At 69.2% G+C, this 56,759-nt stretch carries 49 protein-coding genes and 1 pseudogene (2 of these 50 cut by a window edge); 27 read left to right on the top strand and 23 right to left on the bottom strand.

Going from position 1 to position 56,759, the window contains the following annotated elements; all coding sequences use genetic code 11:
- The 5 genes from gltB to VJT49_RS27200 form a co-directional block, all read left to right on the top strand.
- A protein-coding gene (gltB, locus tag VJT49_RS27220) for a glutamate synthase large subunit (protein WP_324167766.1) crosses the window boundary here: on the top strand, positions 1-772 show its end. It extends 3,836 nt beyond the left edge of the window; the window shows 772 of its 4,608 coding nt (coding positions 3,837-4,608); the start codon falls outside the window, past its left edge; the stop codon is at positions 770-772.
- Positions 773-884: 112 nt separating this feature from the next.
- Positions 885-2,390, top strand: a complete 1,506-nt coding sequence (locus tag VJT49_RS27215) for a glutamate synthase subunit beta (RefSeq protein ID WP_324167765.1) — start codon at positions 885-887, stop codon at positions 2,388-2,390.
- 821 nt (positions 2,391-3,211) lie between these two features.
- A complete protein-coding gene (locus VJT49_RS27210; protein ID WP_324167764.1) occupies positions 3,212-4,138 on the top strand; it encodes a DUF222 domain-containing protein in 927 nt (308 codons plus the stop codon).
- Positions 4,139-4,859: 721 nt separating this feature from the next.
- The gene (locus tag VJT49_RS27205) at positions 4,860-5,795 is read left to right on the top strand and encodes a peptidase (protein ID WP_324167763.1); all 936 of its coding nucleotides are present in this window, start codon (positions 4,860-4,862) and stop codon (positions 5,793-5,795) included.
- Positions 5,796-5,853: 58 nt separating this feature from the next.
- Positions 5,854-7,245: a class II 3-deoxy-7-phosphoheptulonate synthase gene (locus VJT49_RS27200; RefSeq protein ID WP_324167762.1), complete on the top strand. Its 1,392-nt coding sequence runs from the start codon at positions 5,854-5,856 to the stop codon at positions 7,243-7,245.
- A 141-nt stretch (positions 7,246-7,386) separates the two neighbouring features.
- Here VJT49_RS27200 and VJT49_RS27195 read toward each other — a convergent pair whose 3' ends face one another.
- The 3 genes from VJT49_RS27195 to pknB all read right to left on the bottom strand — a co-directional run bounded on the left by VJT49_RS27195 (position 7,387) and on the right by pknB (position 11,492).
- Positions 7,387-7,944 carry a 2'-5' RNA ligase family protein gene (locus VJT49_RS27195; protein WP_324167761.1) on the bottom strand — a complete coding sequence of 186 codons (558 nt, stop codon included), beginning with the start codon at positions 7,942-7,944 and terminating at the stop codon, positions 7,387-7,389.
- A 26-nt stretch (positions 7,945-7,970) separates the two neighbouring features.
- On the bottom strand, positions 7,971-9,296 hold the full coding sequence (locus VJT49_RS27190) for a wax ester/triacylglycerol synthase family O-acyltransferase (protein ID WP_324167760.1): 1,326 nt from the start codon (positions 9,294-9,296) through the stop codon (positions 7,971-7,973).
- A gap of 168 nt (positions 9,297-9,464) precedes the next feature.
- Positions 9,465-11,492 (bottom strand): Stk1 family PASTA domain-containing Ser/Thr kinase, encoded by a 2,028-nt coding sequence (gene pknB, locus VJT49_RS27185; RefSeq protein ID WP_324167759.1) that lies wholly within the window; start codon positions 11,490-11,492, stop codon positions 9,465-9,467.
- A 135-nt stretch (positions 11,493-11,627) separates the two neighbouring features.
- On the opposite strand from pknB, the gene VJT49_RS27180 reads away from it, so the two are divergent.
- Entirely contained in the window at positions 11,628-11,996 is a 369-nt protein-coding gene (locus VJT49_RS27180; protein ID WP_324167758.1) for an Rv2175c family DNA-binding protein, read from the top strand.
- Positions 11,997-12,084: 88 nt separating this feature from the next.
- On the opposite strand, the gene VJT49_RS27175 is transcribed toward VJT49_RS27180, so the two are convergent.
- The 4 genes from VJT49_RS27175 to VJT49_RS27160 form a co-directional block, all read right to left on the bottom strand.
- Entirely contained in the window at positions 12,085-12,882 is a 798-nt protein-coding gene (locus VJT49_RS27175) for an LLM class F420-dependent oxidoreductase (RefSeq protein WP_324167757.1), read from the bottom strand.
- Entirely contained in the window at positions 12,879-13,766 is an 888-nt protein-coding gene (locus VJT49_RS27170) for a phytoene/squalene synthase family protein (protein WP_324167756.1), read from the bottom strand. The genes VJT49_RS27175 and VJT49_RS27170 overlap by 4 nt, the downstream gene beginning before the upstream one ends.
- Positions 13,763-15,166 carry a phytoene desaturase family protein gene (crtI, locus tag VJT49_RS27165; RefSeq protein ID WP_324167755.1) on the bottom strand — a complete coding sequence of 468 codons (1,404 nt, stop codon included), beginning with the start codon at positions 15,164-15,166 and terminating at the stop codon, positions 13,763-13,765. The genes VJT49_RS27170 and crtI overlap by 4 nt, the downstream gene beginning before the upstream one ends.
- Positions 15,167-15,343: 177 nt before the next feature.
- Positions 15,344-16,423 (bottom strand): polyprenyl synthetase family protein, encoded by a 1,080-nt coding sequence (locus VJT49_RS27160; protein WP_324167754.1) that lies wholly within the window; start codon positions 16,421-16,423, stop codon positions 15,344-15,346.
- Between the two features lie 142 nt (positions 16,424-16,565).
- Here VJT49_RS27160 and VJT49_RS27155 point away from each other — a divergent pair.
- Positions 16,566-17,296: pseudogene (locus VJT49_RS27155) on the top strand (PIG-L family deacetylase).
- A gap of 84 nt (positions 17,297-17,380) precedes the next feature.
- Here the strand turns inward: VJT49_RS27155 and VJT49_RS27150 are convergent.
- The gene (locus tag VJT49_RS27150; RefSeq protein WP_324167753.1) at positions 17,381-18,256 is read right to left on the bottom strand and encodes a LysR family transcriptional regulator; all 876 of its coding nucleotides are present in this window, start codon (positions 18,254-18,256) and stop codon (positions 17,381-17,383) included.
- Positions 18,257-18,397: 141 nt separating this feature from the next.
- Between VJT49_RS27150 and VJT49_RS27145 the strand changes: the two genes are divergently transcribed.
- The 4 genes from VJT49_RS27145 to VJT49_RS27130 all read left to right on the top strand — a co-directional run bounded on the left by VJT49_RS27145 (position 18,398) and on the right by VJT49_RS27130 (position 23,064).
- Positions 18,398-19,393, top strand: coding sequence for a bile acid:sodium symporter family protein (locus VJT49_RS27145; protein WP_324167752.1), 996 nt, complete (start codon positions 18,398-18,400; stop codon positions 19,391-19,393).
- 36 nt (positions 19,394-19,429) lie between these two features.
- The gene (locus VJT49_RS27140) at positions 19,430-20,314 is read left to right on the top strand and encodes a methylenetetrahydrofolate reductase (protein ID WP_324167751.1); all 885 of its coding nucleotides are present in this window, start codon (positions 19,430-19,432) and stop codon (positions 20,312-20,314) included.
- Positions 20,315-20,345: 31 nt separating this feature from the next.
- A complete protein-coding gene (locus VJT49_RS27135) occupies positions 20,346-22,019 on the top strand; it encodes a DUF885 domain-containing protein (RefSeq protein ID WP_324167750.1) in 1,674 nt (557 codons plus the stop codon).
- A 145-nt stretch (positions 22,020-22,164) separates the two neighbouring features.
- Complete coding sequence (locus tag VJT49_RS27130; protein ID WP_324167749.1) at positions 22,165-23,064, top strand: DMT family transporter; 900 nt, start codon at positions 22,165-22,167, stop codon at positions 23,062-23,064.
- Positions 23,065-23,085: 21 nt separating this feature from the next.
- Here the strand turns inward: VJT49_RS27130 and VJT49_RS27125 are convergent, their stop codons facing one another.
- From VJT49_RS27125 to VJT49_RS27115, 3 genes are read right to left on the bottom strand one after another with little or no spacing between them, the layout of a single operon-like run.
- Positions 23,086-23,667: an N-acetyltransferase gene (locus VJT49_RS27125; protein WP_324167748.1), complete on the bottom strand. Its 582-nt coding sequence runs from the start codon at positions 23,665-23,667 to the stop codon at positions 23,086-23,088.
- Entirely contained in the window at positions 23,664-24,155 is a 492-nt protein-coding gene (locus VJT49_RS27120) for a YbaK/EbsC family protein (protein WP_324167747.1), read from the bottom strand. The genes VJT49_RS27125 and VJT49_RS27120 overlap by 4 nt, the downstream gene beginning before the upstream one ends.
- 49 nt (positions 24,156-24,204) lie before the next feature.
- Positions 24,205-24,777 carry a copper resistance CopC family protein gene (locus VJT49_RS27115; RefSeq protein WP_324167746.1) on the bottom strand — a complete coding sequence of 191 codons (573 nt, stop codon included), beginning with the start codon at positions 24,775-24,777 and terminating at the stop codon, positions 24,205-24,207.
- A gap of 920 nt (positions 24,778-25,697) precedes the next feature.
- Here VJT49_RS27115 and VJT49_RS27110 point away from each other — a divergent pair.
- The 3 genes from VJT49_RS27110 to VJT49_RS27100 all read left to right on the top strand — a co-directional run bounded on the left by VJT49_RS27110 (position 25,698) and on the right by VJT49_RS27100 (position 28,608).
- Positions 25,698-26,201, top strand: a complete 504-nt coding sequence (locus tag VJT49_RS27110) for an SAV_6107 family HEPN domain-containing protein (protein ID WP_324167745.1) — start codon at positions 25,698-25,700, stop codon at positions 26,199-26,201.
- Positions 26,202-26,253: 52 nt separating this feature from the next.
- Positions 26,254-27,018, top strand: coding sequence for a maleylpyruvate isomerase N-terminal domain-containing protein (locus tag VJT49_RS27105; protein WP_324167789.1), 765 nt, complete (start codon positions 26,254-26,256; stop codon positions 27,016-27,018).
- A 489-nt stretch (positions 27,019-27,507) separates the two neighbouring features.
- A complete protein-coding gene (locus tag VJT49_RS27100) occupies positions 27,508-28,608 on the top strand; it encodes a GNAT family N-acetyltransferase (RefSeq protein ID WP_414636099.1) in 1,101 nt (366 codons plus the stop codon).
- Positions 28,609-28,726: 118 nt separating this feature from the next.
- On the opposite strand, the gene def is transcribed toward VJT49_RS27100, so the two are convergent.
- Positions 28,727-29,230: a peptide deformylase gene (gene def / locus VJT49_RS27095; protein ID WP_324167743.1), complete on the bottom strand. Its 504-nt coding sequence runs from the start codon at positions 29,228-29,230 to the stop codon at positions 28,727-28,729.
- On the opposite strand from def, the gene VJT49_RS35475 reads away from it, so the two are divergent.
- The gene (locus VJT49_RS35475) at positions 29,148-29,423 is read left to right on the top strand and encodes a type II toxin-antitoxin system VapB family antitoxin (RefSeq protein ID WP_414636098.1); all 276 of its coding nucleotides are present in this window, start codon (positions 29,148-29,150) and stop codon (positions 29,421-29,423) included. The genes def and VJT49_RS35475 overlap by 83 nt on opposite strands.
- 315 nt (positions 29,424-29,738) lie before the next feature.
- Here VJT49_RS35475 and VJT49_RS27090 read toward each other — a convergent pair whose 3' ends face one another.
- Positions 29,739-34,355 (bottom strand): ATP-dependent helicase, encoded by a 4,617-nt coding sequence (locus tag VJT49_RS27090; protein WP_324167742.1) that lies wholly within the window; start codon positions 34,353-34,355, stop codon positions 29,739-29,741.
- Positions 34,356-34,800: 445 nt separating this feature from the next.
- On the opposite strand from VJT49_RS27090, the gene VJT49_RS27085 reads away from it, so the two are divergent.
- Positions 34,801-36,624, top strand: coding sequence for an Hsp70 family protein (locus VJT49_RS27085; protein WP_324167741.1), 1,824 nt, complete (start codon positions 34,801-34,803; stop codon positions 36,622-36,624).
- Here VJT49_RS27085 and VJT49_RS27080 read toward each other — a convergent pair whose 3' ends face one another.
- A complete protein-coding gene (locus tag VJT49_RS27080; RefSeq protein ID WP_324167740.1) occupies positions 36,625-36,747 on the bottom strand; it encodes a hypothetical protein in 123 nt (40 codons plus the stop codon). It lies immediately after the preceding gene.
- Positions 36,748-36,878: 131 nt separating this feature from the next.
- Here VJT49_RS27080 and VJT49_RS27075 point away from each other — a divergent pair, with 131 nt between their 5' ends.
- From VJT49_RS27075 to VJT49_RS27065, 3 genes are all read left to right on the top strand, one after another.
- Positions 36,879-37,073 carry a DUF3046 domain-containing protein gene (locus VJT49_RS27075; protein WP_324167739.1) on the top strand — a complete coding sequence of 65 codons (195 nt, stop codon included), beginning with the start codon at positions 36,879-36,881 and terminating at the stop codon, positions 37,071-37,073.
- 202 nt (positions 37,074-37,275) lie between these two features.
- Positions 37,276-38,313, top strand: coding sequence for a recombinase RecA (recA, locus tag VJT49_RS27070; RefSeq protein WP_324167738.1), 1,038 nt, complete (start codon positions 37,276-37,278; stop codon positions 38,311-38,313).
- On the top strand, positions 38,313-38,849 hold the full coding sequence (locus VJT49_RS27065) for a regulatory protein RecX (RefSeq protein ID WP_324167737.1): 537 nt from the start codon (positions 38,313-38,315) through the stop codon (positions 38,847-38,849). The genes recA and VJT49_RS27065 overlap by 1 nt, the downstream gene beginning before the upstream one ends.
- Positions 38,850-39,034: 185 nt before the next feature.
- Here the strand turns inward: VJT49_RS27065 and VJT49_RS27060 are convergent, their stop codons facing one another.
- The 3 genes from VJT49_RS27060 to edd form a co-directional block, all read right to left on the bottom strand.
- Positions 39,035-40,480 carry a lipase maturation factor family protein gene (locus tag VJT49_RS27060; protein ID WP_324167736.1) on the bottom strand — a complete coding sequence of 482 codons (1,446 nt, stop codon included), beginning with the start codon at positions 40,478-40,480 and terminating at the stop codon, positions 39,035-39,037.
- Positions 40,481-40,610: 130 nt separating this feature from the next.
- Positions 40,611-41,234 carry a bifunctional 4-hydroxy-2-oxoglutarate aldolase/2-dehydro-3-deoxy-phosphogluconate aldolase gene (gene eda, locus VJT49_RS27055; protein WP_324167788.1) on the bottom strand — a complete coding sequence of 208 codons (624 nt, stop codon included), beginning with the start codon at positions 41,232-41,234 and terminating at the stop codon, positions 40,611-40,613.
- A 39-nt stretch (positions 41,235-41,273) separates the two neighbouring features.
- Positions 41,274-43,148 carry a phosphogluconate dehydratase gene (gene edd / locus VJT49_RS27050; RefSeq protein WP_324167735.1) on the bottom strand — a complete coding sequence of 625 codons (1,875 nt, stop codon included), beginning with the start codon at positions 43,146-43,148 and terminating at the stop codon, positions 41,274-41,276.
- Between the two features lie 237 nt (positions 43,149-43,385).
- Here edd and VJT49_RS27045 point away from each other — a divergent pair, with 237 nt between their 5' ends.
- The 4 genes from VJT49_RS27045 to VJT49_RS27030 are packed head-to-tail and all read left to right on the top strand — an operon-like array spanning position 43,386 to position 47,188.
- Entirely contained in the window at positions 43,386-43,676 is a 291-nt protein-coding gene (locus VJT49_RS27045; RefSeq protein WP_324167734.1) for a hypothetical protein, read from the top strand.
- The gene (locus VJT49_RS27040; protein ID WP_324167733.1) at positions 43,673-44,488 is read left to right on the top strand and encodes a hypothetical protein; all 816 of its coding nucleotides are present in this window, start codon (positions 43,673-43,675) and stop codon (positions 44,486-44,488) included. The genes VJT49_RS27045 and VJT49_RS27040 overlap by 4 nt, the downstream gene beginning before the upstream one ends.
- A gap of 28 nt (positions 44,489-44,516) precedes the next feature.
- Positions 44,517-46,442, top strand: a complete 1,926-nt coding sequence (locus VJT49_RS27035; RefSeq protein WP_324167732.1) for a fumarate reductase/succinate dehydrogenase flavoprotein subunit — start codon at positions 44,517-44,519, stop codon at positions 46,440-46,442.
- The gene (locus tag VJT49_RS27030) at positions 46,439-47,188 is read left to right on the top strand and encodes a succinate dehydrogenase/fumarate reductase iron-sulfur subunit (RefSeq protein WP_324167731.1); all 750 of its coding nucleotides are present in this window, start codon (positions 46,439-46,441) and stop codon (positions 47,186-47,188) included. The genes VJT49_RS27035 and VJT49_RS27030 overlap by 4 nt, the downstream gene beginning before the upstream one ends.
- A gap of 51 nt (positions 47,189-47,239) precedes the next feature.
- Here the strand turns inward: VJT49_RS27030 and VJT49_RS27025 are convergent, their stop codons facing one another.
- Positions 47,240-47,917 carry a glycoside hydrolase family 75 protein gene (locus VJT49_RS27025; protein ID WP_324167730.1) on the bottom strand — a complete coding sequence of 226 codons (678 nt, stop codon included), beginning with the start codon at positions 47,915-47,917 and terminating at the stop codon, positions 47,240-47,242.
- A gap of 110 nt (positions 47,918-48,027) precedes the next feature.
- The gene (locus tag VJT49_RS27020) at positions 48,028-49,191 is read right to left on the bottom strand and encodes an ROK family protein (RefSeq protein ID WP_324167729.1); all 1,164 of its coding nucleotides are present in this window, start codon (positions 49,189-49,191) and stop codon (positions 48,028-48,030) included.
- A 454-nt stretch (positions 49,192-49,645) separates the two neighbouring features.
- On the opposite strand from VJT49_RS27020, the gene ggh reads away from it, so the two are divergent.
- Positions 49,646-51,028 (top strand): glucosylglycerate hydrolase, encoded by a 1,383-nt coding sequence (gene ggh, locus VJT49_RS27015; RefSeq protein WP_324167728.1) that lies wholly within the window; start codon positions 49,646-49,648, stop codon positions 51,026-51,028.
- 59 nt (positions 51,029-51,087) lie between these two features.
- Here ggh and VJT49_RS27010 read toward each other — a convergent pair whose 3' ends face one another.
- The 4 genes from VJT49_RS27010 to VJT49_RS26995 form a co-directional block, all read right to left on the bottom strand.
- Positions 51,088-51,954 (bottom strand): amino acid ABC transporter permease, encoded by an 867-nt coding sequence (locus VJT49_RS27010; protein WP_324167727.1) that lies wholly within the window; start codon positions 51,952-51,954, stop codon positions 51,088-51,090.
- Positions 51,951-52,598, bottom strand: a complete 648-nt coding sequence (locus VJT49_RS27005; protein WP_324167726.1) for an amino acid ABC transporter permease — start codon at positions 52,596-52,598, stop codon at positions 51,951-51,953. Before VJT49_RS27005 ends, VJT49_RS27010 begins: the two co-directional genes overlap by 4 nt.
- 71 nt (positions 52,599-52,669) lie before the next feature.
- Positions 52,670-53,581 carry a glutamate ABC transporter substrate-binding protein gene (locus tag VJT49_RS27000; RefSeq protein ID WP_324167725.1) on the bottom strand — a complete coding sequence of 304 codons (912 nt, stop codon included), beginning with the start codon at positions 53,579-53,581 and terminating at the stop codon, positions 52,670-52,672.
- Positions 53,582-53,607: 26 nt separating this feature from the next.
- The gene (locus VJT49_RS26995) at positions 53,608-54,336 is read right to left on the bottom strand and encodes an amino acid ABC transporter ATP-binding protein (protein ID WP_324167787.1); all 729 of its coding nucleotides are present in this window, start codon (positions 54,334-54,336) and stop codon (positions 53,608-53,610) included.
- Positions 54,337-54,547: 211 nt separating this feature from the next.
- Here VJT49_RS26995 and VJT49_RS26990 point away from each other — a divergent pair, with 211 nt between their 5' ends.
- The 3 genes from VJT49_RS26990 to miaB all read left to right on the top strand — a co-directional run.
- Complete coding sequence (locus tag VJT49_RS26990; protein WP_324167724.1) at positions 54,548-54,775, top strand: antitoxin; 228 nt, start codon at positions 54,548-54,550, stop codon at positions 54,773-54,775.
- Complete coding sequence (locus tag VJT49_RS26985; RefSeq protein ID WP_324167723.1) at positions 54,775-55,122, top strand: type II toxin-antitoxin system PemK/MazF family toxin; 348 nt, start codon at positions 54,775-54,777, stop codon at positions 55,120-55,122. Before VJT49_RS26990 ends, VJT49_RS26985 begins: the two co-directional genes overlap by 1 nt.
- Positions 55,123-55,286: 164 nt before the next feature.
- Positions 55,287-56,759: the 5' portion of a tRNA (N6-isopentenyl adenosine(37)-C2)-methylthiotransferase MiaB gene (gene miaB, locus VJT49_RS26980; RefSeq protein ID WP_324167722.1), read on the top strand. The gene runs 9 nt beyond the window's last position; only the first 1,473 of its 1,482 coding nucleotides appear in the window; the start codon lies at positions 55,287-55,289; the stop codon falls past the right edge of the window.

Below are 56,759 nucleotides of genomic sequence, written 5' to 3'. Positions count from 1 at the left end.
GCTGGAACTGCCGGTCCGCAACGTGAACCGGACCGTCGGCACCCTGCTCGGGTCGGAGATCACCCGCCGCTACGGCGGGCAAGGGCTGCCCGACGAGACCATCCACATCAGACTCCTCGGTTCGGCGGGCCAGTCGCTGGGCGCGTTTCTGCCGCGCGGGGTCACCCTGGAGATGGTCGGCGACGCCAACGACTACGTCGGCAAGGGCCTCTCCGGCGGGCGGATCATCGTCCGCCCGCACCCGCACGCGACCTTCGCGGCCGAGCGGCAGGTGATCGCGGGCAACACCCTCGCCTACGGCGCGACCGGCGGCGAGATGTTCCTGCGCGGCCAGGTCGGCGAGCGGTTCTGTGTGCGGAACTCGGGCGCCGTGGTGGTCGCCGAAGGGGTGGGGGACCACGCCTTCGAGTACATGACCGGAGGCCGGGCCGTCGTGCTCGGGCCGACCGGCCGCAACCTCGCCGCGGGCATGTCCGGCGGTGTCGGATACGTCCTCGACCTCGACTTCGCCGACGTGAACCGGGAAATGGTCGAACTGCTCCCGCTGGAGCCCGAGGACCTCAACTGGCTCAAGCAGATCGTCACCCGGCACTACGACCTGACCCGCTCCAGTGTGGCCGCCTCCCTGCTGGGCGACTGGCCGCGGCGTTCGGCGTCCTTCACCAAGGTGATGCCGCGCGACTACGCGCGCGTGCTCGAGGCGATGAAGGCTGCCAAGGCCAGCGGCCGGGACGTGGACGAGGCGGTCATGGAGGTAGCGTCGCGTGGCTGAGGTGCGTCGCGGCAACCAAGGCGACAGAGCGCGCCCCCGCGGTGGGCGCGCAGACTGGTGATGAGGAAGTTGCGTCGCGTAGCTGACCTACGCCGCGACGAGGAGGACATACGTGGCTGACCCCAAAGGGTTCATGAAGTTCGAGCGCGCGGAGCCGAAGAAGCGGACCCACGAAGAGCGCGTGCACGACTGGCGCGAGGTCTACGCCGACGTCGACCCGGCCGAGCGCGACAAGCAGGTCCGCACGCAGGCCACCCGGTGCATGGACTGCGGCATCCCGTTCTGCCACTCGGGCAGTTCGGGCTGCCCGCTGGGCAACCTGATTCCGGAGTGGAACGACCTGGTCCGCCAGGGTCACTGGGCGGCGGCCAGCGACCGTCTCCATGCGACGAACAATTTCCCGGAGTTCACCGGGAAGCTCTGCCCGGCGCCGTGTGAGGCGGGCTGCGTCCTGTCGATCTCGCCGCTGTCCGGCGGGCCGGTGGCGATCAAGCGCGTCGAGGCCACCATCGCGGAGAAGTCGTGGGAACTGGGCCTGGTCGAGCCACAGGCCGCCGAAGTCGTCTCCGGGCAGCGGGTGGCGGTCGTCGGGTCCGGGCCCGCGGGTTTGGCGGCGGCGCAGCAGCTGACCCGGGCGGGGCACGAGGTCACCGTGTTCGAGCGGGACGACCGGCTCGGCGGCCTGCTGCGCTACGGCATCCCCGCGTTCAAAATGGAAAAGAAGCACCTCGACAAGCGGCTCGCGCAGCTGAAGAAGGAGGGCACGAAGTTCGTCACCTCCTGCGAGGTCGGCGTCGACGTCACGGTCGAGGAACTGCGTGCGTCCTACGATGCCGTGGTGCTGGCGGTGGGCGCGTTGCGCGCTCGTGACGATACCGCCACCTCCGGCCGGGAGCTCGCCGGAATCCACCTGGCGATGGAACACCTGGTGGAGGCCAACCGCCAGTGCGAGGGCGACGGTCCACCGGAGATCGACGCGGCGGGCAAGCACGTGGTCGTCATCGGCGGCGGCGACACCGGCGCCGACTGCTACGGCACCGCGACCCGGCAGGGCGCGCTGTCGGTGACCCAGCTCGACCAGTACCCGATGCCGCCGACCACCCGCGACGACGACCGTTCACCGTGGCCGACCTGGCCCTACGTGCTGCGCACCTACCCGGCACACGAGGAGTTCGGCGAGCGGACGTTCGGCGTCGCGGTCAAGCGGTTCGTCGGCGACGAGGGCCACGTGCGCGCCATCGAACTGCAGAAAGTACGGGTGTCGCGGGACAAGGAGACGGGGCGCCGCGAGGTCGTCCAGCTCGGCGACGAGACCGAGGAGATCCCCGCCGACCTGGTGCTGCTGGCGATCGGCTTCGACGGCGTGGAACACATGCGCCTGCTCGACGACCTGGGCCTGAAGCTCAGCCCCCGGGGCAACCTGTCGTGCGGCCCGGACTGGCAGACCGACGCCCCCGGCGTGTTCGTCTGCGGCGACGCCCACCGCGGCGCCTCCCTGGTCGTCTGGGCCATCGCGGAAGGCCGCTCGGTCGCCCACGCCGTCGACAGTTACCTCACGGGGGCGTCGGACCTTCCCGCCCCCGTTCACCCGACCGCTTTGCCGCTGGCTGTGGTGTGATTTCGCCGCTGGAGGTGAGCTTCGCGCCCTGCCGGGCAACGGCAGGACGGCGAAGCTCACCTCCGGTGAACGGTCCAGCCGTCGTCGGCTGCTGACGACCCGGGAGTTACGGCCGAGAGCGTGCGCGGAAGCCCGCGCGTGTAGCGCGCGCCGAGCAGCCGAACGCGCCGACGAGGCGATTGAGGTGCGGGCAAAGGAGGATTGGCGGCCGACAGAAAGCCGTACGGCGATGCGCTCGTTCACGGCGATCGTCGGCTGGGTCGCCGATGTGCAGGCCGAGGAACTGGCGTGCCGGTATTTCGGTGCGAAAGCTTGGGGCCGGCGCGTGTCATGACCGGAGATCGACGCCGGCCCCGATGTGGCTATCGGAGCGTGGCTGTTGTCCCGCGATGCCGCCGCCTGGTCCAGGTTCCAGTAGCCGATCTTGAAACGACCGATGGACCGCTGATGAGGGGACACGGCCGCCCGGCGGGTAGGTCTCATGGCTAACACCGCGTGCTTTCGATGCATGGTCAGCGCGGATCGGTGCGCAGCAGGCTGTAGAGCACACCGACACGCCACGCGCAGCCGCGAAGCCAGTTCGACGTCCCTGGGACCAGACCACTTGACACCGCCGTGCTGCGGTACCGGATCTCCTGGACGATTTAACACTATTGAGTGAAAGAGGAAGCCGACTTCTCCGGTGGAAGTCTTTTCGTCCGCCTGTTCGGTATCGTGGTGTTATGAGTGAATCTTCGGCCGCTGGCCGGCCCGACGACGTCCCCTCCGCCTTGCTCCGCGTGGACACCCTCATTTCGTCCATTGTAGACACTCAGCGTGCAATGAGCCGCCTGCTGGTACGGCAGTTGGCGGAGATCTCGGAGTTCGCCGACCGCACGCCCAGTGCGCGAGGCGCGCCGTTGGAGTGGGCTTTCGAACTTCACCTGGGCCGCCGAAGAGTGGAAGCGCAGATCGCGTTCGCTCGAAAGTTGACCATGCGGCTGCCGAAAACCTTCGAGGTTATGCGGCATGGGGAACCGGACCCTTTTCGAGCTTCGAAGATTGTCGAACCGACCGCGGCGCTGACCGGTGACCAGGCGCGCGAGGTTGACGAGATCATGTCGGGGCGGTCCGCCGGGAAGGACCCGGTGGCGTTACGGCGCTCCATCAATGCGGCCGTGCGCAAGGTCGACTTGGACGGCTACGAACAACGGTGCAAGGCCCGCCGGCAAGACCGCCGGATCGAGTTGTCCCACGGCGATGAAGGCAGTTCTCGATCTGGGCTTATCTACCCAGCGAGGTCGCGGTGTCGATCTACACCCGGGTCGATCGCATCGCGCGGCGCTTACGCAGTAAAGGCGACCCCCGTACCCTCGAGGAAATCCCTGCCGATGTTTTCGCCGATCTGTGTTTGCGCGGAATGCGGGGCGCGGGCGCCACCGAAGGCCGAGGTTTTCGTGTACCTGGACCTGTTCACGCACCTGGGGTTGAACAACCATGCGGCGGAGATGGCCGGCGTCGGCCTGATCCCCGGCTGGCTCGCCCGCAAAATCGCCAACGACAAGAACACGATGCTGTGCAGGACAGCGACCGATCCCTTGGCAGGGCAACCCATCGACGTCGGCCGAAAACGCTACCGGTCACCTGCCGCGCGACCGACGAATTCACCCATGTCCGAGATCGGGAATGTCGTATGCGGGGTGCCATCGACCTGCCCAGGCTTGCGATTTGGACCACGTGCGGGATTGGGGAAAGGACGGTTTCATTAACGACGAGAACTTTACGGCCTACAAGAACGCGGTGCTGCGCAGGATAGCGACCGATCCCTTGGCGGTTGTCGCCGCGATCATCTCCTGAAAAACGAGCCGCAGTGGGACCACAGCATGAACCCGGACACCGGCACGCTCACGATCACGACACCGATTGCCGAACATACACGAGCAACCCAGAGCCTTTGCACGAACCGCGTCCCAAACCCGACTTCGTCAGCGCTCCGCCGTTCTGACCCAGGTAAGGCTCGACGGGTTGTGGGTGTTTGGTAGAGCCCTTGTCCCGTCACGGTGACCGTGTTCGTGTTGACCAGTGTCCGCACAGTTGGCCTTAACCGGGAGGACCGAGGCCGGGGGTTGGCGACGGTTGCACCAAGCGGTGCGTGGCGAAGTGGGCAGCCAGGGGTTGATCGGCCGGTGCCGCGCGGTCCTGGACGGAGGCTTGTCGCGGGGGTCTCGACGACCAACATCCATGACGGCAAGCAGTCAAGCCGTTGGTCAACGCTGTCTGTCGGCGATCGAGTGACTCCCCAGGGACGTGCTCACGGGTTCACGGTTGTGAGTCCAATGTGGATATTTGCGCTACGGCCTTTCGGTCACTGTGCGCGCGTCGCTGTTGTTCCGGTTGGGACCTTAGCCTTCCCTGAATGGACGATTGTCTTCGGCGCGCCCGGCCACCTACCGTCGCGTAGTGTCAGGGGTGGCCAGTCGGACGGGAGTCGTGATGAGGGCGAAGACACGGGCCGGGGTTCTGCTGGCGGCGATCGGTCTGGCGCTGGTGTTCCTGGCTCCGGCCGCCGCCGCGGTGGCGGCGCCGGCAGCGCGTCCGGGCGTGGATGCCAGCGCCGTAACGGACTTCTGGACGCCCGAGAACATGCGGGCCGCGAAACCTTTGGACAGTCCACTTAAGACGGTCGAGCGGGTGGCCGGGACGGTCGCGAAGGGGTTACCCTCGCTGGTGGCGCCGTCGGCTTCGGCGACCACCTCGGGTTCGGCCTGGCCCGGCGGCGGCAAGGTCACCAAGACCGCGGGCCGGGTGTTCTTCCTCTTCAACGGCGTCAAGGCGTCGTGCTCGGGTGACGCGGTCACCAGCGGGAACAAGAGCGTCGTCATCACCGCCGGGCACTGCGTGAAATACCAGGGCAGCTGGCACACCGACTGGGTGTTCGTGCCCGGCTACGACGACGGCAACGCGCCCCACGGCGAGTGGGTCGCGGCCACGACACTGACCACCCCGCAGTGGGAAGCCAGTGAGGACATCAACTACGACGTCGGCGCGGCCGTGGTGAGCCCGCTCAACGGCCGGTACCTCACCGACGTGGTCGGCGGTCAGGGCATCGCCTTCAACCAGCCGCGCAACCAGGCCATGTACAGCTTCGGCTACCCAGCCGCGAGCCCGTACGACGGCACCAAGCTGATCTACTGTGCGGGCACCACCTTCACCGACTTCCTCCTCAGCCGCGACAACGGCCTGCGCTGCGACATGACCGGCGGGTCCAGCGGCGGCCCGTGGTTCCTCAGCTTTGACGAGACCACCGGCATGGGCGTGCAGAACTCGGTGAACAGCTTCGGCTACAACTTCCTCCCGGGCTACATGTTCGGCCCGTACTTCGGCTCGGACGCCCAAACCCTGTACAACACGGCCGCGGCCCGGTGACCGGGATCCCGGTGTCCCGGGAGGGCCTGAATCCGGCAGACCCCATATCCTGGTCACCGTGAACTGGACCGTGGACGTCCCCGTCGATACCCTGCCCGCGCTGCCGCCGCTCCCGCCGGACCTGCGCGGCCGCCTCGACGACGCACTGACCAGGGCCGCCGCGCAGCAGCCGGAATGGCCGGACGCGGAGGCGACCCGGCGGGTCCGCGCCGTGCTGGAGAGCGTGCCGCCGATCACCGTACCGGTCGAGATCGACCGGCTGCAGGAGCGGCTGGCGATGGTCGCACGGGGTGAGGCGTTCCTGCTCCAGGGCGGTGACTGTGCGGAGACGTTCGAGTCCAACACCGAGCCGCACATCCGTGCCAACCTGCGCACACTGCTGCAGATGGCCGTGGTGCTCACCTATGGCGCAAGCCTGCCGGTGGTCAAGGTAGGCCGGATCGCGGGGCAGTACGCCAAACCGCGTTCGGCCGCGACCGACGCGCTGGGCCTGCCGGTCTACCGGGGCGACATCGTCAACTCCCTGGTCGCCAAGCCCGAGCTGCGCGTGCCGGACCCGAGCAGGATGATCCGCGCCTACGCCAACGCGGGCGCGGCGATGAACCTGCTCCGCGCGCTCACCTCGTCGGGCATGGCCGACCTGGCGCAGGTGCACGACTGGAACAAGGACTTCGTGCTCACGTCCCCGGCCGGCGAGCGGTACGAGACGCTCGCCGCCGAGATCGACCGCGGACTCCGGTTCATGAGCGCCTGCGGGGTCAACGACACCTCGCTTCACTCGACGGAGATCTTCGCCAGCCACGAAGCGTTGCTGCTGGACTACGAGCGTGCGCTGCTGCGGATGGACAACGCGGACGCGGCCAACCCGAAGCTGTACAACCTGTCCTCGCACTTCCTCTGGATCGGGGAGCGCACCCGTCAGCTCGACGGCGCGCACATCGCCTTCGCCGAGCTGCTGGCCAACCCGATCGGGGTGAAGATCGGCCCGACCACCACGCCGGACCAGGCGGCCGAGTACGTGCACCGGCTCGACCCGCACAACCAGCCCGGCAGGCTGACGCTGATCTCGCGGATGGGCAATGGCAAGGTCCGCGAGGTGTTGCCCGCGATCGTGGAAAAGGTCGAAGCCACCGGGCACAAGGTGATCTGGCAGTGCGATCCGATGCACGGCAACACCCACGAGTCCTCGACCGGCTACAAGACCCGGCACTTCGACCGGATCATCGACGAGGTGCAGGGCTTCTTCGAGGTGCACCACAAGCTGGGCACCTACCCGGGCGGCATCCACGTCGAACTGACCGGCGAGGACGTGACCGAGTGCCTCGGCGGCGCCCAGGAGATCTCGGATCTCGACCTCGCCGGCCGCTACGAGACCGCGTGCGACCCGCGCCTGAACACCCAGCAGTCCCTCGAACTGGCCTTCCTCGTCGCGGAGATGCTCCGCGGCTAGTCCCGTTCTCCGCACATGGACACGTTTCGGCTGGTCAGCGGGCTGAACCAAGATGATCTCCTGGGTATCACCGCAGGTCAGCGGCTCATGTGCGGAATACCCGGCTGGAGTCGTGTTCCAGCAGCCGCAGAGCCGAAGCAGCTAGCTCGGCAGGGTGAACTCGGTGACGGTGTGCCAAGGGCCGTGATCATCGTCTCCCGCGACCAGCCGGACCCGGTCGATGTGCGCGTGCACGGGCAGCACAGCGGCCAGATCGGCGGCCGCCTCCCGTTTGCGCTCCGGGTCGCCGGTGCGGCTGTCTACCACCGTCAGGTGCGGCACCGTGTCGGGGTGCTCGCCCGCGTATGGCAGATGCGCGGGAAAACGTTTACACATGGCCTGGGTGAGCGTGCGGAAATGCTCGTCCGGCTTCGGTTCCAGCCACACCACCTCGTCGCCGAACCACTTGACCTGCGAGAACACGCAGTCGAACGAGGTTGTTCCGGCCAACGCGGCCTCGATGCCGACGATGGTGTCCGCGTCGATCAGGTTCGGTGGCACGAACGGGTACAGCACGGTGACATGTGCGGGCACCACGGCGGTGGCCCGGCTGCTCAGCGCACGCCGATGCCAGGCCACCAGGTGGTCGGTCTCCGGTACGGGCACGATGAGGGCGCTCTTCGTGGCACGCAGAAACCACGCTGTCCGGGGGACTGGCATGCACCAATCATGACGTACGGTCTCCGCTATGTTGAGATAGATCGCTCGTATAGAGCAGCGGTGGCCTTCAGTACGGCATCTCGAAGTGACCCTGCGTCAGCGACTGCCTCACCGTTCATCTGGAGTCCGATGTGGACGTGGTCCTGATAGACGGTCGCGGCGACGCCTACCGCGTGCCGGGGGGCCAGCGGTACCAGCGGGTAGACCTCGCGGAGCCTGGCTTCGTCCAGGCGGAGTTCGAGCTTCGGCAGTGGCACGTTGGTGATCACCGTGTCGAACAGCAGGCCCGCCGCCTGTCCGGCGAACCTGGTGGCCAGCCTGTGCACCGGTGGCGGGATCTGCTTGGCCAGGATCGGCACCGCCCCGGCCCCGGTCCGCGGTCCCGCCGCCTTGTTGCGGTTCATCGAGCGGTGGATCTCGTGCAGCCGGACCACCGGATCCTCCAGGTGCACCGGGAGGTCGCACAGGTAGCCGGAAAGCTGGTTGGCCGCGCGGACGGCGTCCCGGGCGCGCGTGCTCACCGGGATGAGCGCGCGCAGTCGTCGGCCCTCGACACGCTGGCCCCGGTTGATCATCCATTCGCGGAGCGCGCCGGTCAGCACGGCGAGGACGACGTCGTTGGCGGTGCCACCGTGCGCGGCGCGGATGCGGCGGATGTCGGCCATGTCGAGCCGGACGAACCCCAGCTTGCGGCTGGCCGAGTTCGGCGCGGACAGCGGTGAGGTCGGGTACGGCCTTGCCGCCCGAAGCACGGCGGATGCGATACCGGCTCCCGTGCCGGCTCCGCTGACCGCCGAGGTGATCCCGTCCTTGAGCATCGCCAGCGGGGAGCGTTCGTCCTGAGCCGGTTCGGCGGCCGAAAGGATGGCCTGGGTGATGGGCAGTTTGTCGAGCAGGCCGGCCGCGACCGCGAACGCGCCGGCTCCGTCGGTGAACGAATGGTGCAGTTTCAGCAGGAGTGCGAACCTCCCGTCGCCCAGTCCCGTGACCACGTGCACCGACCAGGGCGGGCGGCGCAGGTCCAGCGGCTCCTCGATCCATTCGGCGGCACAGGAGGTAAGCGGATCTTCCGAATCGAATTCACCTAAGCGGTGTACGTGAATATGCTCTCGTGCGTCGAAACGGGTGTCCTCCACCCAGGTGGCGCCGCCCGGGGGGAACAGCGTTCCGCCGACGCGGCGCCGCAGGCGGGGCACCTGGTCCGCCCGCTCGGCCAGCAGAGCCGCGAGCTTGTCCGGGTCCACCGGGGCGGATGGCTGAAAGACCGCCACGGCGCCCATGTGCATGGGAGAGGTGTTGCCTTCAAGGCAGAGGAATGCGACATCGAGCCCGCTGAGTTGGCGGCCAGCCATAGTGACCCTTCTGTGGTCCGGGGTGCAGGGAAATATTGGCCTCTACTCGACCAAACACACGTGACAAGAGCGTAGTCGCGATGTTTCGTCAGCGCTAACAAGGACCACTGTTCACTCGAACGGAGGCCGCACCGTCCACAAAGGACTAATCGACCGGGTTACCGTCGATTAGGGAAATGTCTTCAACTTTACTTTCGTGCCTTTCTGTACCAGGGTGCCCGCCGAGGGGTCGGTGTCGATCACGAAGCCGAAGTCCCGTTTCCGCCCGCCGCCACCGCCGTCGGCCTGCAGCCCGGCCGCGGTCAGCGTGTCCACCGCCTGCTCGACGTTCATGCCGAACACCGAGGGCACCTCGACCGCGTTGGAGGTGTAAACCCCCACCCGCGTGCCCTCGCTGCCGTCGAGTTGGCTGTTCGCGGGCGGGTCGGTCCTGGTCACGCTGCCCGCGGGCACCGAACGGTTGAACTCGGTCCCGGCGTCGAAGGGTTCGAACCCCTGCTGGCGCAGGATCTGGAACGCCTGGTCGCGGGTCCTGCCGACCACGTTGGGCACCGGGTTCGGCGGGACGCCCTTGGACAGGGCGTAGGTGACCGTCGCGCCGACCGCCACCGGCGTACCTGCCTGCGGGCTCACGCTGATCACGTGGTCCTTGGGCACGGATGTGCTGTAGTCGTCCGCGTTCGCGTTGTGCACCGCCTTGAGCTGCTGCGCCATGATCGCGGACTCGGCCTCCGCGGTCGTGCCGCCCACGACGTCGGGGACCTTCGGCTTGCCCGAGGACAGCAGGAGGGTGATCGTGCTGTTCGGCGCGGCCGAGCCGCCACCGGCGGGATCGGTGCCGATGGCCGTCCCGGCGGCGACGGTGTTGCTGGGCTGCTGGGTGACTTTGACCGTGAAGCCCTTTTCGCGCAGGGCCTTCTCCGCCGAGGGGGCGTCCATACCGGCCACCGTCGGGACATCCACCGCCTCGGCGATCTGCTTGCCACCGCCGGCGAACCACCACACCATGGTGCCGATCAGCCCGCCGACGACCAGCACGATCAGGGCCCGGAGCAGGATCGCCCGGGCGTTCCGGCCCTGCGGGGCCGATGCGGAGCCGGACGGCGCCCGGGTCACCGTGGTCGGTTGCGCGGCCGGGGCGGCTCTGTGCAGGGCGCGGGTGCCGCGCGGGCCGGACAGCGGCTCGGTGGGCCCGACCGGGGAGAACGCGGGCACCGTCCGCTCATCACCCGGTACCTGTGTCTCCTGGGGGTGCGACCCCCAGACCCCGCCCGGGGGCAAGGCCCCGGACCCCCGTTGCGCCTTGGCCGGCAGCACCGGGATGGCCACCTCCGGGATCCCCAGGGAGGCCCGGACCTGGCGCAACTGCCGTAGGAAGGCGCCCGCGTCGGCGGGCCGCGCCTCGGGGTCGCGCCGGGTCACGCGCAGCACCAGGTCGTCCAGCGCGGGCGGAAGGTCCGGGACGAGCGCGCTGGGCGCGGGCACGTCGTCGTTCACGTGCCGGTAGGCCACCGAGATCGCGGTGTCCCCGGTGTAGGGGGCCTGGCCGGTCAGCATCTCGTACAGCACGATCCCGGCGGAGTACACGTCGCCGCGCTCGCCTGCCATGCCCGAGGTCACCTGCTCGGGGGAGAGGTAGGCGACGGTGCCCAGGATGACGCTCGAACTCGTCGCGCCGGAGGAAGCCACCGCCCGCACCAGGCCGAAGTCGGCCACCTTCACCACACCTGCCGGCGGCGTGCCGGCGCTGCCGAGGAGAACGTTTTCCGGCTTGACGTCGCGGTGCACGAGACCGGCGTCGTGCGCGGCGGACAGCGCCTCGAGCATCTGCCCGGTGATCGTCAGCGCGAGCGGCACGTCCAGCCTGCCCCGCTGGTCCAGCAGGTCGCGCAGGGTGCCGCCCTGTACCAGCTCCATGATCAGGAACACGTGGTCGCCGTCCACGCCCTGGTCGTGCACGGTCACGATGTTGGGGTGGTGCAGCTTGGCGGCCGAGCGGGCCTCCCGCTCGAAGCGCTGCACGAAGGACCGGTCGTCGGCGAACCGGGGATCCATGATCTTGATGGCGACCGGACGGTCCAGCCGGGTGTCGGCGCCCCGGTAAACCGAGGACATGCCGCCACGCGCGAGCAGGGAGTCGACCCGGTACCGCCGTTCCAGTAGCGTGCCGGCGAGACCGGTCTCGGTGGTTGTCACGATAGCCGATGGTACGGATAACCGGCCTCCCCGTGCGCGCGACTCCGCCCTGAAAGCCCCGTCTGGATACAAGTTCTGTTAAGCCGACGGCACGATATTGCCGTCGGTGACGCCGGATATGGCACAGTGTCAGGCGTGAGTGCGATTCCAGTCGCTGATGACGTGCTCGGTCCCGACGTCGCCGTGCTGGGCCTGGACAAGGTGAGCATGGAACTCGGGTTGTCGCTGAACAAAGTGCGGCAGTTGCTGCGGGACGGGCACCTGCTCGCCGTCCGCCGCGACGGCGAATTGCTCGTGCCGGCCGACTTCCTCCTCGGCGGTGCCTTGGTCAAGGGCCTCGCGGGCCTCCTGACGGTGCTGGCCGACGCCGGTTTCAGCCGCACGGAGATGTTGCGGTGGTTGTACTCGGAGGACGAGTCGCTGCCCGGCACGACCCCGATCAACGCCCTGCGCACCAACCACGGCACCGAAGTCAAGCGCCGCGCACAGGCAATGGCCTTCTAGCTGGCCTTTAGCTGGCCTTCTAGCCGGCTTTCTGACCGGCCGTGCACGGAGCCGCCTTGCGGGAAGCCCGCAAGGCGGCCGGTGTGCGTCAGGAGTTCTGGGCGTCGCGCCAGTCGATCCACTCGCGGAGCACGCCGAGGTCGTAGTTCGGTCCACCTATACCGACGGTGAACAGCGTGACACCGTGCGCCAGCAGCTTCGGGCCGAGTTCCGCCGGTGGGGCCGAGGGACTCGGACTGCCGCCCACACCACAGGAAATCTCGATCTCCGCGGGGTCGCGGCCGACGTCGGCGCAGTGCTGCTTCAGGATGCCCACCTTGCGCTCGATGGTCTCCGCGTCACCGAAACCGTGCCAGATGTCGGCGTGCTTGGCCACCAGCCGCAGCGTCTTCTTCTCACCGCCACCGCCGATGAGCACCGGGATCTTGCGCGTTGGCGCGGGATTCAGCTTGCCCAGCCGCGACTCGATCCGCGGCAGCGCCTCGGCGAGGTCGTTGAGCCTGCCGCCCGCGGTGCCGAATTCGTACCCGTACTCGTTGTAGTCCTTCTCGAACCAGCCCGATCCGATGCCGAGGATCAACCTGCCGTCGCTGATGTGGTCCACGGTCCGCGCCATGTCCGCGAGCAGTTCCGGGTTGCGGTAGCTGTTGCAGGTCACCAGCGCGCCGATTTCGACGCGCGAGGTCGACTCCGCCCACGCGCCGAGCATGGTCCAGCACTCGAAGTGCATGCCGTCGGGGTCGCCGTAGAGCGGGTAGAAGTGGTCCCAGTTGAAGACGATGTCCACGCCGGCTTCTTCGGCCGCGGCGGCCGTGGCGCGGATCGACTTGTAGTCCGCGTGCTGGGGCTGGAGTTGGACTCCGATACGGATAGGCCTCTTGGTCATGATCGCCAGCCTAGCCCCGTCCGCAGAAGGTGCGCAGCCACCACCGTTATTCCGCGGCGCTTCGACACCACGGTCCGTGCGGTCAGCACATCGTAGTCGCGCGCGACAATTTCGTCGACGATTCCCCGGTACAGCACCAGTGCGGTGCGCACGCAGGGCCGGGACTCCTTGCGCAGCAACGGAATCCCAAGCTCAGCACGCCGGTAGACCGCGCGTGCCCGCGCGACGATCGCGGCGATGGCATGGCGAACCCGCTGATCGGTCCGCCCTCGCCGACGGCACCACAGCAGCAGCTCGCGGTCGACGCCGAACGCGGTGAGTTCCGCCACCGGTAGATACAGCCGCCCACGGTCGAGATCCTCGCCGACGTCGCGGAGGAAGTTGGTGAGCTGGAAGGCTTCCCCGAGCGCGGCGGCGGCCGGCGCGGCTTCCTCGCGCGGAACCACGGTACCGAGCACCGGCAGCATCTGCAGGCCGATCACGGCGGCGGAACCATAGGTGTACTCGGCGAGATCGTCGAACGTCGCGTACTCGGTGACCGTCAGGTCCATCCGCATCGAGCGCAGGAACGCGTCGAACAGCGAACGTTCGGGCCGGTACCGGTGCACGGTGTCGGCCAGCGCGGCGAACACCGGCTCGTGCTGGGGATCACCGGCGAACAGCTTGTCCAGACGGCGTTCCACGTCGTCGAGCGCGGTCGACGGGTCGCTGCCTTCGGCCGGGTCGTCGACGAGATCGTCGGCGGTGCGGGCGAATCCGTAAAGCGCGTGCGTGGCGGGCCGGGCGTGCGCGGGGAGGAGCCGGGTGGCGAGGAAGAATGTCTTGCCGTGCCGGGCGTTGATCCGGCGGCATTCGCGATACGCGGCGGCCAGCGGCGCGGTCATCGGCAGATCCTGGCGGCCGCGAGCCGTCCGGAGATGAGCACGGGCGGGATGCCGACGCCGGGGGTCGTACCGCATCCGGCGAGCGCGACGTTCTCGATGCCCCGCACCACGTTGCGCGGCCGGAACGGGCCGGTCTGGCCGAAGGTGTGCGCCAGGGAAAACGGCGTTCCCGCGGCCAATCCGCGCTCGGCCCAGTCCACCGGCGTGATCAGCTCGGCAGGCTCGAAGTCCTGGTCGAACCCGGCGAGTCCGCGCTCGGCGAGCGCGCCGACGAGTTCCGCGCGGTAGGCGGGACCGACGCGCGGCCAGTCGATCCGCCCGGTTCGCAGGTTCGGCACGGGCGCCAGCACCGAGATCGCCCGCCCGCCTGGCGGCTTCGTGACCAGCAGCGAGGGATCGGACATCAGCGATCCCCGACGGATGATCTCGGTGAAGGTGCGCTGCCAAGCCTGCCCGAAGAAGATCGTGTGGTGGGCGAGGCCGGGCCAGTCGCGTTTCGTTTCCCCATGCAGGACAACGGCGGACGGTGAGAAGCGCAGCGGGAGGAGCCGCCGCGGCCGGATGCCCAGCAGCCGGTACGCCGTGGTCAGCTCGGTCGCCAGGACGACGGCGTCGCAGGAAATCCGTTCCCCCGTACGCGTCCGCACAGCTCGTATCCGTGAAGACACACGTTCCAGCCAGGCGGCTTCGGTCTTGAACCGCAGTTCGGCTCCCACGCGCTCGGCGGCATCGGCCAGCGCCTGGGCGATCCGGCCCATGCCACCCTCGGGGTAGTACACGCCCGCGACCGTGTCCATGTAGGGGATCACCCCGTACGCGCCCAGGGCGAACCGCGGATCGAGACCGGCATACAACGCCTGGAAGGAGAACAGCCTGCGCACCCGTTCGTCCTTGATGAACCGCGCGATCCGCGGACCCAGCCTGCCGAAGCCGCCGAGCACGGCGAGCCGGGCGAGTTCGGGACGGAGCAGGTCCAGCGGCGAATCGAAGTTCGCGCCGATGAACCGGTCCTTTTCCACGGCGTACAACTCGGTCAGCCAGGCTCGCAGCCTCCGGTAGCCGGCGGCGTCCTCAGGCCCGGCGAACGCCCGGATCGCGGACTCCATCGCCTCGTCGTCGGCGTGCACGTCGATCGTGCTGCCATCGGCGAAATGCGCGCGGTAGGCGGGATCGAGCTTGGTCAACCGCAGTGGATTCGGTGCGCCGACCGCGGCCAGCGCCTCGTCCAGCAGTTCGGGCATGGTGAGCACGGTTGCTCCGGTGTCGAACCCGTCCCGGTGACCGACCCGGCCGCCCGGTCCTTCCGCGAGTTCGAGCAGGACCACCTGGTGGCCGGCGCCCAGCAGGTGCAGCGTCGCGGACAGACCCGCCAGGCCGGCTCCGATCACGGTGACACGCATGGTCAGCGCCTTTCGCGAGTTTGCGCGCGACCGCGATCGTGTCGCCAGGGCGTTGCCCGGGAGTGTCGGTTGCGTCGTGTATCGAGGCGCCCTGCCGCCTCGATCGAGGGCCTGACGGCCCGGGGCGCGCTCTGTGGTTGGCTTGGGAGCCGCGACTCGACGAGGCTTCGCGTCATGTCAGTAGGTCCTCTGGGTGGCCCTGGCGACGAGATCAGTGAGTCTGCCCGCCGCGGGTTCGGTCAGCTGGGCCCGCTTCAGCGCCGCGAGCGAAGTCGCGGTCAGCTCCTCGATGCGTCGTTCCACGGCGGCCACCGCGCCGACCTCGATCAGCACTTCGCGCACGCGGTCGACGTCGGCTTGGGACAGCGCCGTGTTGCCGATCGCGTTGGCGATGACCTCGGCCTCCCGCGGGCCGGCCTGCCGCAGGCCCAGGGCGACGAGCAGGGTCCGCTTGCCCTCGCGGAGATCGTCCCCGGCCGGCTTGCCGGTCACCGACGGGTCGCCGAACACGCCGAGCAGGTCGTCGCGGAGCTGGAACGCGACGCCTACGTCGGCGCCGAACTCCAGCAGCGGATCGATCCGGTCCTGCCCGGCCCCGGCCAGCGCCGCGCCCAGGTGCATGGGGCGCTGGACGGTGTAGGCGGCCGTCTTGAGGCTGCTCACGCGCAGCGCGGCCTCCGGCGAGGCATCCCCGGTCGCCTGCGTGCACACGTCCAGGTACTGCCCGGCAAGGACTTCGGTGCGCATCGCCCGCCAAGCCGGACGGGCCGCGGTCAGCGTCGCGGGCGGGAGCGCGGCGGTGTCGAACATGTCGTCGGCCCAGGCCAGCGCCAGGTCACCGATCAGCACGGCCGCGGCCCGTCCGAACGTTTCCGCGGAGCCAAGCCAGTTCTCGCCCGCGTGCCGCTTCGCGAAGGCGATGTGCACCGTCGGCCTGCCGCGCCGCGAGTCGGAGGAGTCGATCAGGTCGTCGTGGATCAGCGCGCAGGCCTGGACGAGTTCGAGGCTGGCCACCGCACGCAGGACTCCCTCGGCATGTTCGGGATCCCCGTCGGCGCCACGCCATGCCCACCACGCGAAGGTCGGCCGCAGCCGTTTCCCTCCGCCCAGCACGAACTCCGTGAGTGCGTCGACACCGGTGACGAAACCAGGTTCGCGCCGGCGGATCTCGTCGGCGGCTTCGGCCAGGAACCAAGCCAGTTCCCGCTCCAGGTACGTGGGCAGGTCGGCGTCGGCGTGTGTTGCCGGCTCGTTCATAGGGATATGGTCCGGCTTCCCGCCAGGACGGCGGAGTGCGGGGGTGTCCTCGCTGTGCTGGTCCCCGTGCTGTCACAGCCGTGGCGACCTTGGTGACTTCCATGCCCATCCCGACGACGAGTGCATCGGTTGCGGCGGAGTGATGCGCAAGGCCTTCGAGGAAGGTCGAGGAAGGTCGAGAAAGGTCGAGAAAGGTCGAGAAAGGTCACCGTGTGGTGCTCGTCGTCGCGACCCGCGGTGAGCACGGCGAGGTACCGCTTCCTGGCCGAGGACGAACCGCTGTGGCGGCGCCGGGTGGCGGAAACCCATGCGGCGACGGACATCCTGGGTGCCAAGCGAGTGGAGTTCCTCGGCTGCCAGGACTCGGGGATGATGGGCACCGAGACCAGCGACGCGCCCGGTTCCTTCTGGACCGCGTCGGTCGAGGAAGCCGCCGAACGCCTCGCCGCCGTTCTCCGGGAGGAGAACGCGGACGTGCTGACCGTCTACGACGACAACGGCGGCTACGGGCATCCCGACCACATCCAGGTGCACCGTGTAGGCATGCGCGCGGCCGAACTGGCCGGCACAGCCCGTGTCTACCGGAGCACGATGAATTGCGACCACATGCGCCGGGGCATGGCCCGGTTCGCCGGGCTCACGGCGGGGAGGTTCCCGACGTGAGCGGCTGGGTAAGGCCGCGTCGGAGATCACCACGGCCGTGGACGTCACCGCGTACCTGGACGTCAAGCGGCGGGCGATGCGGGCCCACGCGAATCAGATCAGCGAACAGTCCTTCTTCCTCGCCATCCCGGACGATTCGGCACCGAGTGGTTCATCCGCGCCGGGCAAGGCCCCGGCATCACCGAAACCGACCTGCCCTCGGGGCTGTGACGTGGCTGTGACGGCCTTTTGACGAAGCGCCGGTGACCGTGAGGCCACCGTTCGAGGCCGGAACAACGCTCGTCGGCACAGCACTCATGCCCGCCGCGCTCCCGCGGGAACGCTCAGCCGGCCGGCTTCGGCGCGGATCGCGTCGGACAGCGCCGCCGCCGGCCCCCGCATCGCCGAACGTCGTCCGGTGAGGATGAACTCGACCTCGCCCGGGTCCGGCAAACCGTGGCCGGGCGGCAGTTCGACCAGCCCGTCGGGGATGAGGCCGCGGGCGAACACGGCGACCCCCAGCCCGGCCAGCGCGGCGGCGCGCAACCCGTTCAGGCTGCCGCTGGTGCAGCCCATCCGCCAGTGCTTTCCGCTGCGCCGCAAGGCTTCCAGCGCGCGAGCCCGGGTGATGCTGGGTGGCGGGTAGACGATCAGCGGCACCGGCGCATCCGGGTCCAGTTCGATCCCTTCGCGCCCCACCCAGACCAGCCCGTCCGTCCACAGCGGACTCCCCGTGCCCTCTCCGGCGCCCCGCTTGGCCAGCACCAGGTCGAGCCCACCGGCCCGCAGCTTCTCGTGCAGCAAACCGGACAGGGCCACGGTCAGTTCCAGGTCCACCCGAGGATGCGTGCGCCGGAACCCGCGCAGGATTTCCGGCAGCGGGCCGGCCACGAAGTCCTCGGAAGCTCCGAACCGGACGTGGCCCCGCAGTTCGGTGCCCGTGAAATAGCTCATGGCGCGGTCCATCGTTTCGATCACGTTTCCGGCGAAACCGACCATCGCCTCACCGTCCGAAGTCAGGTCGACCGAATGCGTGTCCCGCACGAACAGCTGCTGCGTGATCGCCTGCTCGAGCTTACGAATGTGCTGGCTGACGGTGGACTGACGCAGGCCGAGCCGGTCCGCGGCCCGGGTGAAGCTGCGGGTCTCGGCGACCATCAGGAAGGTCTTGAGCCATACCGGATCGAGCACCGGCCGAAGTTATCACGAGACGCGATAACAGTTATGGCAGCGATCATACTTCACAATCCACCGGGTACCCCGGAGGATTGACGGTGACGTTCGTGCGGTGCTTTACGGGGGTTCCCCGTGGCCCCGGGGAAGGGAGACTCCATGCGCGGTGCCGCCGTGCTCGCCAAACTTCGGATCGACCCGTTCATCCTCGCCCTGCTGGCGACCGTGGGGATCGCCTGCCTGCTGCCCGCGCGCGGCCAGGGTGCCGAGATCGCGTCGACGGTGAGCTCGATCGGCGTGGGCGTGCTGTTCTTCCTCTACGGGGCGCGGCTGTCCACTTCGGAGGCGCTGGCCGGGCTGCGGCACTGGCGGCTGCATCTGACCATCCTCGCCGCCACCTTCGTGCTGTTCCCGTTGCTGGGACTGGCCACCCGGCTGCTGGTGCCCGCGGTGCTGACGCCGACGCTCGCGGCAGGGGTGATCTTCGTGTGTACCCTGCCCTCGACCGTGCAGTCCTCGATCGCGTTCACCTCGATCGCGCGAGGCAACGTGGCAGCGGCCATCTGCGCCGCCTCCTTCTCCAGCCTGGTCGGCATCGTGGTCACCCCGTTGCTGGTCGGGCTGCTGCTGAACACCACCGGCGCCGGGTTCTCCCTGCACTCGCTGACCTCGATCGCGCTGCAACTGCTGGCCCCGTTCGTGGCGGGCCAGTTCGCGCGGCGCTGGATCGGTGGCTGGATCGCGGCGCACAAGAAGATCGTCGGCCGCGCCGACCGGACCACCATCCTCATCGTCGTCTACACGGCGTTCAGCGAGGGCGTGGTGGCCGGGATCTGGCACGAGATCAGCCTGCTCGCGCTGGGCGGGCTGCTCGTGGTCAACGTGGCGCTGTTCTTCGCGGTGCTGGGCGTGCTGAAACTCGCGACATCGCGGCTCGGCTTCTCCCGCGCCGACCAGATCGCCATCGTCTTCTGTGGGTCGAAGAAGAGCCTGGCCAGCGGCCTGCCGATGGCGACGGTGCTGTTCCCGGCCGGCGCCGTCGGGCTGATCGTGCTGCCGCTGATGCTGTTCCACCAGGCGCAGCTGATGATCTGCGCGGTGCTCGCGCGGCGCTGGGCTGTCCGGGGCGAGGACAGAGAGTTCGCTCCCACATAGCCAACCCGCTCCCTGGTCTGGAATACCATGACCCCCATGACGTCGGTCGTGGAGCGGTTGCAAGGCAAAAGAACGGCTTTCTCCGTCGAGTTCTTCCCGCCGCGTGACGCGGCCGACGAGTCGGTGCTGTGGCGGTCGATCCGCGAGCTGGAGCCGCTCGACCCGGCGTACATGTCGATCACTTACGGGGCGGGCGGGTCGAGCCGTGACGGAACGATCCGCAGCATCGCCCGGGTGGCCACGGAGACCACGCTCGTGCCGATGGCTCACCTCACCGCCGTCGACCACTCCCTGGCCGAGCTGCGCAACGTCATCGGCTGGTACGCGGCCGTCGGCGTGCGCAACATCCTCGCCCTCCGCGGTGACCCGCCCGGCGACCCCTACGGCGAGTGGGTGCGGCATCCGCAGGGCCTGAGCTACGCCGAGGAACTCGTCGCCCTGGTGCGCTCGCTCGGCGACTTCTGCGTCGGCGTGTCCGCATTTCCCTACGGGCACCCGCGCTCGCCCGATCTGGAGACCGACACCCAGTACCTCGTCCGCAAGTTCACGGCCGGCGCCGACTTCGCCATCGCACAGCTGTTCTTCGAGGCCGAGGACTTCCTCCGGCTCCGGGACCGGGTCGCCGCCGCCGGCTGCACGGCCCTGCTGATCCCCGGCGTGATGCCGTTGACCACGCCGCGCACCCTGCACACCACCATCCGGCTCTCCGGTGCCCCGGCCCCGAGCAAGCTGCTCAACCGGCTCGAGCCGCTGGCCGACGACCCGAAGGCGTTCCGTGCCGAGGGGCTGGACGTGGTCACCGAGCTGTGCGAACGGCTGATCGCCGAAGGCGTGCCGGACCTGCACTTCTACACGTTCAACCGGTCCAAGGCCACCCGTGAGGTGGTGAACCGGCTCGGCCTGGTCCCGCTTCGGATTTAACCCCGTTGCAACACCCGCTAGGTTGGGGGGCATGGCCTCCGTCCACCAGATCTGCGACGCCTTTGTCGAGGAACTCGCCGCCGCCGACCCCGTCGCCGCCACGGCCTGGGGCATTCCCGGCTACGACGACAAGCTGACGGACTACTCCCCGGACGGGCACGCCGCACGGGCCGAGCTGGCCAAACGCACGCTGGAGGCCGTCCGGGCCGTGGAACCGGGCGATGACGGCGAGCGGTCGGCCAAGGCGGTGTTCACCGAGCGGGTCGGGTTGGACCTGGAGATCCACGAAGCGGGCCTGGACCTGGCTTCGTTCAACACGATCGCCAGCCCCGTCCAGGACGTGCGGATCGTGTTCGACATGATGCCCACGGACACCCCGGAACAATGGGCCACGATCGCGACCCGGTTGGCCAGTGTCCCCGACTCCCTCGCCGGGGTCCGCGTGTCCCTGCTCGCCGCGGCCGACGCGGGCAACGCGCCCGCGCTGCGGCAGGTCACCAAGGTGGCCGAGCAGGCCGAAACCTGGGCAGGGCTCAGCGGCGAGGACGGCTACTTCCAGACGATGATCGCCGCCGCCGGGGACGTGCGTGAGGCGTTGCGGGCGGATCTCGAGCGGGGAGCCCGCGCTGCGCGGGAGGCCTACGCCGAGCTCGCCGGGTTCCTGCGCGCGGAGCTGGCGCCCAAGGCCAAGGTCAAGGACGCGGTCGGCGAGGACGCGTATCGGCTGTGGTCGCGGTATTTCATCGGCGCCGCGCTCGACCCGCGTGAGGCCTACGAATGGGGCTGGGGCGAGTTCTCCCGGCTCGAGGCCGAGATGCGCGAGGTGGCCGGCAAGATCAAGCCGGGCGCCACCGCCGGCGAGGCCGCGTCGGTGCTGGACGAGGATCCGCGCTACCGCGTGCGGGGCAGGCAGGCCTTCGAGCAGTGGATGCAGCGGCTGTCCGACACGGCGCTGGCCGAGTTACGCGGCAAGCACTTCGACATCCCCGACGAACTGATGGCCCTGGAATGCCGGATCGCTCCGCCGGGTGGGAGCGTCGGCGCCTACTACACGGGCCCGGACGAGGACTTCTCGCGACCGGGCCGGATGTGGTGGTCGCTTCCGCCGGGCAAGGAGGAGTTCGTCACCTGGCGTGAGGTCAGCACTGTCTACCACGAGGGCGTGCCGGGCCACCATCTCCAGATCGCGACCGCGGTGTACCAGCGCGCCTCGCTGAACCGGTTCCAGCGGTTGCTGGCGTTCACCTCCGGGCATGCCGAAGGCTGGGCGCTGTATGCCGAGCGCCTGATGCGGGACCTCGGCTATCTCTCCGACCCCGGTGAGCTGCTGGGCATGCTGTCCGAGCAGCTCTTTCGCGCCGCTCGGGTGGTCGTGGACTTCGGCATGCACCTGGAGCTGGAGATCCCGTCGGGCACGGCGTTCCACGAGGGCGAGCGCTGGACCCCCGAGCTCGGGCTCGAGTTCCTGCTGACCCGCACGGTCATCGACGAGGCGTACGTTCGGGACGAGATCGATCGCTACCTCGGCTGGCCGGGCCAGGCCCCCGCATACAAGCTCGGGGAACGGCTGTGGCTCCAGGCGCGCGAAGAGGCGCGGCAGCGGCAAGGGGATTCCTTCGACATCAAGGAGTTCCACACCCGCGCGCTGCGGCTGGGCGGTATGGGTTTGGATACACTCCGCGAACAACTCGCCGCCCTGGACTAGGGTTTCTTTCCATGCACCGGATCTTCCGCGTCACCCCACCGCCCCGCTCCTGAGCGGGGCGAGCACCTTCTCCCGAGCCCGGGCGCGTCCGCGCCCTCTCGCCCCGCGTCGTCCATCGACCCATCGACGCTGGAGCGATTTCTTCATGCCCACTTTTCTTGCCGCGCCCGCGCGCGGCCGGTCGGCGAGCGCGCTGATCCTCGCCGGAATCCTGTGGGGCACCGGCGGTCTGTCCGGTTCCCTCCTCGCCGCCAAGGCGGGCTTGCGGCCGTTGCCCGTCGCGACCTACCGGCTGCTGCTCGGCGGCGGCGCCATGATGGTCTTCCTCGCCCTCTCCGGCGGCCTGCGACAAATGATCTGGACCATTCCGCTGGTGCGGCGGTTGCTCGCCGCCGGAGTCCTGCTCGGACTGTTCCAGGCTTGTTATTTCGCCGCGGTTTCCCTGACCTCGGTGAGCATCGCGACGATGATCACCATCGGCAGCGTGCCCGTCTTCGTGGCACTGGCCACTTCGGTCCGGGAGCGGCGCAGACCAGGCAACACCACCATCGTCTCGATCACCGGCGCGGTGTTCGGCCTGGTGCTGCTGACGTGGTCGCCGGAAGGCATCGCGGGCGGGTGGCGGCTCGTGGGCGGGGTGGCGCTGGCGTTGTTGTGCGCCACCGGATTCGGCACGCTCACCCTGCTGTCCCGCAGTCCGGTCGACGGCCTGGATCCCTTGCGTACCACGGCATTCGGGCTGCTCGTCGGCGGACTGCTCCTGGCCCCGGCCGCGCTCTGGTCGGGCATGGCACTGCCACTGCGGCTCGACGTGTTCGGTGCGGCGTGCTACCTCGGGATCGTGCCGACGGCCGTCGCCTACGCCGCGTACTTCCGCGGGCTCAGGCACGCGCCACCCGTCGTGACAGCGCTTTCCGCTCTGCTCGAACCGTTGACGGCCGCCGTGCTGTCGGCGTTCCTGCTGCACGACCAGCTCGGCGTGACCGGCTGGTGCGGCACCGGTCTGCTGGTGGCCGCGCTCGGCATCGGTTACTCGCGGGGATAGGCGCCTTTTTGCCCGCCGGAGCTATCCGGCGGGCAACGGCAACGTACGGCCGAGGATCGCGAACGGGCGTGGATCGCCGGCGAAGTGGTAGTCGCGCAGCACGTCACCGAAGCCGACCCGCCGGTACAGCTTCCACGCCCGGCTCGGTCCCTCCGGAGTGGACAGCAGCACGTGCCGGTTCGGTACCCCGTCGAGCAGCATGCGTAGCAGGTCCTCGCCGATGCCGTGGCCCTGGTTCCGCGGGCGGACGTGGATCTCGGTCAGCTCGAAGTAGTCGGTCAGCCAGGCGGTGGCGACCTCCTCGCCCGCCTCTCGCACCAGCCCGCGCCGCACCTGCTCGTGCCACCACTGCCCGGGGCTGCCGCGGTACCCGTAGGCGACGCCGAGCATCGTGCCGTCGGCGTCGAGGGCCGCGACACCGCGCCAGCCCTCGCGTAGCGCGTGGGTGAGCCACATCGGGGCGCGTTGCTCCGCCGTGCCCGACGGGTAGCGCATCGCCTGCACGTAGATCGCGAGCGCTTCGCGCAGCCTGGTGCGGAATTCGTCCGGGGAGAGCCGGACGAACTGGATGGCTCGCGAGGGCCGGGGGGACACGGCGGTCATGATCCCAGCTCCACCGCGCGTCCGCCGGTCAGCGCCAGGAGATCGGCGTAGGTGGTCGGGAACACCGACCTGGCGTGCCCGGCGGCGGCCCAGCTGACCGCATAGCCTTCGAGCGCGGTGTCGACGAAAGTGGTCAACACCCGGGGGTGGCCCACCGGCGCGACGCCGCCGATGACCTGCCCGGTGTGTTCCTTGACGAACTTCGGGTCCGCTTTCTCCACCGTCGAGGCGCCGGCCAGGGCGGCCAGGGTGGCGGTGTCCGCCCGGTGAGCCCCGGAGGTCATGGCCAGCAGCGGCTCGCCGGAGTTCGTGCGGAACACGAGGCTGTTGGCGATCGCGCCGACCGCCACCCCGAGCGCCTCGGCGGCCTGCGCCGCGGTGCGTACCTCGGCGGGTAAAACGCGGATTCCTTCGGCGGCACGATGTAGGCCCGCTTCGGCCAGGGCGGCGGCCACCTTCGCGACCGCGGGATGCTCGAGGCTGCTCATGGGTTTATGAGATCACGTACCGCCGCGGTGGGCGACGGCGTATCCCGGGTTACCCCGATGAGCGGCGGCTGCGTGCGACAAGCAGCCCACCGACCACCACCGCGACCACCACGACGACGAGAATCCACGCCCAGGCGGGGAAGCCACTGCTGGGCTGACTCGCCTGGGCGGTCGGGCTCGGCGAAGCGGGCGCGGTGGAGGGTGCGTTCGACGGGGCCGCCGACGATGTCGCCGCGCTGCTCGAGGCGCCCGCCGCGGCGGTCAGCGTGAAGTGGACGGTGCCCTTGACCTGATCCCCGTCGTCGGAGATCACGGTGTAGTCGAGCACGTACGGGCCCGCGGGACCGGTCGCTTCGACGGGGGCGCTGACCACCGGTCCCGCGGTGCTGGCCTTGCCGACCGTCCACTTCGCGCCGCCCGGTCCGGTGACCAGGATCGGGTCGGCGGGAAGCGTGACGGCCTCGGCGAACTTCAGCCGGACCTGGGTGGGCGCGGCGGCCAGCGAGGCGCCTTCGGCCGGGTCACTGCTGTCGAGTTCGGTGTGGGCCAGCGCCGGGAACGGGGCGGCCACCATCGCGAGGCCGGTCAGCGCGAGGGCGGCGGATATGCGCCTGAGCATCATGCCGTGCAGGTCGTCCGGCCCGGCCGGAAAGTTCCCGCGTGGTTGCAATGGGCTTTTAACGGTCTTTGACGCTATCGGCCGATCTTGGCCGACGAGCCCGATCTCCGGCATTTGACGTACCACCGGCCGCGCGGCGACCGCTGGGGCTTGACGTCGTGCGGCCGGGAGGTGCCACGCGACCAATCTGTGTCCCCCCGGCGAGCGCCACTCGGATTCCGGTTTCGTTGCCCGCAACCGCGGGGTATGCGATCAGGCGTATCGCGCTGAGCGGGCCGTCGCGCAGAAGGCGCGAAGCAGCGGAGTGAAGGTGACCAGGATCTAGGCAGATCCGGGTGTCCCCAGGTCGACGAGTCCGGCAGCGGTCGAGCCGCCTGTCGTGCTCGCCGCCCTGGGGGTGTCCCTGTCGAGCTTGAAGGAGCGTCGCGATCAGTTCTTCGTTCCGCCGCAGTTGCAGTCCGTGCAGCGCATCAGGTCACCTCCTGCCTTGACTGAGTGGTGGGGTGCCAATTCCTACTTGCAGTTCTCGCAGCACCCACAGCTCTTGCCGGTTCCGCGGCATCCGTGCTTGATCCGAATCTCCTCTCGAGGCCGGTACAGGTGCCTTCACCCGATTGCTCGGTGAACCGGAATGTGACGCCGGGCAGGTGGGCGCTGGGGCGGACCGGCCCGGCGTGACTCCATGGAGGTCGTTTTCCGCGCGCGTGTGGTTCCCGGCTGTCGCGTTCTCATCCGATCGTGTGACGTCCTGTCCGAACCCGATGCGGGACTTGAACGAACACGTGTTCGAAGTTACGCTGAACTTGCTCGAACAAAGGTTCGAGATCCGGTGAGCGCTCGCCGGTCAGGTACCCCGGTGTGGGGACGGGGGAAGCGTTTCGGCGCCGGGGTACCGCCATCGATCCGTCAAGCAGGGAGGGGCAATGTCCGTTGCCATCGCATCCCGCGCCGGAGCCGGGCAGCCGGAACTGCCGTTTCCGGCGTCGCCACCCGCGCCGTCCGCCGCACTGAGCCTGCTCGCCGAGGCCCGGCGCGGGCTCGCCGAAGCCGAGGACGTGCTGGAGCCCGTACCTCGGTTCATCGCCTCGTACCTGGCGGCGCTGCGCGCGGGCGCGGCCGTGCTCTCCGCTCGTGGCCGGCCGCACCGGGGCCGCGCCCGGCCGGCCAGCGTCTGGGTGCTGCTCGAATCCGCCGCACCCGAGCTGGGCGAGTGGGCCGCGTTCTTCGCCGCGAACTCGGCCGCGCAAGCCGCGGCGCAGGCCGGCATCACGCGCCGGATCACCACGAGGGCGGCCGACGACCTGCTCCGGCAGGCCGGGCAGTTCCTCGAGATCGTCGACCGGGTGGTGCGCGGCGGCCGGGCCAGCGGCTTCATCCCCGCGCAACGGGAAGCGAAATCGCGTCGCGCCGGCCGAGGCGAGCCGTGACCGCGTGTCCGGATCGGATCTCGCCGCGAGGCCGCACGAAGACGGGCACGTGATGCCGGGACAGGCGTTGATCGACCACGGCAGGCTGCTCGAGGCCCTGAGCACGGAGGCGGAACTGCTCACCGGTGCCGCCCGCGCCGCACCGGCCGGCACGCCGGTGCCGGCCTGCCCGGGATTCACCATCGGAGAGGTGATCCGGCACGTTGGCGGCGTCTACCGGGTCGCGCGGCTGTGGATCACCGAAGGGCGACGGCCCTGGGAATGGCAGCAGGACCCGGAGCCGGGCCAGTCGCTCGAGGACTTCCTGCGAGCAGGGCTGGCGGAACTGCTCGGCGAGTTGACCGCGCACGAGCCTGGCAGCTTCGCGGCCAGTTGGTGGCCGGCGGATCGGACCTACTGGTTCTGGTCCCGCCGCATGGCGCACGAGACCACCATCCATCGCACGGACGTCGAAAGCGCGGCCGGCCCAGGCCTCACCGAGATCGCCGAGGACATCGCCGTCGACGGCGTGGACGAGGTGCTGGCGGTGTGGTTCGGGCGGCGCTTGCCGATGCTCGGCCTGTCCGGGACCACGACCAGGTCCGTCGCACTGCGGACCGCCGGGCACACCTGGATCGCGCGGGCGGGGCCGGAGGAGACGGTCGCCTGGCACTGCTCGACCGCCGAAGCCGAGCGGGCCGAGGCCATCGTGTCCGGTTCGCCGACGTCGCTGTACCTGTGGCTGTGGGGCCGGGTCGGGCACCACGCGGTCACCTGGGACGGCGATCCCGATGCCATCGCGCAACTGTGGGCACTGCTGAGGCTGGCCACCCGATGAATCCAGTACGTGGGGAAGCGCTGCTGGACAGACACGGGAGCCATGCCGGTACTGAAGTGGTTGGCCATCGACGCGGTCTCTCGGCGGAGGCCGGCCGAATTCAGGGCGAGACTGCTGGGCCGGGAAGCCGGCGATGACAGCGTCGTGCGTGCGCCGACGTCCGACGGTCGTACGCTCGACCTGGTCTTCGTGCCGGAGCTCCAGGCCAAGGACAAGGAGGTGCCGAGCTACACCGCGACCGGGGCGGTCGCCGTGATAGTCGTGGATTCCGTGAAGGGGATGGCGGGGGCACCCGAGCGGCTGCGCGAGCTTCGCGGCCTGAATTCGTCTTCTCGGACTGAACAACGTTTTCATGCTTGTTTCGGCGGGATTGCGCACCCCGGTCCAACGCTGACAATCGCGAAACATTCGGGTCCTCGATCCGCAACACTCAGGCGGGATCGTTACCGAATGGAGATTCGACGTGCTCACCGGACCCCGACCGCCCCGATGCCGGAAAGACCGCCGCAGGCCTGGTCTTCGGCCGCGGAGGACGAGACTTCCTGGGCTACCTGGCGAGTGCGGATTCGGATGGACGACCGGCCCGGCATGCTGGCCAGGATCGCGATCCGGATGGCGGACCTGGAGTGCAACATCCTGGGCCTGACAGTGCTTCCGGTGCCGGGAGGCGTGCTGGACGAGGTCGTGATCAAGCCGGCCGCCGGGCTGACCAAGACGCAGCTGATCAAGGCCGTCCGAGAGGAAGGCTGCGGCTGCTCCGGCATCACCGACGCGGATGTGCGCGAATTGGTGGACGCCTCCGCTGCCACCCTCACTGCCGCGAGCCGGGCTGTCGACGACCCGGCGCGGTCCGCGGAAGTGCTGCGGGAGGTGTTGGCCGCCGACCTGGTGACCGTCGTGCCGCTCGCCGAGGCGAATCCCGCACGGACCGAGGGCGGCCATCGGATGGCCTTCGCCGTCGACGGCAAGCGTGCGTTCGTCGCCCGCCGCCGGTGGGCGCCCTTCGTACAATTGGAGGTCGCCAGGGCGGAGGCGCTGCTGGGCCTGCTGGAGAGTGCGCGGACGAATGTCGCCAGGTCGAGCGTGGTGACCTGCACCGACGGGGCCATGATCGTTCTTCGGAACGGACAGCCCGGCGACGCCGACGCGGTCTTGGCGCTGCACGCCCGATGCTCGGCGGACACCCTGTTCCAGCGTTATCAGGCCGGAGCGCGCAGCATGCCCCGCCGCTGGCTGCACCGGTTGCTCATGCCGCCGCGCGGCCTCAGCCTGCTCGCGATTTGCGGGAAAGAGGTTGTCGGGCTGGGGCAGTTCATCGGCGGGGCGACCGGTGAAATCGCGGAGGTCTCCCTGCTCGTCGAGGACGCCTGGCAGCGCAAGGGGATCGGCAGCGCGCTGATGGCGAGGCTGGCCGTACTGGCCGCGGCACGCGGGCACCGGAAACTGGTGGCCATGTCCCTGCCTGGCCGCGACGGGATCTTTCGTACCGCGGTGCGCGCCGGACTCGTCCCCGAGCAACCGGAGGAAGAGGGCCTGATCCGGATCGCCATCCCCCAGGGTGCCACGCCGCGCGCTCTGGGCGAGGTCTAGCCAGGCGGGTGAACGAATATTCTGGGTGTGACCTGCGGCGATGCCGCAAGCGCCCAACTGTCCACAGGGTTGCGACCAGGAGCTATCGCCAGACTGAAGTCGATCCAGCCCTGTAGTACTAACGGCGGTTCCAGAACCAGGCCTTGTTCCTGGCCTCCCGCATCGCCTGCCGCTTGCGGTCCTTGGTCAGCCGGTCGAGGTACAGCAGCCCGTCGAGGTGGTCCGTCTCGTGCTGCAGGCACTGCGCCATGACGCCTTTCCCTTCCACCACCACGGGTTCGTTGCGCAGATCGACACCGCGAACCACCGCGCGTTCGGCACGGACGGTGGGGAACCACAGTTCCGGCACCGACAGGCAGCCCTCGTCGATCTCAGGCGTGGTTTCGGACAGTTCCACGATCTCGGGGTTGATCACGTAGCCGAACTGGTCGTCCACGTCGTAGCTGAACACCCGCAGACCCACCCCGATCTGCGGCGCGGCCAGCCCGGCCCGACCCGCCGGTTTGACGGTGTCCAGCAGGTCGGTCACCAGCGACTCGATGGCCTTGTCGAAGCGGGTCACCGGGTCACAGGGCGTCTTGAGCACCGGATCCCCGAAGTACCGCAGTTCCCGCATCGCCATCGATCCAGATCCTTCGCCTCGTGTTGGTGACGTGTCCTATCTTGGTACGTCACCAACATTCAACATGGAGGTGATCCCTATGTCCGTAACGCAGATCGACCTCGATCATGAAGCATTGGCCGCGGCCATGCGCCTCACGGGTACCACGACCAAGACGCAGACGGTGAACGCCGCCCCTGCGATCCTACGCTGATCGGGTGAAGCGGCTCGAAGCCTTCGAGGACCTCGCCGCGCGGGGAGCGTGAGGCGACTTTGACAAGCCAGTTGCCGCTCAGGCGGCTGCCGAGGAAGCCCGCCGGGCGGCTTTCGAGCGATCTCGTATCTACTGGATACGTCTGCTTTGTGGTAGCTGTTCGGCGTGCCGGGCGCCCTGCGTCGCAGGGATAGGCACACAGCCGCCGGCATGTTCAGGGTATGCGAGCCGACCCGCACTGAGTTTCTGTTTTCGGCCACCCCCGCGCATCGAGACGAACTGGATGAACAGCTTGATGCGTGGCTGAACACCGCTTCACGCTCGGAGCCGGAGTCCTTTCGGGGTGGCGCGGAAGCCGGCGTCGCGCAGGACAGCGGCGAGGGCCGAAGTCAGCGCGTGCTCGCCGTCGGCTCGTTGCACGGAGAGTTGACCCAGCCAGCCTTCCCGGACCGCTTGTGAGAGGGCATTGGCGGCCGCGCGCAGGGCTGGTTCCTCATCGGTGAACGACAGTAGCGAGCGGCCGCCGCGCTCGACGTAGAGCACCGGAATCCCGTCCACGAGCACGACCAGTGCGCCTGCCTTCCGTGCCGGGCGATGCTTGGTGTCGCCGGCCGGAGCGGGCCAGGGCAGCGCGGCGCCGTAGGGCTGAGCGGGATCGGTCGCGGCGAGAACGATCGCGTCGAGCGCCCGCCGGGAACCGGTCGGGTCGGAAAACGCGCGGAGCCGGTCCACGGCACCGCGGGCGGCGAACTGGGCGGCGCCGAGTCCCTCGACGACATAGCCCCTGATGACCTGCCCGGAATCCTCCATGCCGCGAAGCACCTTGTAGATCGCGGAAAATCCGCCCGTGACCCGTTCGGTCTCCAGCGCACCACGGGTGAGCACGCCGTGCCGTTCCAGGAACGCTTCGGTGCGCGCATGGGCTCGCCGCGTGGGATCCACTTCGCGGGGCGGGGTCAGCGCCCACCGGCCCGCCACCGTCGGCGGCCCGGTTCGCGACGGCATGGCGGGCCGGCCGGCCCGCATCCGCGCGTAGCGACCACGGGGCGCGGACTGGCGTGGCTTGTGCGTCGCGCCGCGGCCGGAAACCAGCGCGCGCAGCGGCGCCAGCGTGTCGCCGGTGACCTGGCCGGCCCAGACCAGATCCCACAGTGCCGCCACCACGTCGGCGTCGTTCGGGGCCTGGTCGACCAGTAGGGAGACCCGGTCGACCATCTGGCGGAAGAACTGCGCTCCACCATCCAAAGTAGACAAGATTGCGCCGTGCAGCGGACCGGACGGCGCCTGCTCGTCCGGTTCTGGCAGCAGCAGGTCCGCGACGTCCGCCGGTGCCAGCGCGAGCCACCCGTCGCCGCCGGCCAGCGCGCCGCAGCCCGCCCAGGTGACTTCGCCGGCGATGGTCAACTCGTCCAGCAGAGCTGGGTAATAACCGGGCAGCCTGCTGGGCAGGATCAGCGACTCCACCGCACTGGCCGGCAGTGGCGCCCCGGCCAGCTGTTCGACGACCGAGAGCACGTCATCCGCCGTCGGCGCGGCACGCATCCTGCCGCCGACCCCGTGCCAGGACGGCAGAAACCGCCCGAGCGCGGCCGGTTCCACCGGTTCCACCTCGGCGCGGAGCCTCGCCAGCGAGGCTCGGCGGAGCCGGCGCAGGACAGCCGCATCGCAGTACTCCGTGCCCACGCCAGGTGAATCCGGATGGCCGACCGGGCTCAGCTCACCACGCACGAGCCGGCCCTCGGCGGTCAGGCGGTCCAGGACGCCCCCGACCACGGCGGTGCCGAGACCGAACCGTTCGGCGGCCTGTCTGGCCGGGAACGGACCCCTCGTGCGCGCGTAGCGGGCCAGCAGGTCGCCCAGCGGATCGGCGACCGGTTCGGTGAACGCCTCCGGCACACCGATGGGCAACGCGACCCCGAGCGCGTCCCGGACCCGGCCGGCGTCCTCGATCGCGAGCACGCGCTCCTCGCCGGCGATCCGGACCCGGATCGCGCGCCGCCGGGAGACCAGTTCGGACAGCCATTCCGGCCGGACCCCGCGAGCGGTGGCCTCCTCCTCGGACAGGTCGCCGAGGAACCGGAGCAGGTCGGCCGCGTCCTCCACGTCCCGGGCGTGCCGCTCCGGGTCGAGCCGCTGCAGGGAACGCTCGATCTGGCCGACCACTTCGGCGTCGAGCAGTTCCCGGATCGCCTCGGTGCCCAGCAGTTCCGCCAGCAGCGCGGAATCCAGCGACAACGCGGCCGCACGCCGCTCGGCCAGCGGCGCGTCCGTCTCGTACAGGAACATGCCCACATAACCGAACATCAGGCTGCGGGCGAACGGAGACGCGGACTGCGTCTCCACCTCCACGACCCGCACCCGCCGCGCGCGCACGTCGGTCATCAGCTCTCGTAGGCCGCCCACATCGTAGACGTCCTGGAGACACTCCCGCATGGCCTCCAGCACGACCGGGAACCGTTCGTACTTGGCCGCCACGGCCAGCAGTTGCGACGCCCGCTGCCGCTGCTGCCACAAGGGGGTGCGCCGCCGGGGATCCCGGCGCGGAAGGAGCAGCGACCGCGCCGCGCACTCCCGGAACCGTGCCGCGAACAGTGCCGAGCCGCCGACCTCGGCCACGATCAGCTGCTCCACCTCGTCGGGATCGATCAGCACGTCCTCGGCGCCGACCGTGACTTCGCCGCCGTCGCTGTCCAGCGCGTCCGGCAGGCGCAGCACGATGCCGTCGTCGGAGTGCATGACCTGCGCGTCCACCCCGCGGTTCTCTCGCAGCCGGGCCGCGATCGCCAGCGCCCACGGTGCGTTCACCTGCGCGCCGAACTGCGAGTGCAGCACGATGCGCCAGTCGCCGAGCTCGTCGCGGAAACGTTCCAGCAGGATGGTGCGGTCGTTGGGGATGTGCCGGGTCGCGGCTCGTTGTTCTTCCAGGTACGCCAGCAGGTTGTCACGGGCGCGCTCGTCGAGCCCGGCCGCTTCGGCCCGCGTCCTGGCCTTCAGCCCGTCCGATGTGGACAGTTCGCGGACGAACGCGCCCAGCGCCCTGCCGAGCTCCAGCGGCCTGCCCGGCGCGTCGCCCTTCCAGAACGGCATGCGGGCCGGCTCGCCGGGCGCCGGCACCACGATCACCCGGTCATGGGTGATGTCGGTGACCCGCCACGAGGAGGTGCCCAGCAGGATGGTGTCGCCGACCCTGGACTCGTAGACCATCTCCTCGTCCAGCTCGCCGACCCGTGAACCGGGAGCCTCCCCATCGCCTGGCGTCATCACGGTGAACAGGCCGCGATCGGGAATGGTGCCACCCGAGGTGACCGCGAGCCGCTGCGCGCCGGGACGCCCGCGCAGTTCACCGGTCACCCTGTCCCAGGTGATCCGTGGCCGCAGCTCCCCGAACTCCTCGCTCGGATAGCGGCCGGCCAGCATGTCGAGCACGGCCAGCAGCGCGTCGTCCGGCAGCGCGGTGAACGGCGCCGCCCGCCGCACGGTGGCGGCGAGGTCGTCGACCGTCCACGGCTCCAAGGCCACCATCGACACGACGTGCTGGGCCAGCACGTCGAGCGGATTCCGCGGACAACGCACCGCCTCGATCGCGCCGCCGGTCATCCGTTCGGACACCACCGCGCACGAGACGAGGTCGCCGCGGAACTTCGGGAACATCACCCCGGTCGACACCGCGCCGACGTGGTGCCCCGCGCGGCCGATCCGTTGCAGCCCGGAGGCCACCGTCGGCGGCGCCTCGATCTGTACCACCAGGTCGACCGCGCCCATGTCGATGCCGAGTTCGAGCGAGGAGGTGGCGACCACACACGGCAGCCGTCCGGACTTCAGCTCCTCCTCCACCTGCGTGCGCTGCTCCCGGGACATCGAGCCGTGGTGCGCCTTGGCGATGGTCGCGGCCGCGCCGGTGGTGAGCCCGGACTCTCCGATCGCCTCGGCCGGAAAGCGCTGTCCAGGTTGCAGCTCGGTCTGCTCGGCGGCCAGCTCGTTGAGCCGAGCGGTGAGCCGTTCGGTGAGTCTGCGCGAGTTGGCGAACACGATCGTGGACCGGTGCTCGCGGAGGAGTTCGAGCACCCGCTGTTCGACCGCGGGCCAGATCGACGGTCGCTGAACGGCGGATCCGGCGATCTCTTCCTGCGTGCCGATCCCCCCTTCCGACGGCAGGGGCAAGGACTCCACCGGGGCGGCGGGCGCGTCGAGATTTCCCATGTCCGCAACCGGAACCTCGACCCGGACCTCGATCGTCTTCCGTGGTTCCGGCCGCACCACCCGTACCGGCCGCACGCCGCCGAGGAACGCGCTCACCTCGTCGACCGGACGGACGGTGGCGGACAGCCCGATGCGCTGCGCGGGACGGGACAGCAGCGCGTCGAGCCGTTCCAGGGACAACGCGAGATGCGCCCCGCGTTTGGTGCCCGCCACGGCGTGCACCTCGTCGACGATCACCGTTTCCACCCCGCGCAAAGACTCCCTGGCCGATGAGGTGAGGATGAGGAACAGCGACTCCGGCGTGGTGACCAGGATGTCCGGCGGTGTCCGGCCGAAGGACCGGCGTTCCGCCGCCGGGGTGTCACCGGTGCGCATGCCGACGCTGATCTCCGGCGGTGTCCGGCCCAGCCTGCGCGCGGCCTGCGAGATCCCCGCCAGCGGCGCCCGCAGGTTGCGCTGGACGTCCACGGCCAGCGCCTTCAACGGCGACACGTACAGCACCCGGCAGCGTTTCGCGGGGCTTTCCGGGGGTGGACCGACGGCCAGCCGGTCCAGCGCCCAGAGGAAGGCCGCGAGGGTCTTGCCGGACCCGGTCGGCGCCACCACCAGGGCGTGCTCGCCCGCCCGCGCGGCCTGCCATGCGCCCGACTGGGCTTCGGTCGGCGCGGCGAAGGCCCCCGCGAACCAGTCCCGGGTCGCGGGGGAGAACAGGTGGAGCACCTCGTCGCCCATGACTCCATCTTGAACCCACCCACCGACAGTTTTGGTCGAGCACGTGTGCGGGCAGCCAGGCCGCGGCGTTGATTGCCGGTTTCCGGTGACCAGGATGGCGGCCTGCCCCCCGCCCCCGTACACGGTTGTTGTCGAGCGCCAGGTGTCTATCGGGGGTTTCGTCGGCGTACCCGGCAACATGGTTCAAAGCACGTGTGCGGGTAGCCAGGCCGCGACATTGATTGCCGGTTTCCGGTAACCGAGATGGCGGCCTGCCTCCTCGCCCCCGTACGCGGTTGTTGTCGAGCGCCAAGTGCCCATCGGGGTTTCGCCGGCGTACCCGGCAGCATCGTTCTCCGGACCGCCCACCGGCGGGTTGCCCAGCCTTTTCGGGGAGACCACGCCCACCGGGCGGCCCGGCATGGCAGCATCACGTCCGGCTTGGGTGAATCGGGGAGGGAATGCCGTGCGGGTGCTGTCGGTGGATCTTGGTACGTCCAACACCGTCGCCGTGCTCTCCGCGCATGGCATGCCTCCGCGCGTGGTCGAGGTGGACGGCTCGGCCACGATGCCGTCGGCGGTGTTCGCCGGTGAGGACGGCACGTTGGTGGTCGGCCGCGACGCCGAACGCCGGGCCCGCCTGGATCCCACCCGGTTCGAGCCCAATCCCAAGCGCCGCGTCGACGAGCAGACCCTGCTGCTCGGTCAGGACGTCGTGCCGGTGAACGAGGCGCTGGCCGCGGTCCTGCGCCGGGTGCTCGACGAGACCACCCGCCAGCTCGGCGGCGAGCACCCCGAAGAGGTCAGGTTGACCCATCCCGCGCAGTGGGGCCCGGTCCGGCGGAACGTCCTGCTGGCCGCCGCGAGGCTGGCCGGGATCCGTGGCAACGTGCTACTGGTGCCCGAGCCGGTCGCGGCCGCCGCGCACTTCGCGTCCTTTCCGGGCCGGGCGCTGGTTCCCGGCCAGGCGCTGGCCGTCTACGACCTCGGGGCGGGCACCTTCGACGTCGCCGTGGTCGGCGCGACCCAGAGCGGGTTCACCGTGCTCGCCGAAGACGGCCTGCCCGACCTCGGTGGCCTTGACGTCGACCAGGCGCTGCTGGTGCATGTCGGCAGGGAGGTCTCGCACCGCGACCCGCAACGCTGGCAGCGGCTGCTTCGCCCCGGGTCCACCGCGGACCGGCGCACCCGCCGCACCCTGCAGGAGGACGTGAGGGCCGCGAAGGAAGCGCTCTCCCGGCATCCGCAGACGGAGGTGCCGATGCCGGAGCCGTTCACCGACGTGCTGGTCACCCGTGCCGAGCTGGAGGCACTGGTACGGCCGGCGATGCTGCGCAGCGTCGAATTGCTGGCGAGGACGGTGCGTGCGGCGGGGCTGACGCCGGATCGGCTCGCCGGCATCTACCTGGTCGGCGGGTCCAGCAGGCTCCCGCTGGTCGGCACGATGATCGCGGAGAACCTCGGCGTGGTGCCGGCCAGCCTCGACCAGCCGGAGACCGCGGTCGCCCTCGGCGCGCACCATGTGAACCGGGACGGCGTCAGTATGCGCACCCAGAACGTGGAAGGCCAGGTCGTGGCCGGCGGCGGGCTCCCCCCGGCCCCCTACGCGGCGCCGCCCGTCGCGCCCGTGCCCGGCCCGTTTCCGCCGCCGCAAGCGTTTCCGGCGCCCTCGAACTTCCCGTTCGTCCCGGTGGCCAGGCCGGCCCGAAGGAGCCGGAGGAAGCTGGTGATCGGCATCGCCGCGGCGGTGGTCGTGCTGCTCGCCGCCGGGGCGGCCTACCTGTTCCGGCCGTCGAGGTCCTCGGCCACCACCTACACGGCGGCGGAGTGCGCCCAGCCGGGGCAGCCCGACACCACAGGGTTCACCGGCTGCCTGCGCCAGCTCGCCGGCCGGATCGCCGACGGGCAGTGCGCCGCGGGCGCGGGCACCGGGGACATCGCGCCGCCTTCCGGGACGAACATCGGCGTGCTGGCCACCTGCTCCGCACCCGCACTGGCCGGTGCGCAGGTGACCTACGTGCACGGGGTGTCGCAGGGCGCGGTCACGGACTACACCGACCGGCTGCTCAGCGTCGTGGGCGGGGACCAGGTGCGGGCCGCCTGGCAGGGCAACGGACTGACCGGCGCCTACTCCTCGGCGTCCGGGACGACCTCCGCGGTTCTGGTGTTCACCGTTTCCGACCGCCCGCTGGCCGGGGTGATCTACCAGAAGCCCGGCAGCGGGCAGATCCCGCTCACCGCGGCCAAGCTGGCCGACTACTTCGAGCGGACCGTCCAGCCGGGTGAGTAGCTATCTCCGGTTGCGGAGATTCCACAGCGCACGCAGGGCGACGACCAGCGCCCCGAGCAGCACCGCGGCGGAGGCCAGGGTCAGCACGGTCGACCCCCAGGCGGGCATGTCCTGTGCGAGCATGTCTTCACGGTACTTCCCCGCGCCGGGCCCGCCACCTCCCTCAACGGACGCGCTGCGCGCGGCTACCCTCCCCGCCCGCCGGCCCACCACCACCCTCAACGGACGCGCTGCGCGCGGCTACCCTGTTTCTGGTGCGTATCACCGTGTTCCGCAGGTTGATGGCCGACGAGTTCGGCCCGGGCCGGGCCGAAGTGCTGGCCAAGGACCACGTCTTCAGCGGGCTGGACGGGCGTACCGTCGAGCAGGCGCTGGCGGCGGGGATCCCCGCGAAGGAGATCTGGCGGGAGGTCTGCCTGGCGTTCGACATCCCGGCCGAGCGCCGGTGAACCCGGGTCGCCGAAAAAGTCCGTCGCCGCGGCGTGTCAGTACTTGCCTCGAACAGGTGTTCGTCTATCGTGTGGGGTACCGGCAGCTCCGGGCCGGTCGGACGCCAGACTCCGGAAATTGTCGTACCCCGCCCGTAGCGTCGGGCCAACAGCTCAAAACCCGTAACAGCCCCCACAGGCTCTGACAGCGAGGTGGATTCCCATGCCCGCAGCACCAGACCGGGACAAGGCGCTCGAGCTTGCCCTGGCCCAGATCGACAAGCAGTACGGCAAAGGTTCGGTGATGCGCCTCGGTGACGAGGGTCGCGCGCCGATCGCGGTCATCCCGACCGGCGCCATCGCCCTCGACATCGCACTCGGTATCGGCGGCCTGCCCCGCGGCCGCATCGTGGAGATCTACGGACCGGAGTCCTCCGGTAAGACCACTGTCGCCCTGCACGCGGTGGCCAACGCGCAGAAGGCGGGCGGTATCGCTGCCTTCATCGACGCCGAGCACGCGCTCGACCCGGAGTACGCCAAGGCGCTCGGCGTGGACACCGACGCGCTGCTGGTCTCCCAGCCGGACACCGGTGAGCAGGCGCTGGAGATCGCGGACATGCTGATCCGCTCCGGCGCGCTGGACATCCTGGTGATCGACTCGGTCGCCGCGCTGGTGCCCCGCGCCGAGATCGAAGGCGAGATGGGCGACTCGCACGTGGGTCTGCAGGCCCGCCTGATGAGCCAGGCGCTGCGTAAGATCACCGGCGCGCTGTCCAATTCCGGCACCACCGCGATCTTCATCAACCAGTTGCGCGAGAAGGTCGGCGTGATGTTCGGCAGCCCCGAGACGACGACCGGTGGCAAGGCGCTGAAGTTCTACGCCTCGGTCCGGTTGGACGTCCGGCGGATCGAGACGCTCAAGGACAGCGGCGAGGCGGTCGGTAACCGCACCCGGGTCAAGGTGGTGAAGAACAAGGTCGCGCCGCCGTTCAAGCAGGCCGAGTTCGACATCCTGTACGGCCAGGGTGTCTCCCGCGAGGGTTCGCTCATTGACATGGGTGTCGACCAGGGCATCCTGCGCAAGTCCGGCGCCTGGTACACCTACGAGGGCGACCAGCTCGGCCAGGGCAAGGAGAACGCGCGAAAGTTCCTGCGCGACAACCCCGACATCGCCAACGAGATCGAGAAACGAATCAAGGAGAAGCTCGGCATCGGGCCGCAGGTGGACTCGGAGGCCGCACCGGCTCCAGTCGACTTCTGATGGCGAAGGTCGATCCGGGGGAGCTTTTTCCGGAAGAGGCGTGGAAGAAGGCCAAGGAGATCTGCTTCGATCTCCTGGCCGCCCGCCCTCACACCAAGGAGGAGCTCCGGCAGGCGCTGCGCCGCAAGGGGTTCGACGAGGAACTCCGGGAAAGCCTGCTGGGCAAACTGGACAACGCGAAACTGGTCGACGACGCGGCATTCGCCGAACAGTGGGTGCGTTCTCGCCACACCTATCAGGGCCTGGCGAAGAGCACGCTCGTCGCCGAGCTCAAGCGCAAGGGCGTCGACGGCGATGTGGCGGTGCGCGCGGCGGGGGAGATCGACCGGGAATCGGAGGAGCAGCGCGCCCGCGAACTGGTGCGTAAGCGGCTCCGCTCGATGACCAGCGTCGACGAGCAAACCGCCATCCGGCGGCTGCTCGGCACGCTCGCTCGCAAGGGCTACCCGCAAGGTCTCGCCTACTCGGTGGTTCGCGACGAGCTCAAGAACGCGGGCGCCGAGTCAACCCTCCTCGACGACTCGGTCCCCGACTGACCGCGTGCAGCGGCAAGACGCCGAAATCTGACCGCGCCACGCCAGAGTTCAGGAGCGCTGGGTTTGAGCGATGATGCGAGAACAACCCGCAGGTGATGATGTCCCCTGTCTTCTTCTCGGCCGCGGGACCACCGTTCCACCAGTTTCGCCAGGGCCGCGGGTTGCACGCCGTCCACCCCTCATTCCTACTCGGTCCGGACGACGACCGCGCCGTCCGGACCGAGCCGTCCGATTCGCGGCGCGCGACCTCGCGGCTCGCGCACCCACCAAGCGCCGGTTTCCCGCCGCTCCCGCCAAGTGGTGTAGCGGTAGCGGAAGAGTTGGGCGCGCACGAAGGTTGGCGGTGAGCCGCCGAAAGGGTCGTGCCTGAGCAGCTTGAGCGTGTGCCGGTCGGCCGTCAGAAGCTTTTCGGTCAGTCCTGGCAGCCAGGATTCGCTGTAGCGCGGGGAAAGCGAGGCGAACCACATCATCCAGTCCAGCCGCAGGTGGTACGGCGCGATCTGAGGTGGCCGTCGGCGCGGGTTCCCCGGCTTGCCCTTGAACTCGTATTCCCGCCACACGGTGTCGGGGGTGATTTCGGGTTCGTCCGTGCCTTCGATGACCACCTCGTGCCGCACTTTCGTGATCGCGCCGAACGCGCCGTAGGTGTTCACGAGGTGCAGCCGGTCGAAGCTGTAGTTCATCAACTGCCGCCGAGAGACCAGGTTCCGCGCGGGCCGGTAGCTGAGCACCAGGAGCAGCACCGTCACGCCGATGACGAGGGCCCGGTGCCAGGTGGGCAGCTCGGCGAGCGGAGGGGGCGCGATCCGGAGCACGCAAGTGTCCAAAGCGGACACCGCAAGCGTGATCGTGAGTACGTTGAGCCAGGAAAAATTCCCGCTGAGTACCAGCCAGCCCTGCGTGACGATCACGCACGCGGCGGCGATTCCGGCGGCAGGCTGCGGGGCGAACAGCACGAACGGCACGACCAGTTGGGTGAAATGGCTCGCCAGCGCCTCGGCCTTGTGCAGTGGCTGGGGCAGATGGTGGAAGTACCAGCTCAGCGGGCCGGGCATGGGTTGGGTCTCGTGGTGGTAGTACAGGCAGGTCAGATCGCGCCAGCAGGCGTCGCCCCGCATCTTGATCATGCCGGCGCCGAACTCGAGCCGGAACAGCAGCCACAGCAGCGACCACAGCACGAGCACCGGTGGCGCGGTGTCGGCGGGTCCGAGGAAGATCGCGAGGAAACCGGTTTCCAGTAGCAGCGATTCCCAGCCGAATCCGTACCAGGTCTGCCCGACGTTGACGATCGACTGGTACAGCACCCACGGCACGGCCCACGCGAGCATGCCCGCCCACACCGGCGTCGAGTCGAACAGCCCGAGCACGAGCGCGGCCGATACCACGGCACCCGCCCAGGCTACGGCGGCGAAGAACCGGTCCGAGTAGTGCAGGTGAAACAGGCTCGGCGCCCGGCGGAACGGCACCCGGTGCAGGAACCTCGGCACCGGCAGGAGGCCGTTCTCGCCGATCAGCGCACGGAACTGGTTCGCCGCGACCAGGAACGCGACGAGGTAGATCGCCGCGAGCATCCGCTGGAACGCGAGCCGGGACGCCCAGTAGTCAGGATCGGTGAACCAGTCCCATCGCACCGTGATCTCCCTGCGGAACGACTGCCCACGAGGTTAGTTCGCCCGCTCGGCCCGCGCATTTCTGTCACCGGTGGCCAGAATCCCGGTGCCGAGGTGGTTGCCCGCCAGCTGGCGGCCACCCGAGGAGATCTCAGCTGAGTGTCGCCGCCTGCCTGGCGAGTTCCTCGATGCGGCCGAAGTCCTTGGCGGCCAAGGTGTCCCTGGGGGCGAGCCAGGTGCCGCCGACGCAGCCGACGTTGGGCAACGCGAGGTAGCCGGATGCCGTTTCCGGCCTGATGCCCCCGGTCGGGCAGAACGTCAGCTGGGGCAGCGGTCCGGCGATGGCCTTGAGGAACGGGATGCCGCCGCTGGGTTCGGCCGGGAAGAACTTGAGTGCGGTGAGCCCGCGCTCGGCCAGCCGCATCGCTTCGGACACCGTGCTCGCTCCGGGGAGGAACGGCAGGCCGGTGGCGAAGGCCGCGTCCAGCACGCGTTCCGTGATGCCGGGGGTGACCAGGAAGGCCGCACCGGCGTCGGCCGCCTGCTTCGCCTGCTCCGGGGTGGTCACCGTGCCCGCGCCGACGACGATGTCCGGCACTTCGGCCGCGACCCGTTCGATCGCGTCGAGGGCGGCGGGCGTGCGTAGGGTGAGCTCGATGACGCGGAGGCCGCCGGCCAGCAGGGCGCGCGCGACAGGCACCGCGTCGTCGGCCTCGTCCACCACCACGACGGGCATGACGGGCGACAGTTCCAGCAACTCGTGCTTCACGCTCAGACTCCTCGTGGATGGAGAACCGCCCGGCCGGCGGCCACGCTATCGCGGTGACGAAACGCTGACCAGCGAAGGCGCGAGGTCGCGTGGACCGGCGAAGGCCGTTCCGAACACGCTCGCGCCCTGGTCGGCCGGACCGACGGCATGGCGCAGGGCGGCGAACAGTTCGCGGCCGGTGCCGGTCCAGTCCGCCTCGCCCGAAGGCGTGTCCCGTGGCAGGCGGGCCGCCAACTCCGCCTCGCTCACCAGCACGTCGAGTGTGCCGCCGTCGGCGTCCAGCTCGATCAGGTCGCCGTCGCTGACCAGCGCGAGCGGGCCGCCGACCGCCGCCTCGGGCGTGAGCTGGATGGCCGCGGGGACCTTGCCCGAGGCACCCGACATGCGGCCGTCGGTGAGCAGCGCGACCCGGTGCCCCCGGTCCATCAGCACACCGAGTGCGGGGGTGAGCCCGTGCAGTTCGGGCATGCCGTTCGCGCGCGGTCCCTGGCCGCGCAGCACCACGACGACGTCCCGGTCGAGTTCGCCGGCACGGAAGGCCGCGTCGAAGGCCCGCTGGCCGGTGAACACGCGGGCGGGCGCGTGGACCACGCGGTGTTGGGGCGCGACGGCGGACACCTTGATCACCGCGCGGCCGAGGTTGCCGGACAGCATGCGCAGTCCACCGTCCGCCGCGAACGGCCTGCCGACCGGCCGCAGGACATCCTCGTCCAGGCTGCGGGTCGGCACGTCGCGCCAGGTCAGGTGGCCTCCGTCGAGCACGGGTTCCTGCCGGTAGCGGTGCAGGCCGTCGCCGGCGACCGTGCGGACGTCGGCGTGCAGCAGCCCGGCGTCGAGCAGGGTGCCCACCAGGAACTGCACGCCGCCGGCCGCATGGAAGTGGTTGATGTCGGCGCTGCCGTTGGGGTAGACGTTCGCCAGCAGCGGCACGATCGCCGAGAGATCCGCGAAGTCGTCCCAGGTCAGTTCGATCCCGGCGGCCGCGGCGATGGCCACCAGATGCATGGTGTGGTTGGTGGATCCGCCGGTCGCCAGCAGGGACACGACCCCGTTGACCACCGACTTCTCGCTGACCACTTCGGCTACCGGGGTGTAGGAATCGTGGGCGAGCGCGACGATCCGGCGCGCGGCCTCTTCGGTCAGCGCACGCCGTAGCGGCGTGCCCGGCGGGACGAAGCTCGCACCCGGCAGGTGTAGGCCCATCACTTCGACGACCAGTTGGTTCGAGTTGGCCGTGCCGTAAAACGTGCAGGTGCCCGGCGAGTGATACGACGCAGCCTCGGCGTCGAGGAGGTTTTCGCGGGTGGCCTTTCCCTCGGCGTAGAGCTGCCGCACGCGGGCCTTCTCCTTGTTCGGTAGCCCGGACGGCATAGGCCCCGCGGGCACGAGGATCGCCGGGAGATGACCGAAGGACAGCGCGCCGATGAGCAGCCCGGGCACGATCTTGTCGCACACACCGAGCAGCAGCGCGCCGTCGAACATCTCGTGGGACAGCGCGATCGCGGTGGCCATCGCGATCACCTCGCGGCTGAACAGCGAGAGCTCCATGCCCGGCCTGCCCTGGGTGATCCCGTCGCACATCGCCGGCACGCCACCGGCGAACTGCGCGACTCCGCCCGCCGCCCGCGTGGCTTCCTTGATCCACGCCGGGTATTCGTCGAACGGCTGGTGTGCCGACAGCAGGTCGTTGTAGGCGGAGACGATCGCGACGCCCGGCTTGCGCAGGCCCCGGATGGCCGGCCGATCGGTCCCGCCGCAGGCCGCGAAGCCGTGCGCGAGGTTGCTGCAACCGAGTCCCGCCCTGGCTGGTCCCGCCGACCGGGCGGCGGCCACGCGCTCCAGGTAGGACGCGCGTGTCGAGGCGCCGCGTTCGGCGACCCGGTGGGTGACTCGCTCGACGACTCGGTGGACTTGGTGCACTTGCTACCGCCTCGGCTGGAAGGAGAAAACGGGTACTCCAGGTGACGGCGGCGGTGGCGTCGTACCGGTGACAATGGCCACATTAGCCGCCCTGATCCAGGAAACAAAATCGATCAAGATGATCGTTTCAGGTGACCTCGATCACGCGACGAACCTGGTGTGTGCTACTTGTCACATCGCACCCGTAGCGGCAGAGTCCGTACCGAGGACTCAGCCGACGAACACCGGAGGTAGGACATGTCCACCACCGCCGAAATCGCGGAGCTTCGACGGGCCATCGGGCAACTGCGGCAGTGTGTCGGCGCGCTGCGGTCCCGCTACGGCGACGCGTCGGCCGTCCGCCGGCTGGTCAACGACGTTGATCGCCTGGACATCGACGCCGGCGACCTGGAGACCCCGATCCCGGCGCAGCAGAAGCCGGTCGACCGCTCGGACATCGTCAAGATCCCGGACGGGCCTTACGACCCGTCGCTGTGGCACGATGCCGACGACGAAGGAGTTGGTGGCTACCACCGTGACCACCGGTGAGCGCGCAGGCCGACAGTGCGGTCGGCCGGGCCTCCGAACGGGCCCGCATCGCTGAGCGCACGCTGCGCACGGACCGGTGGTGGCTGCCGCCGCTGGTCACCACCCTCGGGCTGGCGGCGTTCGTCATCTACGCGACGATCCGCTCCTTCGTGCGTACCGCGTACTGGGTCCCCGAATACCACTACCTGACGCCGTTCTACTCGCCCTGCCTGTCCACTTCGTGTGTGCCGGGTTCGAGTCATTTCGGCACGCCGATCGGTGACCTGCCGGGTTTCGTCCCGCTCGGCTTCGTGGTGCTGCCGTTCCTGCTGGGCTTCCGGCTGACCTGCTACTACTACCGCAAGGCGTACTACCGCTCGGTGTGGTTCTCGCCGCCGGCCTGCGCGGTCGCCGAACCGCACGCGAAATACACCGGGGAAACGCGGCTGCCGCTGATCGTGCAGAACGTGCACCGGTACTTCTTCTACTTCGCGACGATCGTTTCGTTGATCAACACCTACGACGCGATCGTGGCCTTCCACGGCAGGACCGGCGGTTTCGGCTTCGGTCTCGGCAACATCATCCTGCTCGGCAACGTGGTCCTGCTCTGGGCGTACACGCTGTCGTGCCATTCCTGCCGGCACATCACCGGCGGGCGGCTCAAACATTTCTCCCGGCATCCGGTGCGGTACTGGATGTGGACCCAGGTCACGAAACTCAACAACCGGCATATGCAGCTCGCCTGGACCACGCTGGGCACCCTGGTCCTCACCGACCTGTACGTGATGCTCGTGGCCAGCGGCGCCATCGCCGACCCGCGTTTCGTGAATTGACAACCAGGCGGACGAAGGTGGCAACTCGATGACCGAAGTGGAACGGCACAGCTACGACGTGGTGGTGATCGGTGCCGGTGGCGCCGGGTTGCGCGCGGTCATCGAAGCAAGACAGCGCGGGCTGTCCGTCGCGGTGGTGTGCAAGTCGCTGTTCGGCAAGGCGCACACGGTGATGGCCGAGGGTGGGTGCGCCGCGTCGATGGGCAACGCCAATCCGAACGACAACTGGCAGGTGCATTTCCGCGACACCATGCGCGGTGGCAAGTTCCTCAACAACTGGCGTATGGCGGAACTGCACGCCAAAGAGGCGCCGGACCGCGTCTGGGAGCTGGAGACCTACGGCGCGCTCTTCGACCGGACGCCCGACGGCCGGATCAGCCAGCGCAACTTCGGCGGGCACACCTATCCCCGGCTCGCGCATGTCGGCGACCGGACCGGGCTCGAGCTGATCCGCACCATGCAGCAGAAGATCGTTTCGCTGCAGCAGGAGGATTTCGAGCGGTACGGCGACTACGAGGCGAAGCTGAAGGTCTTCGCCGAGTGCACGATCACCGAACTGCTGAAGGATGGCTCGGGTACGGGTGTCCTGGGCAGGCACAGCGGGATCGCCGGTGCCTTCGGCTACTGGCGCGAAAGCGGCCGGTTCATCGTGTTCGAGGCACCGGCCGTGGTGATGGCGACCGGCGGGATCGGCAAGTCGTTCAAGGTCACGTCGAACTCCTGGGAGTACACCGGCGACGGGCACGCGCTCGCGCTGCGGGCGGGCGCGACGCTGATCAACATGGAGTTCGTGCAGTTCCATCCCACCGGCATGGTCTGGCCGCCGAGCGTGAAGGGCATCCTGGTCACCGAGGGCGTGCGCGGTGACGGCGGGGTGCTCAAGGACTCCGACGGCAAGCGGTTCATGTTCGAATACGTGCCCGACGTGTTCAAGGGCCAGTACGCGGACAGTGAGGAGGAGGCCGACCGCTGGTACACCGACCAGGAGAACAACCGGCGCACCCCCGACCTGCTGCCGCGGGACGAGGTGGCCAGGGCGATCAACTCCGAGGTGAAGGCGGGCCGCGGTTCGCCGCACGGCGGCGTGTTCCTCGACATCGCGAGCAGGCTGACCCCGGAGGAGATCCGGAAACGCCTGCCCTCGATGTACCACCAGTTCAAGGAACTGGCTGATGTGGACATCACGGCCGAGCCGATGGAGGTCGGGCCGACCTGTCACTACGTGATGGGCGGGATCGAGGTCGACCCGGACACCGCGTCCTCGGCCGTGCCGGGCCTGTTCGCCGCCGGGGAGTGCTCGGGCGGGATGCACGGGTCCAACCGGCTCGGTGGCAACTCGCTGTCCGACCTGCTGGTGTTCGGCAGGCGCGCCGGGCTCGGTGCGGCGTCCTATGTGGAATCCCTCGGAGCGCGGCCGGCGGTGACGCAGTCCGATGTGGATGCCGCGGCGCGCGCCGCGGTGGTGCCGTTCGAGTCGCCGTCGGAGGGAACCGAGGAGAACCCGTACACGCTGCACGGCGAGCTGCAGCAGTCGATGAACGATCTGGTCGGCATCATCCGCAGGGCCGAGGAGATCGAGCAGGCGCTGGCGAAGCTCGGCGAGCTCAAGAAGCGGATCCGCAACGTCACCGTCGAGGGACACCGGCAGTTCAACCCGGGCTGGCATCTCGCGCTGGATCTGCGGAACATGCTGCTGGTCAGCGAATGCGTGGCGCGGGCGGCCCTGCTGCGGACGGAGAGCCGGGGCGGCCACACCCGGGACGACCACCCCCAGATGGATTCGCACTGGCGCAACCGGCTTCTTGTGTGCAAAGTGGACGGTGACGCGGTCACCGTGACGCCGAAGGACCAGGAGCCGATGCGGCAGGACCTGCTCGAGCTGTTCGAGCTGAGCGAGCTGGAGAAGTACTACACCGACCAGGAGCTGGTGGACCACCCGGGGAGCAAGGCATGAGCTACAAGGCTAACTTCCGGGTGTGGCGCGGCGACGCCGAATCCGGGGAGCTGCGCGACTACACGGTCGAGGTCAACGACGGCGAGGTCGTGCTGGACATCATCCACCGGCTGCAGGCGACGCAGGCCTCGGATCTGGCGGTGCGGTGGAACTGCAAGGCCGGCAAGTGCGGGTCCTGCTCGGCGGAGGTCAACGGACGGCCGCGGCTGCTGTGCATGACCCGGATGTCGATTTTCGAGCCGGACGAGGTCATCACGGTCACCCCGATGCGGACCTTCCCGGTGATCCGCGACCTGGTCACCGACGTGTCCTTCAACTACACGAAGGCGCGCGAGATCCCGTCCTTCACCCCGCCACCCGAGCTCAAGCCCGGCGAGTACCGCATGCGGCAGGTCGACGTGGAGCGCTCACAGGAGTTCCGCAAGTGCATCGAATGCTTCTTGTGCCAGAACACCTGCCACGTGATCCGCGACCACGAGGAGAACAAGGAGCACTTCGCGGGCCCGCGGTACCTGATGCGGATCGCTGAGCTGGAAATGCATCCGCTGGACGTGGCCGACCGGCGGGACGCGGCGCAGGCCGAGCACGGTCTCGGTTACTGCAACATCACGAAGTGCTGTACCGAGGTGTGCCCGGAGCACATCCACATCACCGACAACGCGCTCATCCCGATGAAGGAGCGTGTCGTCGACAAGCGGTACGACCCGATCGTCTGGCTCGGCTCCAAGCTGTTCCGGCGCAAGTAAAAGTAAGGGGAATGCCCTTCCCCACGGCAGGGAAGGGCATTCCGGACGCGGTCAGTTGTTCTGGACGAACTCGGCGGCCAGCGACTCGCCGGTCGAGGTTGCCTTGTCGTGGTTTTCGATCGGGGAAACCGTCGAGTTCTTGAAGCAGATGTAGGTCACGCCCGAGTCGGTGCCGCCGTTGCTCGGGTCGGGGTCGACGCCGAGCGCCTTCGCGGTGGCGTAGGAAGCCTCGCCGATGATGGATGTCGGCCCGGTGTCACCGATGACGGCGTAGACGAGATTTCCGTTGTAGATCACCGCGCACGAGCCGCCGCCCTTGAGGCCGGACGACGAGTATTTCCAGGTGCCGCTGGGGCTCGGCACCACGATGTAGGGCAGCTTGGCCGCGTTCAGCGGCTTCCCGTCGGACTGGTGGAAGGCCGTGTCGGGCTGGAAGCAGCAGTCGGTGTCCTCGTTGCATTGGCTGGTGCGCTGGCCGTCGCAGTCGATGTCCATGTCCGCATGCCAGTAGACCGCGCCGTTGGCGTCGCAGACCGGGATCGTCCTGCCGGTCTCCTCGTCGGTCTTGTACGTGCCGTTGGAGATCTGGTTACACCCCTGGGTCTTGGCCAGGAGTTGGGACGTGGTCGGGCCCGCCGCGGCGGCTTCCGGAGCGAACTGCTGCCCGAACAGCACCGGCAGCATGCCCGCGACCAGCACCAGAACGGCGATCAGGACGTGTTTTCGCATTGCTGGCTCTCCTAGTTAGGAAAGTTTCTTAACTTATTCCGCGAAGCTTCAAAATCCTCCTGATCGGGACAGGCCTCAAGGGTCTGTCCGTTTTTTTCCGACTTTGGTCTTCAGGAGAGCGCGAGTGCGTCCACGGCGGCGGGGGCGAGCAACTCGTCGGCGACCAGGCCCGCGACCCCGGCGAGCGTCGTGTTCGAGCCCAGGGTGCATTCGGCCACGCTGACCCCGTCCAGCGCGCTGGTGTGCGCGTTGGCCAGCACGGCCGCCCGCAGGCCGTCCAGGAACGGCGGCAGCACTCCGATCGCCCCGCCGATCCGTACGTACCGCGGGTTGACGATGGTGACCACGGTAGCGAGCACGGTGCCGACCAGGCGTCCCGCCGCGGCGGTCACGGCCACCGCCTCGCGGTTGCCCGTCCGGACCCGCCGGATGACGTCCTCGGCCGAGCGCACGCCGGTCGGGCGCAGCTTCCGGACCACAGCCTGCCCGCTGGCGATGGCCGAGACGCAGCCGCGGCGGCCACAGTCGCACCGCTGCTCGTTGCCCTCGATCCGGATGTGCCCGATCTCGCCTGCCGACGAGGTCTCACCGCGGTGGATGCGGCCGGAGATGACCATTCCGGCGCCGATCCCGGTGCCCACCTTGACCGCGACCAGTGCCGCGTCCGGCCGCCCGAGATCGCAGTAGGCGCCGAAGGCCAGTGCGTTCGCGTCGTTCTCCAGGAACACCGGGACCGACAGGGCGTCGGAGAACCTGTCCCGCAGCCGGACACCCAGCCACTCGGACATGGTGGGCGGGGCGATCGTGGTGCCCTGGTCGTGGTCGATCTGGCCGGGCACGCTGAGGCCGACGGCGCTCAGGCTGTCCGCGCGTCCGGTCTCCGCCAGCAGCGCGCGCCCGGTGTCCACCAGGAACGACAGCGTCTCCTCCGGCGGATGCCCGTACGGCAGCGGCCGGTGCAGTTGCGCGAACACGTTGCCCCGCAGGTCGACCACCGCGACGGTGCAGTGGCGCTGGCCGACGTCGGCGACCAGTGCGGTGCGGCCCACGTCGTCGGCCGCCAGCATCTCCGCGGGCCGCCCTCCGCTGGAGGCGCGGAAGCCCGTCGGGCGCAGCAGCCGCAGGCGGTGCAGTACGTCCAGCCGCTCGACCAGGGTTGCTCGCGAGAGCCCGGTCCGGTCCTGCAGTTCCTGGCGGGTGAACGGACCTTCCGCGCGCAGCAACGCGAGGATGTGGCCCGCCGAGGCCGGCGAACCGGTGCGTACGCCGGTCACGTTGACAGAACCTCCGGCCGGGACTTATGTTCAAGGACCAGACAGAAGTCTACCGCTTGCTCAGAACTGGAGACGACGAGATGTGCGCGGCCCGCCCGACCGGCAGCGGCCCCACTCGTCGTCCCGTGCGCGGCTTTCCGCACGAGACGGTTTCCGCGCACGGCCACCGTCGACGTCACACACGACCAGGTCGAAGCGTTGTCCCCGGGGGATCGGGACGCGGTGCTGCGGGATGGCCACATAGTCCAATGTGGAGGTTGGGCACCCGGCCGGAGGTCGTCGCCGTGTCCGGCGGCGGTCCGGGCCCGCGGGGCACGGCGGAGGTCTTCGAGCCACCGCGGTCATCGACGGCGAGCTTTCGCGCCGAGCCAGGACAGCGACTGCGGCGGCGCGTGCCGTCGGCGCGGTGTCGCTGGTACGACCCCGAAACACAGCTTCTCTTGGAGGCAGATCAATGACCGTCGACGTCACCGCTCCGACGGAGGGCGCCTCCGGCGAAAGACCCGCTCGTTACCCGCATGCCGCGCTCGCGGCGCGGTCGGCGAGGGTCCTCCGCGACAACGACACCGGCTCGGTCGTCACCGCGGCTCCGAGGCTTTACCCGCACATGTGGAGCTGGGACGCCGCGTTCATCTCGATCGGCCTGGCACGGCTGGACGTGCAGCGCGCGATCGCCGAGCTGGAAACGCTGTTCAAGGCTCAGTGGCGTAACGGCATGGTGCCGCACATCGTGTTCACCGAGGCGGACGCCTACTTCCCGGGCCCGGACCGCTGGGGCACGGACGTGGCCGAGGACGGCCCGAAGAACGTCCGCACTTCCGGCATCTGCCAGCCGCCGGTGCACGCCATCGCGGTCCAGCGCGTGCTCGAGATCGCCCGGATGTCGTCGCCGAACGAAAAGGCCGACGCTGAGCGGTTCGCCCGTCACATCTGGCCCAAGCTCTACGCCTGGCACCGGTGGCTGGTGAAGTACCGCACGCCGGGCTCGAGCGGGCTGATCGCGATCGTGCACGGCTGGGAGTCCGGAATGGACAACTCGCCGCGGTGGGACGTGCCGTACGCGGCGGTGAAACCCGGTGCGGCGCTGCCCCCGTATGTCCGTAAGGACGTGCGGATGGTCGGTGACCCGAGCGAGCGCCCCACCGACCGCGAGTACGACCGGTACCTGTGGCTGATCGAGGAGATGCGGCGCGCCAGCTACGACCAGAAGGAGATCGTGCGCAACTCGAGCTTTCTGGTCGGTGACGTGTTCATCACCGCGCTGTTCGCGATCTCCTGTGACGTGCTGATCGATCTGGGTAAGGAGTTCGGTCAGGCCCCGGAACTCCTGCGCGACCTCGCCGAGTGGGCCGCGAACGCGCGCACGGCCGTCGCGGCGAGCTGCCATTCGGTGTCCGGTATGGCCCGCGACCGGGACCTGCGCACCTCGCGCTGGCTGGACACGCAGACCGTCGCCGGGTTCTCGCCGCTGCTGTGCGGCGGCGCCCCGGACGGCGTGCAACTGCGGCTGCTGTCCCTGCTGGACAGTGAACGGTGGTGCGGGCATCCTGATCTGCTGGCCCCGGTGCCGCCGTCGGTGTCGCCGATGCGGCCGGGTTTCAACCCGCGGCAGTACTGGCGCGGTCCACAGTGGCCGGTCGTGGTGTGGCTGTTCTCCTGGGCCTTCGACCGCCGGGGCTGGCACGAGCGCGCCCGCAAGCTGCGCCAGGGCGGTATCCGGCTGACCGACGACGGCGCCTTCGGCGAGTACTACGAACCCTTCACCGGCGAACCGCTGGGCTCGACCGACCAGTCCTGGACCGCCGCCGTCGTCCTCGACTGGCTCTGCTGCGACTGAACTCGCGAGTCCGGCTTTCAGACACCCCGAGTTCGGGTTTCGTGTGCCCGGAGTTCGGCTCAGGCGGCGTCGGCGGCGAGGGTGAGTTCCTCCGGTTGGCGGGTGGCTCCGGCCAGGTGCTTCTTGGACCGGCGCTGGCGCCGCTCGAGGTAGTTCGCGAGCGCGGTGAGCAGCAGGCACAGGGCGATGTAGATCGCCGCGACCACGATCGTCGACGGCACGATGGGCCGCCCGAACGTTCCCTGCGAGCCGATGAAACGGGCGTAGTAGAGCAGTTCCTGGTAGGTGACCACGAAGCCGAGCGCGGTGTCCTTGAGCAGGACGACCAGCTGGCTGATGATCGTCGGCAGCATCGAGCGGACGGCCTGCGGGATCAGGACGAGGAACATCACCTGCGTCTTGGTCATGCCAAGCGCGTAGGCCGCTTCGCTCTGGCCCTTGGGCAGCGCCTGGATGCCGGCGCGGAACACTTCGGCCAGCACGGACCCGTTGTACAGGGTCAACCCCAGGACCACGGCGAGGAACGGGGTCATCGGCACGCCCAGCGCGGGCAGGCCGTAGTAGAACAGGAACATCAGGATCAGCAGCGGGATCGCCCGGAACAGCTCGACGACGACCGTGGCGGCCCCGCGCACCGGCGCATGATCCGAAAGCCGCCCCGCCGCGAAGATCGCACCGAAGACCAGCGCGAGCACCGCGCCGACCGCGAACGCCTGCAGCGTGGTCAGCAGCGCGTTGAGCAGGTCGATCTGCACCTGCTGGTACTCCAGCCACTCCCACTTCCGGCCGGAGAACTGGCCGGTGTCGGTGAACCGGTAGATCACGAAAGCGAGCACCGCGGCGACGGCGAGAATGCCGACCGCGGCCAGCAGGCGGTGCCGGATGCGCGCCTTCGGTCCGGGGATGTCGAACAGCACGCTGCTCATCGAGCCACCTTCCAGCGCTTCTCGAGGGACCGTTGGATCAGCGAGAGAATCGCGACGAGGATGGCGAAACCGAGCGTGACCCACAGCAGCCCGATCAGCTGGTTGTCACCGCGTTCGGCCAGGTAGGACCGGATGGCGCCGGCTTCGACGACGTTGAAACCAGCGGCGATGGTGGTGTTCTTGAGCAGCGCGATCAGCATGCTCATCAGTGGCGGCACCACCGAGCGCACCGCCTGGGGCAGCACGATCTGGCCGAGGACCTGGCCGAAGGTGAGCCCGAGCGCGCGGGCCGCTTCGGCCTGGCCCACCGGCACCGTGTTGATGCCGGACCGCACGACCTCGCAGATGAAGGCCGACGTGTAGACGGTCAGTGAGACCACGGCCGCGGTGAAGTAGCTGAGCTTCAGGATCTCCAGCAACGGGTACGCGAACACGAGGAAGGCGAAGACCAGGGTCAACGGGGTGTTGCGCAGCAGCGTCACGTAGACGGTGCCGATCGCGCGGAACACCGGCACCGGGCTGACCCGCAACATGGCCAGGAAGGTGCCGAAGATCAGGCTCGCCACCCCGGAAATCAGGAAGAGCTTGATCGTGGTCAGGAAGAACGGACCGTAGAGGTCCAGATTGTCGAGCAGGACGTCCATCGAGCCTTCCCCCGGTGGGTCAAGGAGTGTGGCCGGTGGGCACGTGCGTGCTCACCGGCCACGGTGGATGATCAGTAGCGCTGGATGGCGGGCGGCGACGCGGGCGAGCCGGACTGGCCGAGGGTGGCGTTGTAGATCTTCTGCCAGGTGCCGTTGTCGATCGCGGCCTGCAGCAGGTCGTCGATCTTGTTCCGCAGCGCCGAGTCGTCGTGGTTCAGGCCGATGCCGTACGGCTCGGCGGAGAACGGCTGGCCGACGACCTTCAGGTTGTCCTTGTCCTGCGAGGCGAAGCCCTTCAGGATCGCGTCGTCGGTGGTGACCGCGTCGACGTCCTTGCTGAGGAGCTTCTCGACGCACTGCGAGTACTTCTGGAACTCGACGATGTTGCCGGGTTCGGTCAGGCTCTGGTCGCGCACCCGCTGGATCGGCGTGGACCCGGTCACCGAGCAGACCTTCTTGCCCTTGAGGGTGTCCTTGCCGGTGATCGCGGTCTCGTCCTTGCGCACCAGCAGGCTCTGGCCGGCCTGGAAGTACGGGCCCGCGAAGGAGACCTGCCCCTTGCGCTTGTCCGTGATGGTGTAGGTGCCGACGTAGTAGTCGACGTCTCCGTTGGAGATCGCGGCTTCGCGCGCACCCGAGTCGACGGTCTTGTAGGTGATCTTGCTTTCGTCGTAGCCGAGGCCCGCGGCGACCAGCTTGGCGACCTCGATGTCGAAGCCGGCGTATTTGCCGGTGGTCGGGTCCTTCTGGCCGAGACCGGGCTGGTCGTCCTTGACACCAAGGGTGAGCCCGCCCTTGCTCTTGATCTTGGCGTAGGTCGCCGACCCCGCCACGTCGACGTTCTGGGCCACCGGGTAGGTCGGCAGCGTGGCCGCCGAGCCGCCGTTGTCCCCTGTCCCGCCCGTCGGTGAGCCCGTCTTCCCGCAGGCGGTCAGCGTCAGAGCGCCGACCAGCAGGCCCGCCGCGAAGGTGCGGATTCTCATTCCAAACTCCCCTTGCTCGTTGTTACCTAGTGGGTCAGGATCTTGCCGAGGAAGTCCTTGGCCCGGTCGGATTTCGGCTTGGTGAAGAACTCGTCGGGGGTGGAGTCCTCGACGATCTCCCCGTCGGCCATGAAGACCACGCGGTGCGCGGCGCGGCGGGCGAAGCCCATCTCGTGGGTGACCACGAGCATCGTCATGCCCTCCGCGGCCAGGCCGGTCATGGTGTCCAGTACCTCCTGCACCATTTCCGGGTCGAGTGCCGAGGTGGGTTCGTCGAACAGCATCACCTTCGGTTTCATCGCCAGGGCGCGGGCGATCGCGGCGCGTTGCTGCTGGCCGCCGGAAAGCTGTGCCGGGTACTTCTCCGCCTGGTTGGCGATGCCGACCCGGTCGAGCAACTCCATGGCCGTCTTGCGTGCCTCGCCTGCCGGGATCTTGCGGACCTTCTGCGGGGCGAGCGTCACGTTCTCGACGATGGTCTTGTGCGCGAACAGGTTGAACGACTGGAAGACCATGCCGACGTCGGCGCGCAGTGCGGCGAGCGCCTTGCCCTCGGCGGGCAGCGGTTCGCCGTCCACGGCGATCTCGCCCGAGTTGATCGGTTCCAGCCGGTTGATCGCCCGGCACAGGGTCGACTTGCCGGAACCCGACGGGCCGAGTACCACCACGACCTGACCGCGCGCGATCTCGATGTTGATGTCTTTGAGCACGTGCAGGTCGCCGAAGAACTTGTTCACGCCGGTCGCCCTGATCATCGCCGGTACTGACGTCGTTGTGGTCATTTACCCTCCATACCCCGGCTCACCCCGGCGATCTAACACCGAAGCGGTCCCAGATTCCCCAAAATCGGACCAAACGCAACCTAGGTGTCACCTGAAACCCCAGACCCCGGGTCACTGTAGTCACGCCGAGTGCGGGGGACTCGCCGGGTGGCGAAGTGGTAGCAATCCAAGTAGCATATCGGGTATGAAACTTAGTGTCAGCCTGGGTGAGGAGGATGTGGCCTTCCTCGACGAGTACGCGGCGCAGGCGAACGTCGGTTCGCGGTCCGCGGTGCTGCACCGTGCCATCGAACTGCTGCGCGCTTCTCAGCTGGAATCCGCCTACCAGGCGGCCTGGGAGGAGTGGGCAGCCGATCCGGGCGAGGCCGAGGCGTGGGATGTCACCGTCGGCGACGGGGTGGCCGCCCGCTGATGCGGAGAGCCGAGATTCGCCTGGTCGACCTCGACCCGGTCCGCGGCTCGGAGTCCAACAAGACGCGTCCCGCCGTGATCGTCAGCAACGACGGGGCGAACGCGGTCGCTACCCGGCTCGGCCGCGGCGTGATCACCATCGTGCCGGTCACCTCGAACGTCTCCCGGGTCTTTCCGTTTCAAGTGCTGCTGAAGGCGGGCGACTGCGGTCTCAAACACGACTCGAAGGCCCAGGCGGAGCAGGTCCGTTCCGTTTCGGTCGACCGTCTCGGGCGCAAGGTCGGCCAGGTTCCGCCGGTGCTGATGGCGAAGATCGATCAGGCGCTGAAGGTGCACCTGGGGCTCTGAGCGTGCTTGCGTTCGCCCATGGCCGCCGCCGACGTCCAGATTGCCGAGCTTGGCCATGTCCCCTTGTTCGGCCTGCTCACCCGCAATGCCGAGGACTTCGCCGGTAGCGGATCCGGGGCGGCACGGCGAGGCCGGAAAGCCGGGCAGGGCTACCCTGATAGGCGATGAGCGCGACAGGAAAGACCTACCAGATCCGTACGTTCGGCTGCCAGATGAACGTGCACGACTCCGAGCGCCTCGCCGGGCAGCTGGAGGCGGCCGGCTACTGGCCGGCCGGCGAGGGCGGCACGCCTGATCTGGTCGTGTTCAACACCTGCGCGGTCCGCGAGAACGCCGACAACAAGCTCTACGGCACCCTCGGCCACCTGCGGCCGGTCAAAGAGGCCAATCCAGGTATGCAGATCGCGGTCGGCGGCTGCCTGGCGCAGAAGGACCGCGGCGACATCGTCAAGCGGGCCCCGTGGGTCGACGTCGTTTTCGGCACGCACAACCTGGGCTCGCTGCCGGCTCTGCTGGAGCGCGCGCGGCACAACGCCGAAGCCGAGGTGGAAATCCTCGAATCGCTGGAGACGTTCCCGTCCACGCTGCCCGCCCGTCGCGATTCGGCCTACTCCGGCTGGGTGTCGATCTCGGTGGGGTGCAACAACACCTGCACCTTCTGCATCGTGCCCTCCCTGCGCGGTAAGGAACGCGACCGCAGGCCTGGCGAGATCCTGGCCGAAATCGAGGCGCTGGTGGCCGAGGGCGTGCTCGAGGTGACGCTGCTCGGCCAGAACGTCAACTCCTACGGTGTGGAGTTCGGTGACCGCCTGGCGTTCGGCAAGCTGCTGCGCGCGTGCGGTTCGGTCGACGGCCTGGAGCGGGTGCGGTTCACTTCGCCCCACCCGGCCGCGTTCACCGACGACGTGATCGAGGCGATGGCCCAGACGCCCAACATGTGCCACCAGCTGCACATGCCGCTGCAGTCCGGTTCGGACCGCGTGCTCAAGGAAATGCGGCGCTCCTACCGGTCCTCCCGCTATCTGTCCATTTTGGACAAAGTGCGCCAGGTCATGCCGGACGCGGCGATCACCACCGACATCATCGTCGGCTTCCCCGGCGAAACCGAGGAGGACTTCCAGGCGACGCTGGACGTGGTGCGGCGGGCTCGGTTCGCCAGTGCCTTCACCTTCCAGTACTCGAAACGGCCTGGCACCCCTGCCGCCGAGATGGACGGCCAGGTGCCCAAGGATGTCGTGCGGGAGCGCTACCAGCGGTTGGTCGATCTGCAGAACGAGATCGCCTGGCAGGAGAACAAGAAAATCGTGGGGCGCAAGGTCGAGTTGCTGGTGGCGACCGGTGAAGGCCGCAAGGACGCCGAGACCCACCGGATGAGCGGCCGGGCCCGCGACGGCAGGCTGGTGCACTTCGCGCCGGCCGGTCCGGCCGTCGAAGGGTCGGTGCGTCCCGGCGACGTCGTCGAGACCATGATCAGCTACGCGGCCCCGCATCATCTGGTCGCCGACGGTGATCTGCTCTCCCACCGCAGAACCAGAGCGGGGGACAACGTGGAGGCCGGACGGCGCCCGAAGACCGACGGCGTCAGCCTCGGGCTGCCGTCCTTCGGCGCTCCGGCTCCCGCCCCCGCGAACGGATGC

It is taken from the genome of Amycolatopsis sp. (assembly GCF_035276945.1).
GTDB lineage: Bacteria > Actinomycetota > Actinomycetes > Mycobacteriales > Pseudonocardiaceae > Amycolatopsis_E.
This window is presented reverse-complemented; position numbering and strand designations above follow the sequence as displayed.

Excerpts from the sequence above, each read along its gene's own strand:
- VJT49_RS27210 (WP_324167764.1), top strand. The coding sequence starts at position 3,212 with ATGAGCCGCCTGCTGGTACGGCAGTTGGCGGAGATCTCGGAGTTCGCC.
- VJT49_RS27195 (WP_324167761.1), bottom strand. The coding sequence starts at position 7,944 with ATGCCAGTCCCCCGGACAGCGTGGTTTCTGCGTGCCACGAAGAGCGCC.
- VJT49_RS27190 (WP_324167760.1), bottom strand. The coding sequence starts at position 9,296 with ATGGCTGGCCGCCAACTCAGCGGGCTCGATGTCGCATTCCTCTGCCTT.
- VJT49_RS27175 (WP_324167757.1), bottom strand. The coding sequence starts at position 12,882 with ATGACCAAGAGGCCTATCCGTATCGGAGTCCAACTCCAGCCCCAGCAC.
- VJT49_RS27170 (WP_324167756.1), bottom strand. The coding sequence starts at position 13,766 with ATGACCGCGCCGCTGGCCGCCGCGTATCGCGAATGCCGCCGGATCAAC.
- crtI (WP_324167755.1), bottom strand. The coding sequence starts at position 15,166 with ATGCGTGTCACCGTGATCGGAGCCGGCCTGGCGGGTCTGTCCGCGACG.
- VJT49_RS27160 (WP_324167754.1), bottom strand. The coding sequence starts at position 16,423 with ATGAACGAGCCGGCAACACACGCCGACGCCGACCTGCCCACGTACCTG.
- VJT49_RS27145 (WP_324167752.1), top strand. The coding sequence starts at position 18,398 with ATGCGCGGTGCCGCCGTGCTCGCCAAACTTCGGATCGACCCGTTCATC.
- VJT49_RS27140 (WP_324167751.1), top strand. The coding sequence starts at position 19,430 with ATGACGTCGGTCGTGGAGCGGTTGCAAGGCAAAAGAACGGCTTTCTCC.
- VJT49_RS27135 (WP_324167750.1), top strand. The coding sequence starts at position 20,346 with ATGGCCTCCGTCCACCAGATCTGCGACGCCTTTGTCGAGGAACTCGCC.
- VJT49_RS27130 (WP_324167749.1), top strand. The coding sequence starts at position 22,165 with ATGCCCACTTTTCTTGCCGCGCCCGCGCGCGGCCGGTCGGCGAGCGCG.
- VJT49_RS27125 (WP_324167748.1), bottom strand. The coding sequence starts at position 23,667 with ATGACCGCCGTGTCCCCCCGGCCCTCGCGAGCCATCCAGTTCGTCCGG.
- VJT49_RS27120 (WP_324167747.1), bottom strand. The coding sequence starts at position 24,155 with ATGAGCAGCCTCGAGCATCCCGCGGTCGCGAAGGTGGCCGCCGCCCTG.
- VJT49_RS27115 (WP_324167746.1), bottom strand. The coding sequence starts at position 24,777 with ATGATGCTCAGGCGCATATCCGCCGCCCTCGCGCTGACCGGCCTCGCG.
- VJT49_RS27110 (WP_324167745.1), top strand. The coding sequence starts at position 25,698 with ATGTCCGTTGCCATCGCATCCCGCGCCGGAGCCGGGCAGCCGGAACTG.
- VJT49_RS27105 (WP_324167789.1), top strand. The coding sequence starts at position 26,254 with ATGCCGGGACAGGCGTTGATCGACCACGGCAGGCTGCTCGAGGCCCTG.
- VJT49_RS27100 (WP_414636099.1), top strand. The coding sequence starts at position 27,508 with ATGCCGGAAAGACCGCCGCAGGCCTGGTCTTCGGCCGCGGAGGACGAG.
- VJT49_RS35475 (WP_414636098.1), top strand. The coding sequence starts at position 29,148 with ATGGCCTTGTCGAAGCGGGTCACCGGGTCACAGGGCGTCTTGAGCACC.
- def (WP_324167743.1), bottom strand. The coding sequence starts at position 29,230 with ATGGCGATGCGGGAACTGCGGTACTTCGGGGATCCGGTGCTCAAGACG.
- VJT49_RS27090 (WP_324167742.1), bottom strand. The coding sequence starts at position 34,355 with ATGGGCGACGAGGTGCTCCACCTGTTCTCCCCCGCGACCCGGGACTGG.
- VJT49_RS27080 (WP_324167740.1), bottom strand. The coding sequence starts at position 36,747 with ATGCTCGCACAGGACATGCCCGCCTGGGGGTCGACCGTGCTGACCCTG.
- recA (WP_324167738.1), top strand. The coding sequence starts at position 37,276 with ATGCCCGCAGCACCAGACCGGGACAAGGCGCTCGAGCTTGCCCTGGCC.
- VJT49_RS27065 (WP_324167737.1), top strand. The coding sequence starts at position 38,313 with ATGGCGAAGGTCGATCCGGGGGAGCTTTTTCCGGAAGAGGCGTGGAAG.
- VJT49_RS27045 (WP_324167734.1), top strand. The coding sequence starts at position 43,386 with ATGTCCACCACCGCCGAAATCGCGGAGCTTCGACGGGCCATCGGGCAA.
- VJT49_RS27035 (WP_324167732.1), top strand. The coding sequence starts at position 44,517 with ATGACCGAAGTGGAACGGCACAGCTACGACGTGGTGGTGATCGGTGCC.
- VJT49_RS27030 (WP_324167731.1), top strand. The coding sequence starts at position 46,439 with ATGAGCTACAAGGCTAACTTCCGGGTGTGGCGCGGCGACGCCGAATCC.
- VJT49_RS27025 (WP_324167730.1), bottom strand. The coding sequence starts at position 47,917 with ATGCGAAAACACGTCCTGATCGCCGTTCTGGTGCTGGTCGCGGGCATG.
- ggh (WP_324167728.1), top strand. The coding sequence starts at position 49,646 with ATGACCGTCGACGTCACCGCTCCGACGGAGGGCGCCTCCGGCGAAAGA.
- VJT49_RS27010 (WP_324167727.1), bottom strand. The coding sequence starts at position 51,954 with ATGAGCAGCGTGCTGTTCGACATCCCCGGACCGAAGGCGCGCATCCGG.
- VJT49_RS27005 (WP_324167726.1), bottom strand. The coding sequence starts at position 52,598 with ATGGACGTCCTGCTCGACAATCTGGACCTCTACGGTCCGTTCTTCCTG.
- VJT49_RS27000 (WP_324167725.1), bottom strand. The coding sequence starts at position 53,581 with ATGAGAATCCGCACCTTCGCGGCGGGCCTGCTGGTCGGCGCTCTGACG.
- VJT49_RS26995 (WP_324167787.1), bottom strand. The coding sequence starts at position 54,336 with ATGATCAGGGCGACCGGCGTGAACAAGTTCTTCGGCGACCTGCACGTG.
- VJT49_RS26990 (WP_324167724.1), top strand. The coding sequence starts at position 54,548 with ATGAAACTTAGTGTCAGCCTGGGTGAGGAGGATGTGGCCTTCCTCGAC.
- VJT49_RS26985 (WP_324167723.1), top strand. The coding sequence starts at position 54,775 with ATGCGGAGAGCCGAGATTCGCCTGGTCGACCTCGACCCGGTCCGCGGC.